Source organism: Streptomyces sp. NPDC059994, from assembly GCF_042737755.1.
Lineage (GTDB): Bacteria > Actinomycetota > Actinomycetes > Streptomycetales > Streptomycetaceae > Streptomyces.
Genome location: NZ_JBHWUR010000037.1, coordinates 1 through 50,040 on the forward strand (window position 1 = coordinate 1; position 50,040 = coordinate 50,040).

Consider the following 50,040-nt stretch of genomic DNA (forward strand, 5'->3'; position numbering starts at 1 on the left):
CTCCGAAGGGCCAAAACCTTCATCTTTCACACAGCACCATGATCGGGAGCTGCCCTACAAACAACTCCTTCTCACGCTCAGGACACACGGAAACATGCAACTCCCCTACAGTCGGGGAAGTTGCGGCATGGTGAGTCGCATGGAACCCACCGAGAACACCGGCTTCGTTCAGGTAGTCATCCAGACCATCGGCACCCTCCACCCAGGCGCCATCAATCTCGTCGGCGACGGCCTCTACTACGACCTCAGCAAGCTCCGCAACCCGCACCACGACCCGGCGATGCGCTACCGGACCGGCCTGGACCGCGAGGTGTACCGGCATGTCGTCGACACCCCAGGCGCCAACACGGTGATCAGCCGCATCGTCGACGAAACCCAGGCCCTCATGGCGCAGCGCACCAAGAACCTCAAGCTCACACGCGTCACGATCGCGTGCCGCGGGGGTCGTCACAGGAGTGTCGCTATTGCCGAGATCGCAGCCGAGTACCTGCGCGCCGAGGGCGCCTGTGTGGAGGTCGACCACCGGCACATCGCACTGCCCGTAGTGCAGTAGGAACACTTCCGGGCTCGCCCCTCAGTGTGCCGGTGCGGCTCGCCTACCGCACCCTGAACGTATGGCCGCGCCGATCGTTGCGCACCGGCCGCTCGGCACCGGCCGCTCGGCACCGGCGGCCGACGCGTCACTGTGCGCGGGCAGATCATCGGCCTCGCGTACTCCGACCGCGACCTGGTCGAGTTCCTGCGGCAGGCCGGGATCGACGAGACGACCGCCGAGGACATGGTCGCCGGGGACTCGGCAATGATCGAATGGCGGGGCGGGCAAGCGCACCAGTACGAAGCCGCGTGACCCACATCAGGACCGGGGCGCCAGGTAGTGACAGGACGATCCGGTTCCGCGTACCGTGCGGGAGCGGCCTGCCTCGTTCGCAGCGACCCCCTCGGGGCGTGGGGAGTAACCCCTCGGCAGGCCGCACCTCTATGCTGACGCGGCGGCGCCCCGCCCACTAACCCTGGGCGGGGCGCCGCGTTGCCTGCGTCGTGTCAGCAGAAATCCCGGGCGCAGAACTCAATGCCCTCGCGGTCAATGTGGTAGCCGGGCCGCTCGTAGCCGTGGACCCATCGGACCTTGCGTCGCCAGCCATCCGCGGTCTCCCTCTCGCGGATAGTGGCCTCCATCTCGTCCGCGCTGTACTGAACGCCGTGCTCGGCTCGGATGACGACGTGCGACTGACGCAGGAAAGCCATCCAGTCAACGAGCGTAGTCAGGCCCTTTTCGGGGTGGGCTCGCATGAGGAAGCGGTGACCGTGGGCGTACTGGCCAATGTGCAGACCCTCGCCGTCCGCCTCCCCTCCGGGGAACGGGCCGAACGCGTAGTAGTTGACGCTCATGCGTCCTTCCTCTCCAGGTAGCGGTAGATGGTGGTGCGGGCGACGCCGAGTTCAGTGGCGATGTCCTGCACGGTGTGCTTGCGTTTGCCGTCCTCGCCTAGCTCGTCGTACATCTCCTGAGCGAGTTTGACCTGCCGTGGCTTCAGGGCCTGCTTCCTGCCTCCGACTCTGCCGCGGGCGCGGGCGGCTTCCAGTCCGTCACGGGTGCGTTCGACGATGAGGGCTCGCTCGAACTCCGCGATGGCGCCGAGGATCTGGAAGAACATCCGACCGGCCGGGGTGCTGGTGTCGATGCCCTGGCTCAGGACGACGAGGTTGACGCCCTTCTTGTCCAGCCTTTCTGACAGCTCGATGAGGTTCTTCAGCGAGCGTCCGAGCCGGTCGAGCTTCGTGATGACGAACTCGTCGCCGTCGCGGGCGGCGATGAGGGCCTTGTCGAGTTCGGGCCGGGAGGCGAGCTTGCCGGACGCCTTGTCCACGAAGACGGGGTCGCAGCCGGCCGCCCTGAGCGCGTCCTCCTGTGCGTCTGGGTTCTGGTCGCGGGTGGAGACCCGGCCGTATCCGATTCTCATGGGCTCACCGTAGCGATTGCGAACCCTTTCCGCTACATAGTTATGGACACGGATTTTCGACAACTTGCCCCTGCGGCGATGGAGTTGAGCGCACCACCGTCCATAGACGGTCGTTTCTCGACACTGGCCCTGCCCGAGTCAGGAGCGACGAAGGGCCCCGCTCCAAGGAGGATCGGGGCCCGCGATATGGCATGTTATCGGGGGCCATCTGTCTCAACTCCCCGCGCCCAAACCAACGTTATGCGCTAGTGGAACAGGTCCGTAGAGCTGAGCCGCCATCGGCGCCGACGTCCGCGGGGCGTCGTACCGCCCGTCGCCCGAGGAGGCGAGAGATGCGCTGACTGCGTTGAGTGGATCATTCCTGGTTCGGGATGCTGTCCGGCATGGCTGAGGAAGCGAGCGAAGGCGCCTGGGTGTGGCAGACCACCGTCGGCGGCGACAGTGACGGGGCGTGGGAGAAGGTCTGGGGCCCGGGCGCGAATCCGCTGAGCGATGCGGAGGTCGAGGTACGGCGGACGCGCCTGCTGAAGATCCTCTTCGACCCCCGGCCGGACGAATCTTGACCGCGGGCGGGCGCACCGCTCAGTCCTGCCACCAGTCAGCTGCGGCACGCCCGGTCTGGACGAACGACAACAGTGCGTTCAGCTGCTCCTCATCGATCAGGCCGTTGATCTGTGCGCCCTTCAGCAAGAGCGTCATCATGTCCACAGCGACACGTAGCGACTCTGCGATCCTGTCGTCGGTGAGCGTCAGGCCGTGTCGCAGATGTAGGGCCTCCCAGGTTTCGATCATCTGCTGCCGCCCGTCCCCGGAAGCTCGGGTGAAGAGCGGGATCACATTGGGTGGGAGGTCTCCGGTGTCCATCCTCCTCAGCCCCAGACCGAGTCCCGTCGTACTGCGGCCGACTGGGGCTGGTGGGCGACGGCCTTGGTCACGGCGGCTCCTCGTGGGGATGTTCGGGCCCTCCCGTGGGGAGCCGGGAGGGAGCGGGAAGCCCCGCCTCGCAGCGTGACGGGGCCCCGCGACAGCACCGCCCTAGCTGCCAGGTTCAGGCGGCGCCGAGCCCCTAGCGTCACACCAGAATCAGCCAGACGCTAGAGGCGTGACCGGAATTCATCAGCGTCAACAGCAGAACGCCCGCCCCTATGCGGGACGGACGTGCACCGCGGGCCCCGAGAGACCTTCCCCGCGAACGGGTCGGCTTGCGCGTCTTGCCGTGGTCCAACTGTACGCGCCCGGCGTCACCTTGACCTCCCTCGGGCCTTGCATGGCATGCAAAAGGGCCCCGCCACCTCGGTGGCGGGGCGGATCTCACTCCAGGCCGTCGGCACCCTAGCCTTCGGGTGCGGGCTCGTCCGGCTGGCCCGGCTCCTCGTGCGGCGGGGGCTCGGGCTGCGGTTCGGCCCAGCCGAGGTCGATCTGCGTGTCCATGTCGGCGCCACCCGGGTCCGGGCGGGCCGGGAGTTGGCGCGGTGGACGGTCAGGCGCCGCCGCCTCCCAGCCGCTTGTATGAGGCGGTCAACGTCAGCGCCCCCAGGCCCAGCAGGCGGCGGGACATAGGCGACGGAGTCGACGACGGTGCACTGTCGCGTCGGCACACCAGCGCATCTGGATCGCTCGGCGGGGGCTGGAGACTGTAGCCGTCCGGGCAGGTTTGACCATCCCGGCCGGGAGCACCATCGGCACCGTCACGGCCGTCCTTGCCGTCCGCGCCGGGTGGCCCGGCTGGACCGGCCGGGCCTGCAGGACCAGCAGGACCCGCGGCGCCCGTCGCACCGTCCGCCCCCGGCTGACCCGTCGCCGAGGTACCCGGTTCGCCGACCGGCCCGACCTTCCCCGGGGGACCAGTCGGCCCTGTCGTACCCACCGGGCCAGTCGGCCCGACCGGACCCGGCTCACCCTGCGGACCCGCCGGGCCCACCACCCCCTCGCCTGCTGGCCCCCGGCTCCCGGGCGGGCCCGCCACCGGGTTTCCGCCCATGTGCTGTACCTGCTGAGCCAGCGCATCACGCGCGGCATTCGACGTCTGGAGATCTGCGCGCAGCTGCATGATGGCCAGGACGATCCCGGCCAGCAGCAGCCCGAGCGTCACCGCGCCGAGCACGGCCCACGTGTCCCCGCGGCGCCACCGCCGCTCCTCCGCCCGGATCGCCGACCGCATCACGAGCCCGTCCCCTGAGTCAGCAGCAGAATCACTGGCAGGAGAATTCCGAGGATCGGCACGATCACAGCGCCGATCAGCCAACGCCTGGTGGCCACGAGCTTCTCCGTGTCCTTCTCGCGCAGCGTCTCCAGCGTCGTCACGCGCGCCGTGAGTGCCTCGTGTCGCAGGTCGTACAGCTCCCTGTCGACTTTCTTGTCGAGGCGCAGGCCGAGTTGCTGAATGTCCTCGCGGACGTCCGTGAGCCGGTCCTCAAAGCGTCTCGCGAGCTCCCCGAGGGTCGGCTCATCGGGCACGTGCTACTCCGATCCGATCAGACGCCCGGGGCCGTCGAAGCGCTGTTCTTGTCGCCGATCGCTCTGGCCAGCATCCCCTTCAGCAGGGACCCGGCGGCGGCGAGCCCGGCCGCGCCCATCGTCTGCCAGAAGCTCGCGTGAAGAACGTCGGCCGGGCCCGCGGCGACGGCGACGCCGCCGGCGGTGACGACGAATGTCGCGAGGGTGCGCTCGGCGACGTCCTTGGCGTATGTGGCGCCCGTGCGCACGATGGCGCGGGCATCGGGCAGAGAAGACATGGACATGGGTAGATCCGTTTCTGTGAGGTCACGCGTCGGCCCAAGACCCGGCGCGCAAGAATCCATGGAGGCCGCAGCACGGATAGAGCAGCGACGGCTCCAGGTGCAGCGGCTCGCGGGAGACGAGGGTGTGGCGGTCGGTTCCCTGGGCTACCCAGCGGCCCTCGCCTCCGTTAGCGGCGGGGCACCAGTGCCACACCCAGGGCATCGACTCGCCGTCAGGCCACGCGTAGCAGACGTCCTCGGAGACTCGCTTTACCGCGAGGTGAATCATCCACTGATCGGGAGGCGTCGACCGGTCCGAGGCGCCCATCGTCAGCTCGGCGTCGCGTCGTGCACGGTGACGTCGACGTCGACCACCGCGTCCGTAATGGCCTGCTGTACGGCGGCGACGAGGGTTGCGGTGTCGACGCCGGAGTGGATGTCGCCAACGGCCGTCGTCAGCGCGGTGATCGCGGCGTTCTGCGCGGAGACCTGTGTGAGGAGCGCCTTCATGCCCGAGCTGGCGCCAGTGGTGAGCCCGTACACGTCGGGGATGTGGCCGGTGCCCGCGTCGACGGACGCCTTGTCCATGACGGGGTTGCGGTAGCCGAGGATGGTGGTCGGGTCGGCGGCCGCGCCGAGGTCGGCGTAGGCGTCCTGGCCTCGCCCCTGCCCCTTGTAGGACCAGATCTTGAACGCGACGTTGTCGCGCAGGTCTTTGAGCCAGGCGTGTTCTTCCGGGGTCATGTCGTCCTCCGCGGTGCTGAAAAGGTTGGGCATGGGCCCGGGGTCGATGTGATCGTTTCCGGGCACGTGGAGGTGCCCGTAGTGGCCGCCTCGGGTGCGCCAGGTGTCGAGGGAGACGGTCTGCCGCGCCCACGCCCTGGGGGCGCCGCCGGGCCAGGTGTCGGGGATGCCGAGGGAGCGCAGCCACGCCATCAGCCGGTCCAGCCCGGCGCAGGGGGTGTCGGCGATGTCTGCGTACCGGCGGCCGTTCACGGTCTCGCCGCTGGTGAACACGGTCTCGATCTGGATGTTGTAGTCGCCGGTCCGGTTCGTCTGCTCGCCCGTCGCGTTCTTCAGAGCCAGCGCCCGGGATGAGGCGGGGAAGAACTGGGCGATCTGCCCGGTGAAGGGGTCCCACAGCAGGTGGGGGGCCATGTCGGCGCCCCCAGAAGCGAAGTAGTCGCGCTCGTGGACGTAACTCCAGTCGCTGTCGTTCGAGGTGGCGTGCCACGTCACGCGCGGCGGGCCGCCATTCATGGCCGCCGTGTTGCCGACCGGGCGGCGCTCGGCTCCCGGCATCCACAGGTCAGGCATGGCGCCTCCAGGGCATAGAGAAAGCCCCGGTCGAGGGGCGTTGAGGGCTGAACAGGGGCTACTTGGAGAGCCAGTACACGGCCAGGCGGCTAGCCGCGTCGGTCCCGGCAAATGTGTTCAAAGCGCCCCCAGAGTTCTGATATCCGGCCACATCAACCCAATCGTTGACAGCGCAGACCTGGACGGCCCACGACGTCCCGGACCAGACGCCCGCCGACGAGGTCTGCTGCTGGACGTGGCTGCCGCGGATGACAGCGCCGTTAAGGCCGAGGCGGCAGCCGCGGACACTGGTCACGTTCGCTGCGAACGCGGACATCCCAAGCAGCAGATAGGTTCCTGCGACCTGGATGGTGTAGCGGTTGGTGTTGGTGACCGTGGAGTGGCCGCCGTCGGGGTCGAGTTCCTCTGTGTCGATCGTCAGCGATGTCCACGTGTTGTTGCTGATGGACTGGGCGGACGACTGGTAGCCGTTGAAGAGCGGCCGGGCCGTCTCGAAGTCGCCGAGCGCCTTGACGTTCGCGTTCCACAGAGCGCCGGTCAAGAAGTTGCCGGGGCTCTCTGAGGCAATGACGGGCACAGTGCGGGCCATGAACGGCTCCCCTCAGTAAGCAAAGGCGACATAGTCGAATTTCGCCGAGTTGTCCCAGGTGGTGGGGTCGGTGAACCCGGCGGGCAGTGGTTCGCACACGATGTCGCCGGAGGTGTGGCTCTTGGTGGTGGCTCCGGTGAGGGTGATCACGGCAGTGGTCCAGCCGGGGCTTGTCGCGCCGACCGCGCTGATAGTCACGGTCTCCTGGTTCGGGGTGTTCTGGCCGAGGACCAGCTGCTGGCCCGGCCACAGCTGCTGGGACGCAAGGTTCGTGTTGTCCTGCCCGGCGTTGATGGTGATCGACGTGACGCCGGCCCCTGGCGAACCCGACAAGGTGGTGTGGAACGCCGCGAAGATCCCGTAGGGAGTGAGGTCGGCCGGGGACAGCTGGAGTGTGACCACTGCATCTGCGCCGTCGTCCAACTGCATCGCGATGGACTCGACGAAGCAGTCGACTTGGACGGCCGGGACGCCGGGCGGGCGCCGCATCACCCTGACCCGCGTGCCGAGTTCGAGGCTCAACAGCACTGGCCATAGCATCGGGTTCGCCGACGGGTGCAGCCTGATCGAGCTGACGCGGGTAGCGGGGTTCTTGTAGCGGGACAACAGGTAGGCCGCGGCATCCTGGCATTCCAGGGCCGATGAGGAATTCACCGACCGGGACAGCGTGCTGGGGAAGTATCGCGTGACGGATGCGGCGTCGTTGGCGGTGAACGTCTGCCCCGACCCGGACTGGGTGACGGTGACCTCGTTTGCCAGGCGGGTGGCGTCGAAGTCCATCTTGCAGTCTTCATAGGGGAACTCGGCGAGTTCCGGCTTCTCCCCAAACGTCCAGGTAGGGACGGTCGCGTTGTAGCGGGCGCCGCGGGAGCGGAACGTTGCCCAGCCCTCCCGCGATATGAAGTGCTCGCCACCCTCGGTTTCGGTCACTGCCTGCAGCGCGCTGACCGCATCCTGGCCCGCCAGGTTTGCCGGGCCCATCGACGTGGTCAGCCCGGGCTGTGTGACACGGACGCCGGCATACCCGGCCCAGCCGAGGATCCGTGTCCACCGGTCCTGGGTGGGCTCGCCTGCGAGGGAGTTCTTCCATGCCGAGTAGATGGCTTGGTTGTCCGCGTTGCTGAACCAACCAGGGAACTCAACCGCGAACGCAACATCTCCGACGAAATTGTCGCCAGCTGCCCCTCCGAGCCCGATGTCGTACCAGGCGCCGATGCTGTCGCTGACGAGCCCCGTGGGGGTGACTGCGGGGTCGAGGCTCGTCCAGAACCAGTCGTTGCCGTCGAGTGACACGCGCGCCCGGGCGTTCGCGGCGTCGTAGGAGAAGAGGGCCCAGTGCCAGTTCCCGTCCGTCACGGTGGGGAAGGTGCCGTCATTTCGCGTGAACGTCATCCCGACCGAGACGTTTGTGGGGCCGCCGATGACCAGGATGAGGCGGCCGGTCGAGGAGACCGACAGGAAGATCCGACTGCCGGTGGCGAGTGCCCCGGTCGATGCGTGCTGGCGGTCCATGCAGGACCAGATGATCGCCGCGTCCGACGGTGTCGGGCCTGTGTACCGGAAGGCGACGGCGCGCGTCCACTGGGCGGGGTTCGCGGGCCCTGTGATCCCGGACGTGGTGAGGTCGATGATGCTGGATGCAAAGATGCCGCCCACGCCCGGGCTCGGGTTCGTGATCGTGGTGACTGTCGCCCCGCCGCTTCCGGTGAAGATTCCGTTGACGGTGTCGGCTGCGGTGATCTGCGTTCCCGGGGTAATGCTCCCGGGTCCGGTCTTCGAATTGGCGATCTTTGCTGCGGGGTATACGCCCAGCCGGTCTGCGAACGTCAGCGATCCTGTGGGATCGCTCAGCTGGAAGAGGAAGCGGGCCGAGAACGCCCCGAGCGACAGCTGCTCGGTCAGGACATCGGAAAGCTGCACCCTCGACAGGAGCGCGAACGCGTCCACGCAGGTCGGGCTGACTGTGCCGTAGGTTCCGGACATCTCCCACTCCGGGCTCCACCGCTCGACGAAACCGGTGTAGACCGAATACCAGACGCCGGGTGCGACCCATGAGGAGGCAGCCGACCCCTTCTCCAGCTGCCAGCCGTCGACTTGGACGCTGCAGGTTGCCGCAGCCGTGGCCGCGAGCGCCACCCCCACGTCGATGCCCATGGCTCCGGCCGGAGCGGTCGCGGTCACGGTCACCTGCGTCCAGCCCGCTGTCGTACTGCCGGTGAGCACGGTGGTGGTGCCGTAGGTGATCGAGGAGGCGGTGGCCCCGGCTGCCATGTACCAGCCCATGAAAGCCGCTACCGAGAGGCTCGTGGAGGCGGTCACGTTCCGGACCTGCATCTGCATCGTGTACGTCTGGCCGGGGATCGCCGAGAAGCGGGGTGTGTGCCCAATCCGGGAGGGGGACGTCGACCCGGACGGCACGGCGAACTGGAAGACCCGGCCGCCCTGCCAGGCGGTCGCCGTCGCGACGATCGACCCGCCCGTCGTGTCGGTGATGGAGAACATGTCGGGGCCGACGCCCGAGCTGTCGAATGTCCCCAGCGCATAGCCGCCCAGGTCGCCGCCGGTGGCGTGGACCTGGTCCAGCAGGTTGCGGGTTGCTGGCCACTGGGCGCGGACCCGGTAGGGCTCGTAGGGCGCGATCCGTCCGTACCAGGGGCCGGATGAATTGGTGGGGTCGAGTGCACTGTCGGTGTTGGCGAGGCGGGTTGTCATCTCCCCGGAGCGGACCTGGTCGAGCTCGTACTGGCGGCCCCGCGTCGTGGACGTGGCGCCTCGGGTGCGGTCGGTGACCTCGACGTATCGGTCCTGGGGTGCGTTGGCCGAGTTGGCGTCCCAGTAGGCCCCCCACCCGTGTTCCACTGTCGGCCAGCCAGGGTTGGCCTGACCGCCGAGCTGGGTGTTGATGTGGCCGATCGCAGCGACCAGTCCGGCAACCTCCGTGGCCCCGGCCGACGTCTGGAAGCTCACGGTCATCGCGGGGGCGGACGCCGACCAGCTGTAGGCGCTGGAGGTCTGGGTGGTCCAGGTGACGCCGTCTGGTGCGGTGGCGGCGGTCCAGGTGCCTGCGGATTCGCTGATCTTCCACCAGCGGTGGGTGTGCGGATCGTAGGACGGCAGCGTCGTGGTGACGGTGCTGCCCGCGGTCTGGAGCGTGAACTTGAGGATGCCGGATTCGACGCGGATCGCAACGCTGTTGTTGGCGTCGACGCGCAGCACCAACGCCGTCTTCGTGTTGCCGGCCCCGTTGGGTACGGCGGCGATCTGGGCGTAGATGCTGCTGGAGGTCGCGTCGTACAGCGTCGTCGAGCCAAACGAGTTGCTAGTGCCGCTGACCGTGGGCTGCGCCAGCGTCACCAGGTCGTTCGTCGCGTCGAGGGCTGCCGTGCCGGTGATCGAGTTCCACAGGGCGGTGTTGATGACTGCTGCCGTGAACGGCTCAACCAGCGTAGCCAACTTAGGGTTGGGCACCTGCACCTCCAGAAGAGAGCGATGGGGGCGCCCGGTGGCGCTCAGCGGCCCCGGTAGCCGGGGTAGGTGACGGAGTTGCGTCCGCCGCGGCGCAGGAACGACTCCTCGACCTCGCGGGCGATGCCGTCGATCGTCGCGACGCTGCCCGACACCTTGATCTCGTAGTGGTTGTGGATCACTGTGCTGGTCGCGCCTCCCCCACCGCGCCCAGCCAGGGCCAGCCCGGGCGTTGCCCCCACGACCGCGGCCCCGGTGACGGCGCCGGCGAGGCTGCGGGCCGAGTTGACGGCGTGGACGGCGCCACTGTCGACGCCCTTGGCCAACCCCTTGGGGATCCAGGTGCCGATCGACTCGAACACCCGGCTGGGTGATTTGATCCCGAGGGCGTGCTTGATGGCCTTCTGCATGGCGAGGGCGATCCGCATCATCTGCTTCTCGATCGCCGCTTCCTGCGACTGCAACCCCTTGACCAGGCCCTGGGCGGACTTGATCCCGGCGCCGTACATCGAGTCCGCGACTGCCGCGCCCGTGGAGTTCGCGGCGCCCTTGAGGCTCGACTGGAGTTTGTTCATCTCCTGGATCTGGCCCTTGGTGCCCGCAGCCAGAGCCTGCACAGTGGCACCGGCCTGGTCCACGCCCGCCGTGGCAAGCTGCTGAACCATGTCGCTGGACAGGCCCTTCTTCTGCAGGGCGCGGAGGTTCGCCGCGAACTGCTGAGCCTGGGCGACCTTCTGCCGCATCTGGTCGACGACGTCGAAGCTGTTGACGCCTCGGCCCTCGGGCGCGGCGGTGATGACCGAGGCGCCCTGCATGATGCCCTGGGCGACGCTGTCCCGCTCCTTCGTCCAGTCTTTCTGCAGGTCGGACAGCCGCTTCTGGGCGTCCTTCAGCCTGCTCGCCACCGTGTCCCGGTTGTGGGCGAGTCGCATCATCAGCGCGTTGTCCTTGTTGATGACCCGCTGAAGATCCTTGTGGTGGGAGCCAAAACTGGTGTACAGATCGCGCGCGATGCGTTCCGTGGCCGCCCGCACCCTCGCCGTCGAACCGGTCAGGCCCGAGATGAGGCCGTGCATGACATAGGCGCCGAGCTGCTTGAACTTGGTCGACGGGGACTGGATGCCCAGCTCGGTGGAGAACGCGGCGACCGTGACCTTGCCGACGTTCCGCGCGGTGCGCTGCACGGACGCGAAGCCGCTGCCCATGCCCGCCACAAGCCCCTGAATGATCATCTGGCCTGCGCCGTGCAGCAGCACCCGGTCCCTGGCGGGCGGGCCCTTCCACGACGGCAGCATGTCAGTGAGCCCACCCAAGGCTGATTTGACGCTGCCGAACGCCGACTTGATGCCATTGACAAAGCCGCTGACCACACGCTTGCCCGCATCCAGCAGCCACTGGCCCGCGCCAGACAGAGCGTTGGTGGCGATGCTCTTGATGCTGGACAGCAGCTTGCCGATGCCGCCGACCGCCGACGAGACGGCGCTCTTCGCCCCGTTGATCGCGCCGGTGATGGTGCTGCGGATACCCGACCACACCGACGAAGCGACGCTGCGGATCCCGTTCATCGTGCCGGACCAGAGCGACTTGATCACACCGAGGGTGCCCGTGACGACCGCCCGGGCGCCGTTGAGCGCGTTGCGGAACGTTCCCAAAGTCGCCGCCAGGGCCAGCGACACCACGGCCTTGATCGCGTCCATCGCAACGTGGAACGCCGCCTTGAGCGCATTCAGGACAGCCACAGTCGCCGTCTTGATCGCACCCCAGGTTGCCGACCAGATCATCTGGAACCACGTCGTCTTGGTGGCCACCCATATGATCGCCGCCACCAGCGCGATCAGGGCGATCACGATCAAGGTGATCGGATTCGCGTTCATGGCCGCGTCGAGCGCCCACTGGGCAGCGGTCGCGACCTTCGTGGCGACCGTCGTGGCGACGAGCTGGATCTTCTGCCAGGCCGTCGCCGCCGCACTCCGCAGAGCAGCCGCAGCGGAAACAAGCATAGACTTCGCGAAATCTAGGCTGGCGATGGCCGCGGTTTTCATGGCGAGGCCGACACTCTTCAGCCCCGTGACCATGCCGGACCAAGCAGCCCTACCGGCATTCGCGGTCGCCGTTCCTACCGACCGCCCGAAGTTGGCAACTGCCCGGCCAGCGGAGGCCGCCCCGGACTTGATGCCGTCCCAGGCGTACATGGCGCGCAGCCGTGCCGTGTCGAAGGCGCCGGAGGCGCCCGAGGCGACGCGGCCCCATGGCACCTTGCCGATGGCTGTGCCGATGCCGCCGATCGCCTTGACGAAGGGGGTCAGGGCGCTGCCGATGAACTTGAGCACCGAGCCGGTAAGGATAACGCCGATCATGATGGCGAGGGCCTTGGTGGCGGTCTTGTGCTTCTCGAACCAGTTGATGGTCGAGACGATGATCGGAATGAGCTTGGTGCCCACCACGATCGCCGCCGTCGTGACGGTCTCCTTGAGGCGGCCCATCTGGACGTTGAAGGACTGCTGCGTGATCTTCCAGCCCTCGACGTCCTTCCCGGCATCGGTGAACGACTCGCCGACCTTGTCAACGCGGTCCTTGAAGCCTTCGGTGTTCTCCCCGGTGAGCTGAAGCGTCGTGTTGAGGCCGATGGCCCCACCCGTCAGTTTCTTGATCGCTTCGGTGTACGTCTGGGCGGAAGGACCGCCCCTCTTGAGCTCCGCAGAGAACCCGTTGGTCTTGTTCTGCAACGTGGCGTACTGGGACAACAAGTTCGCCTGCTCGGGCGGAAGAGCCTTCAACTCCTTGCGCCAGTCGCCGAGCGAGATGGAGCCCTTTGAGTAGGACGTCGCCAACTTCTGCAGACTGGGCGGCATGCTCTTGATCATCTGGTCGGCATCTGCCGCCGCCTGCTTGGTCTTGTTGAACGAGTCCAACAAGACGGTGCCGGACTTGCCCATCTTGCCCAGCACCGTCTGGGAAAGCAGGTCGAGCGTGCCGGTCAGCCCGCGCTTGCCGAGTTTCGTGGACACATCTGTCGACGACAGGCCCAGGCGCTGCATCTCCTGGACGGCGACATTATTGGGCGCGGCCAAGTTCTTGATGGTGGAGGCGAGCTCCTGGGTAGCCTCGCGCGCGCTGGTGCCGTGCTGGCTGAGGGTGGCGATGGCGCCGCCAACCTCGGCGAAGCTGACCTTGTTGGCGGAGGCGATAGGGATGACCGTCGAGAGGCTGCCCGCGAACTCCTGCATGGTCATCTTGCCTTCACCGGCAGACGTCTTGATCGCGTTCATGACGCGGACGGAGTCGGTCGCCTTCAGGTGGTACGACGCCATCACCGACGTCATCGCATTGGTGACGTCCTTGAGGTCCGCACCCTCCTCACGGGCCCCCTGTGCGGCGGCGCGTAGCACCTTCAGCCCGTCGCCCGCCCGGTAGCCGGCCTTCTCGACCTGGTACATGCCTTCGGCGAGCTGGCTTGTTGACGTGCCGGTCTCGCGGGCGAGGGACAGGACCCCGTCGGAGACCATCTTCAGCTTCGCCGAGGATTCACCGCAGGCGGTGACCAGCAGGTTCATCTGCTGCTGGAAGTCACCGGCCGCCTTGACGCCGTAGGCGACGAAGCCAAGGCCGACCATCGTGGTGGCCTTGCCGACCTTGGTGAGCATGCCGCCGAGGCCGCCCATGCGCTGGGTGAAGGACTCACCGGTCTGCCCGGCCTGGGTCATGCCGCGGGTGAACTGGCCCGTCTCGGCCCGCAGGCGGACAAAAAGATCTGCAACTTCGGCCACCGTGCACCGCCTTCCTGCTCGGGCGGTGCGGGATTCAGGTCAGACGCGGGGCCAGCCGACGCGGAATACCGTGCGGTACAGCTGCGGGGCCACGATGGTGGAGCCGAATTTGAAGGCGGGCTGCAGGAACGGGTAGGTTGCGCCGTTCTTGAGGCCCGTCTCCAGGTAGAGGCCGTACTTGCTCGCGGGAGTGCGGCCGTAGGGCGGGTTGATTCCGACGCCGGTGCCGACCTTCGTCTCCCAGCCCCCGGCGAGGGGAACAATGGGGCTGTGGGTGATGGACCGGCGCAGGGTGCCGGATATCACTGCTGGCCCCGTTCCAGGTGAGGCGGGCGTCGGTGTGCCGCGTTTGTGCGCCCCGACGCTTGCGTTGATCTTTGCCTGGCGCTCGATGGCGCGGGCAAGCTGGGTGAGGACCGTGCGGGACTTGAGCTGTCCTTCGCGGTTGATCTCGGCCATCAAGTGGCGGAATACGCCCGCCCTCAGCTCCATCACTCACCCCCTGGACTGGCGGTTCGCCTTCGCCTCGGCTCTTTTCGCCTCACGGTCCTCTTGTTCGGCGATCATGCCGATGATGTCGAGGCAGTAGCGGCGCACATAGAGCGGGGTGGCCTGGAGCTGCTCCCACGACCAGTGCATGCGCCGCATTAGGACGTAGTCGGCCCATTCGGCTGGGGCGTCGTCGCTGCCCCACGTCCCCTCAATGATCGATTCGATCGGGAGTAGGACGTCCTCGTAGTACGGGGAGCCGGGGCCTACTGAGGGTCCGCGACCTGGGCGATCGTCTCCATCACCTTATTGATCACCCGCACGGGCATCCGGCTGATGTTGTCTACGGTGATGGCGCCCAGCCGCACCTGAGTGTCCTGAGACTCGCTGAGCGACTCGAACAGGGCCACTGGATCGGCGTCCTCGCCCAGGTCTGGCCCTGTCTGCGCGCACGCGTCGTACACCTTCCAGGCGACGATCACGCGCGCGAACACCTTGTACATGGCCTGCTGGGCTGCGTTCGAGTCGAGGGGCTCGCCCTTGTCGTCGACCGGCACGTCCTCGGGGGTGATTTCGCTGGGGGGCAGGAGCTGCGGGTTGCGCATGAGGACGGACACATCGTCGCCGAGGTCGGGGAACTGCAGCAGGACATAGGGGGTGGTGTAGCCGGACATGAGGGTCTCCTGTGCTGAGGGCGTTGAGGGCGTGAAGCCTCGGCCGTGCCGCGACGCCCTCATGCGCGGGCACGGCCGAGGGGTCGGTCAGAACGCGGCGGTCGTCCAGTTCTTCAGCACGGCCTGGATGGCGCCGGCGTCGGTCGCGTTGTAGATGCCGGCGACCTCGAAGTCCGCGGTCACGTACATGCCGGACTTGTCGTAGCCGCCCTTGGACCAGCCGGGTGTCGTGGTGGTCAGCGTCAGCGATGCGCCACCGGACGTGATGGGCTGAGTCAGTACCGCCGACGTCGGGGAGGTCTGCAGGGCCTGGAGGTACTGGTTGTAGTCGGTGTCGTTCTCGTAGATCGCCTTGTACTTGATTTCGGCATCGAGGACGCCGGTGAACACCTCGCGCGGCTGCTGGGTGCCGTTGGAGGCGTGGATGGCGTCGATGTCCCGCTTGAGGGTGAGATCGTAGGACAGGCCGCGGGTGCTGCTGCCGCCGGAGTTGGTCATGGCCCACTGCCAGCCGAGCAGCGGCTGCACGCTCGTGAAGGTGGGCGCGGCCAGGCCGGTCTGGACGGCGCCGATCCAGCCGGTGAGCTTGGCGTCGAGGGTGGCCATGCCCTTTGGGTCGATCTTGATGCCGACCTCGGAGAGCATGCAGCCCGGGTAGCCCCACGTCTCGTAGACGTTGTAGTCGACGAATGAGTAGGTCGGCTTGGCCACGGTGGTGGACTGCTTGAAGGTGTGCGTGGTCTGGCCGAGGACCGTGACTGCGGAGCTGTGAGCCTTGGTCAGGCCACCCGCCGGGGTGGTGATCGGGATCGTGTACGGGCCGGACCCCGACGGGGTACCGGTGATCGCGTACTCCAGGTTCCCGGCTGTGTCGATCGCGATGGTCGTCCCGAGGGGGATGCTGGCCGCAGTCGAAATGGACGTGGCGCCGATGATCGTCGATGAGGACAGGGTCGTGGAGACGCCCGCGGTGACCGTGTCGGGTCCGATGACGCGCAGCAGGTAGCCGATGCAGTCCGGGTAGGCCGACAGCTCCAGGGACGCGGTCGTCTCTCCCGTGCCCTGGTAAAGGCCCTGCAGCCCAGTGTCGTTAGCCCGGTAGCTTTCGTCCTTGAGCTGCGCGTATTCGATATTGAAGTCGGACTTGGTGACCGGCAGGTAGAAGGTCGGCGCCAGGAACGTGCCCTGGGTGACCTCCTTGGCGATGCCGATCCATCCGAGCCGGGAGAGAAGCGTCACTGCGGCTCACCTCCCTTGGTGTCCTCGGTGTCCGCGATGGTCTTCTTGGGTCGGCGCGTGAGCGGCGGCGCGTTCTTGGCCGTCTCGTCGTCGGTCGGGGCGTCGGGCTCGTCGTCGAGGGCGGTCCAGCCGTCGAGGAGTTCCGGGCGGTCGGTGGTGCCGCCGGGCTCGACGGTGTATGGCGGGGTCTCAGGCTCGGTGTCGGTGGCAGGCGTGGCCACGAAGGTCCATGCGTGCGTGGTGTCGTTGCGCTGGCGCACAGGGCTCTCCCGGTATCGGGGCGTGGGAAAGCCCCCGGCCAGACGGTCCGGGGGCTGAATGGGGAGGGGGCGGTCAGCCGTTGATCTCGGCGTCGTCCGCGGAGTAGCTGATCAGGCACGTCAGGTCGGCCCTGTTCTGCATGCTCGCGACGGGGTCGGCGAAGTCGACGCTGACCTCGGCGGGGTCCTCAGCGACGCTCAGGAAGCGGCCGCCGTGAGTCTTGTCCATGAACAGGCCGCCGACGCGCAGCAGCACGAGATCCACGGCTGCGTCCAGGGCACGCTGCACGTCCTCGGCGGAGCCCGTAGGCGACGACTGCGGCCAGGTGATCCGCAGCTCGAACTGGTGGCGGGCCATGCGGCGGATGTGCGCGGTGCGGACCTCCTGGAAGCGGCGGCGACAGACGTACAACGAGTTTTTGCGGGCGGCCGGGGTGCGCGGCTGGTACGCCTGCACGACGTCGAACGGACCGCCTTGGCTGGCCAGCAGGGCGGGCAACCCGTCGGCCGGGTCGGCAGCGGCGAGCCAAGCCGCTTCCCGGTCGACCGCGTCGGCTGACGTCACAACGGCCCCTTAGGTGCGCTGGTAGTTGGAGAGGATCGTCTCGGCCTGCCCGGCGAGGACACCCCGGTCGTGTCCGAACTGGGTTCCCGCCGGGTCGATTTCGCCCAGCACCAGGGAGGCTGCCAGGAGCTTGCAGCCGCGCCCCAGGTCGGCGGGCACCGTGGCGTAGCCGCCGCCGTAGGTGACGCGAACCAGGGACCCCACTGGCAGGAACGTGCCGAGGCTGAACCAGATGTGCCCGGAATCCGCTTCGGCGCCGATCAGGGAGGTCGAAGCGACCGTCTGCGTTCCGCCGTAGGAGCGCAGGATGGTGACCTGAAGGCCCGTGTACGTCCACATCTCCGGATACCGGGGTGCGTACTCGTTCAGCCACACGTGCCGCACCTGGTCACCGGCGCCGAGGGCGTTGGAGTAGGAGCGGCCCAGAGTGCCTTGCAGGTCCATCGGCATGGATGCGGCGTCGGTGTACTCGTCCGGGTCGATACCTTGCGCCCGGTGTGACTCCGGCACTCCCGTGAACGGGGCGAGGCGCCGGCCGCACATGCCTTCCGCCAGCCGGGTCGCCTCGATCATCAGGTCGTCCAGCGCGCTGATGCTGTAGTCGCGGACCAGGTCGGCGAACTGCCCGGTCTGCATGTCTGCCGCTGTGGCGAGCGGGACCGGGGAGTCCGCGGGCATCGGCTACTCCGGCTTGCTGGCGGCGGTCTTGCGCGCCGCGGTCTTCTTGGCGGTCGGCTTGGGCGCCTCGGTGTCCTGGGTTTTCGGGTCCACCTCGGAGAACTCCGGGTTGGCCTCGGGGTCGTCGTTGTGCGCCTGGGCTGCGTCGAGGTCTAGGTCCTCATCCGCGCCGCCGTCCTCGCTGGCCTCCCCCCTGGAGGCGAGGGAGAAGCCGCCGTCGGGGATGGCCAGGAGTTCTTCGGCCTCCTCGTGGGGCATCTCGACGACCGCGCCGTCCTCGGGCCAGACGTGGCCGAGTGAGTCGCTGCCCGCCTGGTCCTTCTTGATCAAAGGCATGTGCCCTCCTCGGGCATTCCCAGGGCCGGCTATCACCCGGGCTCTGGGGGAAGGGTGAGGCTGCGGCCGGCTCGCGCCGAGACCCGGCCGCAGCAGCGGGTTCGTCAGCTGGTCAGCGACGAGGAGACGCGGGTGATGCGGCCGGTGTACTTGGGCGCGCGCACCGCGAGGGCGCAGTCGGAGACGATGGCATACGGCATCTGGTCCGGGGCCGCCGTCGTCGGGTACACGTCCAGGGGCTCCAGCTCGCGCACGTAGGGCCGCAGCAGGAACTGGGGGTCGCGGGCGATCAGGTAGATGTTTTCCGAACCCGCGGCCTGCGGCTTCATGGACGTGTTGGTGCCGACGTAGGCGGCAGGTCCGGCCGCCGGGACGGTCGAGCCGTTCTTCGGTGTGAGCTTGGCGCCGTCGTCCACGATCGAGGTGGTGAGGACCGGGGTGACGCCGTCGGCGGCGATCCCGACGGTGGCATCGACGTAGCCCAGGAACGTCTCAGCTCCGGTGGAAGTCGAGCGGAACACCTTGTACAGGTTCGGCTGGGCACCGTCGTAGGCCGCCGGAGTGGAGAACGACAGGGTGACGGTGGAGGTCGCACCGGTCGTGGTCTGGGAGACTTCGGTGGAGGGCAGGATCTCGCCCTGGCGGGCGATGACCGGCGCGATCTGGTAGTAGTACGTGGCTGCGGCCAGCGTCCCGCCGGTGGTCGCGGTCGCCGTGGTGACCGTGCCCATCTGGTAAGAGCGGGCCGACAGGAACGACGACGTGACCAGCGGAATGCCGCGGTACGACTGCACGTTGAGACCGGCGGCGACCTCGGTGGGCGTGAGGTAGCGCTGGCTGGCGATGGCGAGCTGCGCGATCCGCGACTCGGCGGTGGAGCTCATCACGAACATCCAGCCCGAACCGTTGATCTTCATGGCCGCCTGCTGCTCCACCATGTCGATCAGCTTGTCGAGCCAGCCCAGCGACAGCGACGCATTCGCCGCATCCGTGGCGTTCTGGGTGCCGCCCGAGAACGTCGACACCAGGCTGTCCAGGCCGTCGAACTGCGGGTAGCCGCCGAGCGCGGTCGAGCTGGAGTTGCCCCACAGGACCGCATTCTCAATGTCCCAGTACAGGCCCTGGATGGAGCCCTCGATCTCCTGGGCGCGCAGGTCGCCCGCCAGGCCGCGGGTGACAGCCTGCGCGTAGCCGGTGACCGCGCCCACGGACTGCAGGTTGCGGATGGTGAAACTGTTCTGCACGTAGGTGGAGTTGGAGACGGGCCGGGCGCCGCCGTCGGAGACGAAGCCACCGGCCGCGCGGGCAGTGCGCTGGTTGAAGTAGTAGACGTTGCTGTCCCACTTGCGGGACGGGATGGCCCGCACCAGCGGGGCGTAGCGGCGCTGGTACTCCAGCAGCAGCGGGTCGACGATGGTCGGGGTGAGGGCTGCTGCGCCAGCGGCGGTCAGCGCCTCGCGGAGGTCCGCGTTGGTGCTCATGGGGGTGCCTTTCTCGGCAAGGTCTGGGTATGGCAAAGCCCCGCACACCAGGTGTGGGCGGGGCCGGGTGACCATCGCTGCCGGGCGGCACCAGCGGTCCGCTGGCGGTCAGGTGGGGCGGTGCTGCGTCAGGACGAGGCGGCCTTCGTGCCGAGGATCGCGTTGACGGTCGCAGGCGACGCGTACTGGCGGAACTCCTCGTCGGTGTACTCGTGCAGCGGCTTCTGCGGCCATCCCTCGGGGATGCCGCTGGCTGGCGCGGTGCCGGTTTCGGCGACCGGGGTGACCAGGCCCTTGCGGGCGGGGCCGCCGGTGGCCTCGACGTGCTCCTGCACGGCGTGGGGCAGTGCCGCCTTGATGCCCTCGGCGACCAGCCGCTCGATGCGCTGGTCCTCGGTCTCCGTCACAGCGACCGGCTCCGGCGCCCGGGTGGCGGTCTCCGCGACCGGCTCGGCCGGTGCCGTCTCCACGGGAGCCGCGGCGGCCGGCTGGGGGGCGAAGCGGGCCAGCAGCTGCTGGAACTGGTCGTCGCTCAGGTGGACCCCACCGGCGGCGGGGGCGGCAGCAGTCTCTGCTGCGGTGTTGGGCTCCGCCATGGCGGGCTCCTCCTCGGGTGGGGTGGTCTCGGCGTCCGGTACCTCCGGTGCCGAAGATTCAACGGCCGCCGCGGCGGCCTTGAGGGTGAGGGCCTCGTTGATGAGGGCGGCGGTGACGTAGACGCCGGGGGCGAGCAGTCCGGACTCGTGCAGGAGCGCCCAGTGCCCGGCGGTGACCGGCTCGCCGGCAACGGCTGCGGGAAGCGACTCCATGGCGTCGTCCGAGCTCACGTCGTCCTCGTCTGTCTTGCAGTGCGCGCAGGACTCGCACTCGCACGGGCAGTTGCCGGGCGTCTCGGGGATGGCGCAGCCGCAGCCGCACGGGCAGACGGCTCCTGCGGCGCTGCCCGGTTCGGCGTCGCCGTTAGGCTCGCCGGGGATGTCGACGTCGCCATCCATGTCCGGGTCGATGCCGAGCAGGGCCTGACACGCGCCCGCCATCGCCGCCCGGCCGACCGCGTCGAGGTCGTGGGGGTCGAGGCTGTACGAGGAGACCGTGACCGTGGTGGGGCCGTTCGTCAGCGAGACGTACAGGTTTCCGGCGTCGGCCGCGTCCATGCCCCAGCATTCGGCGAGCGCCTCGGTGACCTCGGCGGCCGGGTCGATCAGCCACCCTTCCTGGGCGGCGACGGTCACCCCGAACGCCTTGAGGGCCTTCACGATCCGCTGCTTGATCCGCTTGAGCTGCGCTGCGGTGTAGAGGCAGGCATTGTCGGCCTGGCCGATGTACGACCAGGCCGCCTTGGCCCGGGCCTTCGTTGAGAGGTCGTATCGCTTCTGCTTGTCCTTCTGGTAGCCCGGGTCCGCGAAGGGGCCCTGCTCGCTGCCGGAGGCTGTCGCCTCGCTGTCGGCCTCGTTGATGGTCGTCTGCACCAGCGCCTCCTGCACTGACTCGGTGATGAGCATCCGTTCGGATGCCGCCTCCTCAGCGCCGTCTGCGCCTGCGGGGGTGAAGCTGTCGACCCGCGCGCCCAGCACCCCGGGCTTGCGGGTGAAGTCGAGCCCGTCGAGCTCCAGGTCGTCCGCCGTCTCCACCGGCGTGCCGTCCGGGCCGGGCTGGCTCCGCACCTTGCCGACCCAGGCGCCGCGGATGGACACGCCCCGCAGGAAGGGGGTGCCGCTGCGGGTGTCGACGAGGGAGGCAATGGTGCGGGCGGGGCCGGTGTCGGCGAGGTCCGCTACGTAGCGGGCGCGCCCGTCCTCGTCTTGTTCCATCGCGGTGATGCGGCCGACGATTTGGGTGGAGTCGTCGTCAGCGGCATGGTGGGTGAGCATGGTGAGCGGCTGCTCGCCGTCGGCGATGCGTTCCTGGGCGCGGGCCACGGCCTTGCCGATGGCTTCGGCGGTGTACAGGCGTCCGTTGCGGCTCACCCCGGGTACGAGGGCGATGCCTGAGACGGTCCCGATCCGGCTCTCCGTAACGGCGGCGGTCATCGCGGTCACCGCCCCACCAGGCTGATCGACGCGCCGGGGAAGGCCGGGTTCGTGCCACCCAGCGTCCAGCTGACGCGGCAGAAGTGTGGCAGCACCATCGAGCCGAGGCCGCCGATATGCAGTCCACAGCTGACGTTGGTGAAGTTGGGCGCCGATGTCAGCTGGGTGACCTTGGCGACCTGGGGGAACCAGTGGCCGTCCAGATCCTGTACGTCGATCTGTACATCCAGTGTCGGGCTGGTGCCCGTCGAGGTCCCGGCGACGTACACCGGGAGCCACAGGTCGGTGACGTCGCCGATCGAGATCGGTCCGCTGTCGCCGTTAACGCTGAGCGTGGTCGTGCCCGACCCGTTGAGCTTCCACAGGGTGCGGGCGGCAGACGGATTGGCGCCGCTCATGGTCATGCTCCTTCAGGTCAGACGAACCAGGCGGCGAAATGGGCGAGGCTCACGTCGGCGGCATAGCAGCAGCGACACGAGGGGTGCAGGGGCATCCGCGGCTGATCCCCCATCCGCCACGGGCTGCCCGTCTCAGCGTCGATACAGGCAGGACAGACGCGGCCATCGCCCGCGGTGATGATGTCAATCTGCAGAACGCCCTCGGACTGGTACAGGCTCAGCGCGCCTTCGTCAGCCGCGGTGGTCATCGCCCAGTCGACGGTGAACGCCACCGCGCCCTCGTCTGCGGTGAGGACATCGAGCGCCGCGTCGATCATTTCCTCGCGGGACAGGCCCGCCTCGGCACTGTCGGCGAGAACCCGCCCGAGGTCGGCTGCGGCGCCGTCGAGGGTGCGCCCGAGCCAGCCCCCGGCGTCGGCCCACAGTTCATCGAGGCGCTCCAGCGCCTGGTAGGCGTCCTTGAAGGCGAGATTCCAGTCGAGGCCGATGGTATTGGCGCGTTCGGCGGCGATGGCGACCGCATTGACCATGCCCTCGGCGCGGCCCGCGGCGATCGCGTTGCGGATCGCGACACGCAGGGCTGAGAACCCGGCAAGGTCGGCGAGTGCGTGCAGCATGGCCTTCGCTGCGGCGAGCGCTTCCGTTCTGATGCTGTTGCGCTCGGGGTCGCGGGCTTCGGTCATCCGTGCCCGCCAGCGCAGACTGTCGACCATGACGGCCACCGCGTCCCGGCCGAGGAGGGCACGCCATGCCGCTGTCACGAGCCGTGTGTGGGCTGCCTGTTGATCCTCGCGGCGCTGGAACAGCAGCGCCCACATGCCCTCCAACCTTCCCAGGTCGATAGTGGCTTTGAGGATGTCCGGGTCGTCGGTCGCTTCAGTCGCTATCCGTACCGCGGTCTCGCAGGCGAGCCGGACCCGAGCCGTCATGGGGCCGCCAGACAGTGCCCAGCCGGTGGCAAACGCCTCGCGTGCGACCGGCTCCATAGGATGCGCAAACGCCCTGTCGGTGCGGTCGGTGCCATGGACGGCCGACAGGGCGGTGAACTCGATCGGCAGCGCGTCGAGCCGATCCAGCGGCGCCTCCTCGTCCGGCTCCACGTGGGAGAGGGTGAGGTGGGCGGTGAAGCCGTGGTCCCGCGGGATCTGGATTCCCCGCTCGTACAGGGCGTCCAAGGTGTCGCGGCGCAGGTCTTCAAGGTCTGCGGAGTCGACGAGGACCACGAGGACGTCCTTGCCGCCGCCGGTGAAGCGGGCCAGCCCGGCCAGTTGCGCGGCGAGCGGACGGCGTGCGGTCAGCTCCGCGACGACCGCCCGCAGCGTGTCGCCGTCGATGTCGGCGGCGTCCCCGCAGTAAGCGACCGTGACGTGCAACTCCTCGGCCGTGAGTCCGCCCTCGATTGCCAGCTTCTCGGCAAGTTCCGGCGGCGGATAGAGGGCGATCATGCAGCCGTCGGAGTAGTCCAGGGATGCCACGCTCACCCCCCCCGTCATCCGACCCTCTTCTTGATCAGCGCCGCCGCGTCCTTGGCGCGCAGCGGATGGCCTTGCGGGTCCGGTGGCTGCACGACCGGGCTCGGATCAGGCGGCGTACTCATCGGCATCTCCCGGCAGCGCGGCAAGCGCTTCCCGCAGGCGCCTGCGGTACAGAAGGTGCCGGGACTCGGCCGTCTGCGGCTCCGGCGCCGCCACACGAGCGGGGCCCGGTGGCGGGGTCTTGCCGGCGAAGGGGGCAAGCCGGGCGGGGACTTCAGCTGGTTCGGGCTTCTCGACCGCGATCGGCTCCCCGTGCTCGGGGGGGCCGGGTTCCAGGGCGGTGCCGCGCAGTTTGTTCGCGATCGACGCCTTGGATGCGGCGTCCATGTCGGCCCAGCGCACCAGGTTGGTGCGGTCGACGAGGACGGCCTGGTCGCCGCCCTCGACGGGCGGTTCGCTGATGTCGGCGCGGTAGCGGTCCAGGGTCCAGGAACCGTTGCGCAGCCGCAGGTCGCGGATCTCCTCGATGGTCTTGGAGTCCCGCATGTCGATGTCCTGGAATTTGAGCTTCCAGCCCTCGACGCCGAACCCGAGCTTGGCAAGGTGGTAGTTCAGGGCCTCCAGGACCAGCTCGGCAATCGGCTGGCAGGTGTTGACCATGAAGGTGCGGTCCTGCGCCTCACCGGTGCCGCCACCGAGATTCCCGGACTCGATGATGCCGACCTTCGCTGGCGGCACCCCGTAGGCGGCGATGATCTCGTCGCGCTTCTGATCCAGGAACTTGAGGTAGTCCATGGTGCGGCTCTGGGCGAGCTCATGGACACTGGCTCCGCCCTTGGTGTTGATGGGGACGCCGATGTTGCGGGGGCCGACGTTGCGCTGCATGTACTGCGCATTCCACCTGTTGATCGCGTTGTCCTGAGCCCCCGCCGGGTGGTCGACGTGGATCAAGGGCGGCGCGCCCTTGCGGAAGATCTCCTTGGTGGTCGCCGCCGAGAAAAGCCACGACGTGATCGGCAGCAGAGCGGCCTGGGTGGGCGACACCCCGAATACGCCGGAGCGCGGAGAGTCGAGACTGATGTGGATCACGTCGCGGGGCTCGAACTTGGCGCGCTGCTGCTGCTCCGTCACCTGCACATAGCCGGTGATCGTGCCGTGCTCGTCCGCGATCGGCATCATGCTCGGACAGTCCAGGGAGTACAGGGCGACCGGCTGCTGCCCCACCCACACGACCTCAATGAATGCATCCCCGAAAACGAGGAGGTCGGTGATCACGCCGCGCAGGATCTGCCGAATGTTCTCGCGCGGGTTGCAGTAGGCGAGCATCCGCTCCAGCAGCAGCACTTCGGCCGGCTTGTCTGGCTCCTTCTCCTCGCCCTCGCCGTCGTCGTTGGCCCAGTCGGTAACCAGGCCCCCGGCGGTGACGGTGCGGGCGATGGCGTTGACCGACGCCCAGGCCCAGGGGCAGGCCAGGTAGGCGTCGTAGAGCTGGGTCAGCATCGAGCGCCGGTCGCTGCGGGTCGCAGCCCCGATGCCCTGGTTGGACTCGGTCAGGCCACCCGGGCCGACGCCGTACTCGTAGCCCGTGCGCTCAGGCAGCTTGGCCGCCCTGGCTGACGCGGTCTCCAGTACCTCGCCGCCGCCGGTCAGGTTCTGCCACCAGGTACGCAGGCTCACGGGGCTCCCACCGTCCCCCCGGCACGCGGTGCCTCATCGTCCTGCAGCCACCAGTCGTCGTCTGCTGCGTCGGGAGCCGGCCGGTAGGCCATCGTCGCCCCCAGCGCCTGCAGCACTTCGGGTCCAGGTTCGACTGTGCTCTCGTCGAGCATGACGAACTCGGGCCCTGATCCCAGGTTGATCAAGAGATAGCGGAGGGCATCGCTGGCGTGATCATCTGCCGTCGTATCGGCGTCTTCGGGGTCACCCTTAGTGGCATGCGGCAGATCCGCCAGCTCGCGGTACAACTCCGTGCAGGTCGAGAAGATGTGCAGTTTCGGGCACATCTCCCAGCCCAGCGCCCGGTGATGCGAGCAGGCCAGCGCCTCAGTCAGGTAGGAGTGGACGCGCTGCCAGCCGTTCACGCGCGAGCCCGCGCCCTTGCCGGCCTGGGTCAGGTGCACACCGCTATCTGCGTAGACCGCTGCGATCGGCTTGGCTTCACCGCGGGTCGCCCACATCGCATCGTCCGCGTACCGCACGGCGATATGCTCCCCGTCCGCCTCAGCCGCCAGAATCCGCTGCGCCTGCTCGCCCTCCCCCACACCCCGCTGGTAGCACTCGCGGTACACCCAGACCCGGCCGTCCTCGTCCTGCGCCGCCCACAACACAGCCCACGGCGCCGCGAAGCCCCAGTCGATGCCGTTGTACCGGCGCCAGGTCGGCGGCAGCTCCATCGGTTCGACAACGTGCCGGCCGCGCTTGAGCTCGGGGAACATCTGGCCGGCGAACACGTCCCAGTCACCGTCCAGGAATGCGGCGCGCAGCTTGCCGTCCAGGGCCTGCAGGTCCTGCGCGTACTCGGGGTTGACGTGCGGGTTGTCGGAGAGCCTCGATGGGATGAACCGCACGGTCCGGCCGCGGACGTCAGTGACGACCTTCTGTCCGTAGTTGGTGGGCTTGATGTAGCGGGTCTTCACCGCGCCATGACCCGGGCCGCCCGGATTCGTGCCGGACCGGATGCCGAGGACGGGGATGTCGCGGCGGCCGGAGCGCAGCCGCGACTCCAGGAAGGAGCACACGTCAGGGGGCGTGAGAGTCCGTTCATCGAAGAGGAGCTTCTGGTACTGGCCGCCCTGGCGGCGGGTGGCGTCCTGCACGGTCTCCGCGTACCGGAACATGATCAAAGCGCCGTTGGGGAACCGTAGCTCGAACTCGGTGCCGTTCCAGCTTGCCCCCAGCGCCCGGGCGAACGAGACCAGCGCCAGCTCGGCAATCAGGCTTTCCTTCAGCTCACCGTAAGTGCGCCGGAAGGCACCAACGCGCAGCCCCGGGTAGGTGGCACAGTCCCGGATGGCATCCATGACGAGCGCTCGGGTCTTTCCCCCGCCCGCGGCTCCCCCGTACAGGACGTCGAACTCGGTGGCGTCGTGGAACTCCTGCTGCTTGGCGGTGGGTACGTAGCCGAGATCGGCGAATACGTCGGGGGGTGGCTCTTCCAGCCGGTCGGCGACGCGCAGCAGCAGCAGGTCCACGGCGCCCCCTTCAGCGGCTACACGATGCGCAGCCGACGGGCCGCCACCTGCTTGGCCTTCACGCGGGTCTCGCCGGTGATGCCCGCGTAGGCCAGCGCGGCCTCGATGGCGCCGATGACCGCCTCGGCCTGCCGCTCGCTGATCGCCGCGAGCCTCTCGTCGATGTTGAGCTGCGCGAGCTTCGCGAGGAAGTTTCCGGCCCGGTCCATGGCGCGTTCGTACAGGACGATTTCGGCGCGGAGCTGCTCGCCGGCCGCGCCCTGGTAGCGGATTTCCTGCAGCTGGTTGACCATGCCCGCGCATGCGTCTTTGAACGCGAGGACTTCGCCTGCGACCTGCTGGAGGGCGAGGAGTGGGTTGTCGACCGGTGTGGCGTCGATGCGGGCCCACAGGCGCCGGGCCCGGGCATCGACCTCCGCATCCGCTTTACGCCGGTTGGCTGCGGCCCGGTTTTGGGGGGCTTTCCCGCCGTGGGCGCCGCACACGTCCTGGTAGGCCATCGACCAGCGCTTGCACGGCTCGCCGCTGCTGGCCGTCGCGGTGCACCGCCGCCGTTCGGGCACGTCGGTGAGGGGTTTGATCTCGGCCGGGTTGGCGTGGATGCGGCAGAGATCGCCGCCTCGCATGGCGGGCTGTTGGCACGGCCGCGCGGGTGCTTTCTCTGTCGGTTCGAGCATGACCGCGCAGGTGCGCCGGGCCATCAGGTACCGCCCCCGGTGATCCATCCGGGCGGCAGCTGTACCGGTACGGGGTCCGGCTCGGGATCGGGTGCGGCCTCGGGGGTGCAGTTGCAGCCGGGCAGGTCCGCCACCGTGGGGGCGGTGCAGGCCTTGAGGTGGATGAGTGCGGCGCGGTCGAGGCTGATGCCGTGGTCGGCGCAGCCGTGGACGAGGCGCGTGCAGTCCTGGGCGGTCGGCAGCAGCGGAAATGCGGGCGGGGGCCCGGCCGGGTCGGCGAGCTCGGTGGCGCTGTCGCGGCGGGCCTGCTCCAGGGCGATGTACGCGTCAAGCTCGTCGTCGCTGAGGCGCTTCTGCCAGTGGACGACCGCGCGGATTCCGCACAGCGCGCAGGCAGGGCCAGTGCCCTCCAAGGATGCGGGGATGGTCATCGCGTCTCCTTCGGCGCCGGGATGATCGTGGTGCGCGATGGCGGGCCTTAGCGGATGCTCAACATGCCGGACTGGCGGATGACGTTTTCAGGCCCGGGGGAATCGATGGCGATCCACACCCGGTAGCTGCCGCGGGTGAGCGTGAGTGCGCCGCCGTCGGGCCCGATGAGGAGCCGGGCTGCGCCGTCCACCCACTCGGCGGTCTTCCACTCCGCACCAGACGGGTTGTCGGCATGCGCCACCACGGCGATCTTGACCGGCGCTGCGGTGAGGTCGGTGCCAGCCGGTGCGGTGACCGGGATGTGCAGGTACTCCGTGGAGGAGGAGGGAATCAGCACGGTGCGCCCACCCCCCAACCGGGTAGCGGCGTCTGCACGTTCCAGGCGGCTGCGTGCGGTACGCCGACGGTGATGTCGAGGTCCAGGTCGAGGCCGCCCGCGGTGAGCGGCCCGGCAGCGGCTGCTTCCTGGGCGGGGCCGAGGGCAGCGCTCTTCACCCCGGCAAGCGGCTGGGCTGTCCCTACGGCAGCAGCAGGGGGGAGACTGTGGCTCACCTCGGCCGCGAGCGGCTGGGCTGTCTCGGCCTGCGCCGCGGCGAGCAGCGGCTCCGTCTTGACGCCGGTGACGGCTTGCGCGGCGCCAGCCTCAAGGGCAGCGCCGAGGACGCCCGTCTTGGCGTCGGCTACTTGCTGCGCCGCCTCGACGGCAGCCGCAGCGTCGAGGGCAGCGGTCTTGACGCCAGCAAGTGCCTGCGCCGCTTCGGTCGTGGCGCCGGTGCCGAGGGGCGCGGCCTTGGCGCCCGTGACCGGCTGCGCGGCGTGCGTAGCGGCAGCGAGCCCGAGCGCCGCCGCCTTGCCGCCGGCCAGAACCTGCGCGGTCTCGGTGGCGGCCGCGGTAGTGAGGGTCGCGCCGGCGGACAGGTCCGCGGCAGTGAAATCATCGAATCGCAGTGCCCCGGCGGAGTCGGCGCGGATGCCGACGCTGGTGCCGGTGGTGACTGCAGTGTCGGTGACGGAGACGCGCTGAATGCCGCCGACGTAGGCGGTGATGGTGCTGCCGACGGCTTGTACGCGTGCGATGTCGCCGGGGGCGGCGGCTGCGGCGTAGGTGCCGATGGCGGTGAAGGAGCCGCCGACGACGCGGAAGAGGTCCCACGACGTGCCGTTGTTGCGCCACAGGTAGCCGCTGGTGATGTTCGCGTTGCCTCGGCACCACACGCCCTGACTCGCGGCTGTGGTGGCGGCGATCGTGGCCTGGGCGTAGTGGTCGTTGCTGGCCATGGTGCTGGCGGCGCGCAGGATGATCGTGCCGCCTGCCGCGCCCGGGGAGAGCTGGTTGGAGAGGATCGACCAGTCCCCGGACACCTCGACCCAGCTAGCCCCGAGGTCGGTGGAGTTGGCGCGGTTGAAGTCGTCGCTGAAGCTCGCCACGGCGCCTCCCGCTCGGCCCGCTGGGGGTTACGCGGTGGAGCTGACCCGGCAGAAGTCCGCAATCGTGACCGTGAAGTTGTTCCCGTCCGGGGTCCACGTCACGTCGTGTTTGGTGAGCGGGATGAGGTCGGTGTCGGTGCCGCCGGTGGTGTCGGGGTCGTAGCAGATGACGACTGCGCCGATCGCGTTGCCGGTGGGGGCGGTCCAGGTGACGTCGGCGGCGTCGAGTGCGACGCGGTCGTTGGTGTCGTCGACGGTGACGGTGACGCTTGCGAGGGTTTTGCGGCCCACGGTGGTCTGCTCGTTGGTGGTCCCGGCGACGACGGCGGCGAGATCATCCTTGTCGCGCAGGACGGCGTCGGTCTCCAGGCCGCTGCTCTCCAACGGCACCAGGATCAGCGCGTCGTTCGCGGCGGGGAGGCTGGCGTAGTAGGCGAGCCGCCCGAGGGCAATGTTGAAACAGATGTTCGCCACGGCGGCTCTCCTTGTGGTGGCGCGCCGCGTGGCGCTGAGTGAAATGTCGAGCCCGCCCCGGCCCATGGGTGAAGTCGGCCGGGGCGGGTGTCCTGCCACCCAGCGTGGGACAGAGGGCGGCGGGACATCGGGGCCCACCCGGGCGCGGATGTGTGAAGCAGCCCCGAGCCTTGGGGTCAGGCGAGCTCCAACAGGTGCCAGACAAGCTGGCCGTCTGGAGTGGGGGCGGTACCGACGTGCCTGACCTTGCCGGGAAGTGGCTGGCCTGTACCGAAGACCCGGAAGCCGCGCGTCGCCGAGGGTCCGTCCGTATGAATCCCCCAGAGTTCGACGGCACGCGGATTGCGGCAGGCCACGTGGATCACGTCTCCTGAGAGCTGGACCGCGTGCCACTGGTCGTCGACGGGGATCTCGTAGCGGTAGATCGCTGAGCTCACGTCTCTGCCACCTCGGCACGGCAGCATGTCAGGGCGTAGTCGAGGAGTCCCATGAGCCGGTGATAGGGGACCTGTCCGCCACCGTCAGGCAGCAGTTTCCCGACCTGCGTGAGTCCATCGCCGTCACCGTCGAAGGACTGTGTAGCCGTAACAACGACCCATTCGGTGAGGACCCCGTCGGCGCCCTCCAGCTCGTTGACGCGACGGATCGCTTCTTCGAGCTGCTGGTAGGCAGCCTTCCGCTCAGAGTCGATGGCAGCCTCCACATGGTCTAGGTCCGTCCGGCCCCTCCCGCAGGCCGGACGGACCGGGGCCGCGCACCCGGGGGACGGATGTGACGCGGGCCCGCCTGCGCTGGAGCCGCCGCGCGCAGGAGATGGGGGTCAGGCGGCGCCTGCAGGCTGCATCAAGCCGCCCCGCTCGGCGAGTTCGCGCATGTGGGCGAGGAGGTAGACGGGACGGCCGAACTGGTTCTTCCCGGCCGCGATGAGAGACTTTCGGCGAACCCACATGTCTGCAGTGTTCCTCTTGATCCCGAGCGCTTCGACGCCTTCGCCAACGGTCACGAGGACTGGAATTGCGGGCGCCGCCAGCGGCGTCAGATGCTTCGATCGAATAGCGCTGACGCTAGCCAGCGTCGGCCAATCCGGTTTCGGCTGTCCATGCAACTCATGGAGTTGACCAGCAAGAGCGCTCAGAGGTTCGTTCGCTCGAAAGTACTCGGAACCGCCGACTCTCCACTTTGCGAACTCCTGGTGGCGCGCCCGCTCCACGGTGCGGCCCCCTGGCTCCCACGCAAGGATCTCGTCCGGCAGTAGAGCCGCGAAGCGGCTGTGCGGCTGGGTCGTGGTGCCGATCTTTATCAGGTCTGCGCGCCGCACATAGTAGACGATCGACGTCTCATTCGATTCATCAGACGCCCCTGTCCGCGCCTCGCACTGCCGCGTTGCCCGGTCGTGCCGGTGGCGCCCCAACGCCACGGCAACTCTCACGACGTGTTCATCGGGATCGATGCCTGCGCCGCGCATCTCGTGAAGGACGGCCACGATAGCCATTAGCGCGGGGTCATCCTGGTCGACCCCGCCCATGAGGGCGACGCCACTCGGGCGCCATCCTTCGTCAGCCCCTTCGGCGCGCGATCGGTCGACGGGCATGAGCCAGTTACTATCCACCTGTCGGTGCTCCCTGAAGCGTCGGCCACGCCCCGGGGATGTTCGTAGCATTCGCCGGGGTCTCTTCTGCCCCAATTTTAAGGGAAGTTACGCTGCGGCGAATGTCCTTCGGGCTCGATCTCGCGTGGCCCTTTCGGCCTTCACGACGTCGATTGCCCGGTACTTCGCTGTCCGGCACTTCTCGGAGTTCGCCCGCTTTAGGTGCCCACGGTGAACCCAGATCCGGATTGCGCTCGGTGACACCCCCGCAGCGGCGGCGGCTTGCGCGGTGGTCCAGAGGGTTGCCTGGAGGTCGCCGTCAAGGTCCATGTCGATCACGGAAGCCTCCCGAGATCTGTACGCGAAAGCCCCGAGGCCGAGGGCATCGGGGCTGATCGTTCATGGGCACATCTGTGCCGTTGAATGCACGTTACGCGTAACCCAACTCCATGGTCAAGCGGCTCTGATTCCTCGACATTCGGAGGCCAGAGCGCGAGTGTGCTCGTCGAACTCCAGGGGCGTCAGCAGCAGCCCGCAGTTGATGTTCCGGCACTCGATGTAGTCGTCTCCGTCCGCCCGGAACAGGGTCAGCAACTCGCAGCGCGGGCACGGTACTCGGCGGTGTTCGAGGCGCCGGTCGCGGGAGGTGAAGCGTTCGGCGGCCCGGTGCCATTCGCTGATCTGGGAGGCCGGGTTCCCGGAGAGCCGGTCGTACAGTTCGCCGGCCAGCGGGTGGTGCTCCAGCGCCCACGGCAGATGGGCGGTGAGGAAGCGGGTGGCGGCGGTGACGTCGGCGCCTTCCCTGCGGCCAGTTCGGCGGGCGTTGAGGTCGCGGAGGCTGCGGATGTCGTCTTCGAGGTCGCGCATGCCGCCGACGATGTGGTCGGTGAGGAGACGGGCGGCCTGGCCGGGCCAGACGGGGGTGCTGACGCGGCCGATGGTGCCGGTCGTCTTGGTCGGAGTCCCATTGAGGGCCTCCAGCCATATCGCGGCGACGAGTTCGGGGAGTTCACCGAGCTGGACTTGGGCGCGGTCCGTGCAGCCGAGGCAGTGGACCGGTTTGCCCCACTGGGGGGTGAGGTGATGTTCGGTTCCCTGGAGCGCGAGCTGCTGCTCGGCCTTACGCCAGGCAGCGTTGCATCGGCCGGGGCAGGGGGTGGGGATGGGGTGGGGCACGGCAGGCTCCTCGGTGCGGCGGAACGGAGGCGCGTGTGGCGGCTGCCGCCCATTGTGCACCTAGGGAGCGGCATCCTCCGTGGGCGTCACCGCGGTCGCCACGTCGATGCGGATCTTCTTCAGCTTCGAGCCGAGGCTCACCGAGACCGTCACGATCTCCTCACCGGTCGCCCCGGCCGCCTTCGCGTCGCGGACCCAGGCTTCGATCTCGGCGAGCGTCAGGAACGTGCCCTTGTCGGCGTGGTGCTCAATCGGCTTCGTCGCCATCGTCGTCTCCTTCGTCACAGTCGTAGCGATCGTTCCAGTAGCGGTCGTCGGCCTTCGCGGCTTCCTGCGCCGTCTCCTCCCAATGTTTCACGAGCCGGATTCCTTCTTTCGTTGCCTGTACTCCCGGGAACGCCGGTTCGCGCAGGTTCGACAGCTCCGCCAGCCGCGCTTGTCCACCTTGGTGTGGATCTCGTCGAATGGGTGCCCGTTCTCGCAGTGCGTGCGATCCTGCGGCAGGGGGCGCACGACTCGGCCCTCCTGCTCGGCAAGCTCGCGACGTCGTCGATTGTCGGTGTCCCGATGGCACTGAAAGCAGGCCCTACCCCCGCCTCGACGTAGATAGAGGTTGGCGCCCTCAAGTGCGTGGCCGTTCACGCAGTGGGTACGTTGGGCATGTTCAGCCGCCCACGACAGGCTGGTCAGCGTGTTTTCCCGAGGCGTAGCGAGGCGCAGATGGGCAGGGTTCGCGCAGCGTCGATGCGCGCACGAGGGGCCGCCCTCACAATTGCCGCGCTCGATGGCGACCGTGTGGCAGAAGTGATCCACATGGAAGCCAGCCGGTATGGGTCCCACGAAGACGAGGTACGCAAGGCGGTGTACGCCGATTCCGACCCCCTGCACTTTTGTCGCCCCGTAGCCCTGAGGCGACAGTCGCCCAGTCCAGAGCCAGCACCCACTGTCCACAACGGCAAGCGTTTCAGCAAAGAGGCAGAGTCGAGCGCGCGTGATGTGACGCTCAGCGCCGTTGGCCATCTTGATCACGGTGGGCTGCCAGTTGGCGATCATCTGCCACAAGTCCGGGTTCACGTGACTCCTCTTCAGGCGGTGAGCTCATAGGTGAGGCCGAGTCCGGCCATTCGCTTGTATGACGTGACGGCGGCGGGCAAGGCAAAGCTGTTCGGCTGATAGACCGCGACGTGGGTCCAGCGGTCGTCGATCAGGGCCCAGACCTTGCGGGGCTCGGTCATCGTTCCGGTGCGCCACGCCTTGGCGGCGTACCGCCCGAACCAGGAGCGGAGGCTGCGAATGAGGTCCTCGTCAAGGCCGAGGCGGCGGAGGAATTCGGAGCACTGGATGACGCGTCCGGCCTGAAGGTCGGAGGCGACGATGCCGGAGAGGGTGCGGTAGCCGAGTGCGCGGCTGGCCTGGAGAGCGGCGGTGATGGTGCGGCGGATGACGGCGAGTCTGCGAGTCACGGGATCCCCCTTGAAAGCTTGTGGCTACACAGTAATACGTAACTGTGTAGCCACACAAGTCATTCGACGAAAACCGTGTGGCAACATGACGTCATGGCCGCCAGCGAGAACGACCACACCTTCATCGCACGCTTCCGCCTCCCCCGCCGTGTGTGGGATGCCTACGAGACCGCCACCGCCCGCCAAGGCACGGACCGCAGCAGCGACCTCCTCAGCCACGTCCGCAGTTACCTCGCCGAGCACGGCACGACCGAGGAACAAAGCGCACTGGCAGCGGGAGAACAGGAGCTCGCCGAGCGCCGCGCCCGCACTGGCGGCCGACCATCCAAGAGGACGACCTCATGACCGGCGGCCCGATGGAGTTCCTCACGAACTGCCTCGACGAAGACGAACTGGCCGCCCGCAAGGCCGCTGCGCTATGCGGCTGCCACCCGGAGGCCCCGGACTGGCGTTTCAGCGACGGGTCGACCGACGGGCGCATCCTTATCGTCGGCGACCCGCATCCGGATATCCGCCGCAAGCTGGGGAGGCGCTGGAACGGCACCTACGACGGGCTGTTCACGGCCGAGCACATCGTCCGCCATGACCCGGCCCGCGTCCTGCGGGAGGTCGAGGCCAAGCGGCGGCTTCTCGCCGTGCACCGCCCCTACGTCGACGAACCCGATCAGGCCTGCCTGGGTTGCGCTGGCGGCATTATGTGGCGAAGCTGCCCGGTGTGGCGTGCGCTCGCGGCCGTGTATGCCGACCGGCCCGGCTACCGCCAGGAATGGCGTCCGTAGCCTCTCGTTCCCCGGACGCGGCCAGCGCTCCCCCGTCACACTGTCCTGATGGACGACCTGGTGTTCTCGGTGCAGGTGTCGGGCCGGGCTCGGTGTGCGGCCGAACTGGCGCGCTTGTGTACGGCGTTCGGCTTGGTTCCGATTCTGTCGCCGACGCTGTCGCCGGGGACGGACCGGTACATGGCGCGTTGCGCACCGCCGCGACCGGAGCCGGTGCCAGCGTGGGAGCCGGATGGCTGACGGCATGGCTGCGGCCCCTGCCTGGGTAGGCGCGGGGCCGCAGGGTCACCGTTGGCGGCGCCAAGGGTGAGGAGATGTGGTCGTCAGTCGTCGTCGGAGGGTGTGGTTTCGTATCGGTCGCCCCGCTCGTCGGTCATGCTCTGGCCGCCGCTCAGGCTGACTTGGCTCTCGATCTTCACGCCGTCGGGCAGGGGTGCGAAGTCGCCGTCCTCGTTGAAACCGAAGATCATCTTTCCCATGGTGTGTCCTTCGTCAGATGGTGGTGGGTGGGGGCGGTGGTAGCGGCCATCAGTCCCCCACCATGTCCCGGTACTCGTCGAGAATGTCCGGAACGGGCTTGAGGAGCTTGTCGGCCTTGCGGAGGAAGACAGCCCGCTCGGTGTCGTCGTCCGCGTGCAGGGCTTCGCCGAGGAGGATCCCGGCGGTCTCTAGGTCTTCATGCCCGTTGATGCCCACCATGCCGAAGTACCGGACGGCGGTGTCGAGGTGGTCGATGAAGGAGTCGAGGTCGGTGGCGGGGGTCTTCTCGGCGACGTAGGCGATGCCGTCGGCGTAGCGCTTGACGATGTCGGCGGCGGTGATCGTGGCGGTCTTCATGGTCAGTCCTCCAGCTCTTCCCACTCGTAGTCGTACAGACGGGCCGCGTCGGCCATCACCTGATGGTCGTTGGCCGCTTCACGGAGTTGCGTCCGGGCAGGCTCGGCTGCGGACTCGGCGGCCTTGCTGTACGAGGCGGCTTCTTCACTGTGGAGGCGGATGGCATCGGTGCGCTTCATTGCGGATCCCCTACTGCTGGTCGCTGGCGTCGTTGGAGATGTCGAGGTACGAGGTTCCGTCGGCGGCGGTCATCCCGCCGAGCAGGGCGGCGATTTCGCTGTCGGTGGCGGAGCGGCCTTCGGGGGTCTCGTCGTCGTGGATGAGCGCGTCAGGCATCGGGGTCTCCTCAGAGCTGGTTGGGTTCGAACGCGAAATACAGGACGCTGATCGGGCTGCCGTACTCCTCCTTGAGTTGATCGAGGAGGTACTTGAAGGCCCCTGCGCGGGTGAAGCCGACAGGGACGGTCAGGACGCCGTCGCGCGTGTTCAGTCGACCGTTATGGGTCTGCACGGTGGTGATGTAGTGGTAGTCGGTGGGCTCTTCGTGGCTGGCGGGGGCACTGGCCTGCTCGGTCTGTACGGTCATGGCAGTCTCCTTAGCTGCTCGTGTTGTTGATGCTGACGTTGACGTTGACCCCGCTGTTCTTGCCGCCCCGGCGGAGGACGACGGCCCCGGCGACGCAGATCGCCCCATAGCCGATGGCGGTGGTGGCCCCGGCCATGGCACCGAAGAAGAGGCTGCCCCCGTAACCGACGAGCGGGCTGACAGCGCCGGCGGCGAGGATGCGCTGCGCCCACGGATCGACCCGCGGCGGCGGAGCCACCGTCGGGGCGGGCGGGTAGATCCAGGTGGGGGTGCCGGTGAGCAGGTCCGCGACGAGCGTGGGCTGCTGCGGGGCTTCGGGGTGCGCGGGGTAGAGCGGGGGGCGGGGTACGGACGGGTCGGTGGTCTCGGTGGCGGGCTGCCCGGCCGTGGTAGGCGGGCGCTGGCCAGACAGCGGGGACATGAGAGGGCTCCTTCGGATTGGGGTCGGCTAGTTCCAGGGCGCTGCGGAGCGCTGGCCGTTGATCCAGTCGGTAAGCCGGTGGTCATCGACCAGCCGGATACCGACCTGGTGACCGAACTCGGCGGCAGCGCGCGTGAAGTGGGAGGTCGTGACGATCGCGGCGTGCTGGCAGTGGTGGGCGTCGCGGTAGGTGCCGTTGACCATCTGTACGTGCTCGGAGCCGACACTGTTGCCGCGCTGGTAGCGCTTGGCCTGGATGAGGCCGCGCCGGCCGTGCGGGTCGGTGTAGAGGACGTCCGCCGCAAGGTCACCCGCGCCACCGACGACTCGCACGTTGCGGCATTTGTCGCGGCGGCACAGGTCGGCGATGAAGTGCTCGAACTGGTCTGGCTTCAAGCGGTGGGGATCGACTGTGGTCAGCGCGCCGCCCTTGCGTGCCCGTAGGGCGGGCCGGGCCCTCATTGCGACCGTGATGGCGGCCGCGGCCACGAGGGCGGTGAGCGTAATGCCGAGGGCCGGGTGCGCGGCGATCCAGCGTGCTGCGGTGAGCGCCACGACAACTGCAACGGTGATCACCCACGGGCCTATGTGTATCTTGCGGCGGTTGCCCTGTCGCTGGGGGCTCCGGGCGGTCATGCGCATGTCGGTCTCCTGAGGCGTGGGTTAGTTGACGATCTGGTAGGTGCCGCGGCTGACGGCGGTGACGTGCCCGTCGCCTCGGAGTTCGGCCATGGCGTTGTTGACGCTGGCCGGGGACATGTCGTCCAGGTGCTTGCGGACGTCCTTGAGGGGCCAGGGTTGGCCGTCGGAGAGGAGGTCGAGGATGCGGTCCTTGATGGTCCCGGCCGACGGGGCGTCGTCGTCTTCGTCGTCGGCCCGGAGAGCGGCGAGCTGCTCCGTGGCGACGTCCGTCAGCGCCTCTACGGCGTTGTCGATGTCTTCCTCGCCCTCCCCGGCCAGGAGGGCTTCGGCGAAAGCGAGCCACCGCTGATAGGACTGCTGGAAGACGGCGTCTTCCTCGGGGGTGAGGCGCGGGATGGGCGCGGACTCCATCAGGGCGATGAGGCCGGGGTAGGTCTTGTTCTCCTTGCGGGCGAACCAGGTACGGCCGAGGAAGACGGTGCCGGACTGGATGATGTTGGCCATGCCCGCGGTGATGGGCCCCTTGACCGCTTCCCTGCCATGGAAGGAGGCGTCAATGTCGTTGCCGGAGCCGACTTTGAAGTGGCGGGGGATGGGGTCGAGATAGACGCCAGGCGGGAGGACGCCATCGGTCATCATGTGCGAGGTGGTGCTGGAGTTGACGCGTCCTCCCCACACGGTGCCGTTCTTGGCGTTGGCGCGGATGCGGTCCTTGTCACCGAGGTCGGCCAGGTGAATGCTCTGCGCGGCGAAGCGGATGCCCTCCAAGAGCTTGCGGCCGGTGGACTGCTGGTCGCCGACCAGGCCGGTGACCCACTTGCGGAAGGCGCGGGGGACGGTGGAGTCGGCGGACAGGGTGCGGTTGAGCTCGTCGAGGGTGATGTTGGCGAGCGGCCAGGGGTTGTTGATTTCGGCGGATCCCCAGCCGTTCGCGGCGGAGATCTTCTCCCGGTATTTCCCGAGGTCGTTGGAAGCGGCGAGGGTGGCCGCGGTGGCGGCGATGCCTTTGCCGAAGTGGTAGACCCTGCCTTCGACTTCGGGGAGGGACATGCCGTCCTGGGCGTCGGCGACGATGCTGACGATGCCGTTGATTCGTTCGGCGGCGATGACGGTGAGGAGGGTGACGGACTTGCCTGCGCCGGGGGCTCCGACGAACAGGTCGGTGATGGCGCCCATGACGGGGTCGTAGAGGGGGATGCGGGCTTGGCGGCCGTCGGGGCGCAGGCCGATGGCGATGGTGCCGTCGGCGTCCATCGTGAGGTCTTCGATGGTGGCTTCGCGGACGGTGAGGAGGGGGTGGTCTTTGTAGATGGAGACGACGCCGTCTCCGAGCCCATCAGTTTCGATCATGATGAGGCTGGAGTCCTTGTAGTTCAGGGAGCGAGCGATCTGCTTCTGGTTGAGCTGGATCATCTGGTCGTCGGGGGCGGTGACGCGCAGGGCGATGCGGTTGGGTTCGCGCCGGTAGTCCAGGAGGCTCATGCCGGGGGCGCCGCCGTTGGGGGTGGCGAGCTTCTCGTTGAAGAGCCGGTGGATGGGGTCGGTCTGGGCCAGCGTGAGCTGGTTGAGGGTGGGGCGGGCCTGGAGCAGCTTGCGGCCGGGCCCTGAGCCCTTGATGAGGTGGAGTTCGACGGTGTCGGGCGGCAGGTCGAACACGGCGGCGAGCGCGGTGGTGTTCAGGTCGGGGACGGCTTCGCCGGCTTCGGCGATGACGATGCCCCAGAAGTCCTGGAGGGGCTGCCCGGCGGGGTCGGTGTACTGGGTGACGCTGGTCAGACGGGTCGTCCCGGTGGTGCGCGCCGCCTCCCACTGGCTGGCCCGGTAGGCGGGGTAGCCGACCGGGGCCTGCTGCTGGGTGACGGAGGCGAGCGGGGGCAGCGCAAGCTGGAAGCGCTCGGGCGTGAGGTCGGCGGAGTGCGTGAGCGGCGTCGTGTACGTCATGGCCGCCCCCCAGGCCGGGGCCAGGAGCCACTCCCACCACGGGCTCCCGGGGATGCACAGCGGCGCCAGGTAGGCGGCAGAGCCGGTCAGGGCGGGGGTGAGGCGCTGCGCGGTCTTGATCAGGTTCCAGCCGAGGGGTTCGTCGTCCCACCGGCGCCACAGGTGCCGGGCCGCGGCCACGCCGAGGGCAGCGGCACCGAGGTGGGCGGGCCAGAAGCCGCTGTGCGGCCCCACGGCAAGGCCGAGGGTAGCCGCGCTGTAGGTGAGCCGTTCAAGGCGTTTGCGGCGGGCGATGCTACGGGCGGACACGATCCGCGGCGCGGTGGCGGTCGGGGAAGGCGTCGTGCTGGTGTCGTCGAGGGTCACGGCCGTGTCCTTTCGCTGCAGAGGTGGGTGGGCCGGTTCAGCGGACTTCGTTGAAGCCGGGCTTGGGCTGGTCGTAGGGCAGGGCGTTGGTGACCTCGTAGATGCCGCCGTACTCCGCCTGGTGGGCGTCGCGGACGGCGATCGCGTTGGCTTCCATCTGGTCGGCGGCGTTGGCGACCTCCCCGGAGGCCTCGGCGACCCGGTCGAACGCCTTGGACACCTCGATGGCCTGGCCCTGGAACTCCTGGGCGGCCCCGGCCTGGCCGAGGTGCCCGGCCAGGCGACGGGCCCGCTCGGCGTCCTTGTGCATGCGGCGCTTGAGGAGGTGCAACTGCTCCTTGAGGAGGGCTGCGGCGATGGCGAGCGCCATGACGCGGGCGGCCAGGGTGACGAAGTTGAGGATGCCGCCGATGGCTGTGCCCCAGCTCATGCGGGCGGGCGCGTGGTCCTGCGCGGCGGGCAGGCTGCCGCCGGACGCGGCGGCGACTTCGGCGCCGGTCTGTACGGACGTCGGCTCGATCGCGCCAGAGCCCTGGCTGGTGTCGTCGCTCATCGGAGCCTCCTCAGCTCTGGTTGTGGATCGGCGCGGACGGCGTGGTCAGGCCCGCGTCGGCGGTGGCCTGGGTGATGGGCCGGTAGGCGTCGTTGAGGTCGTTGTCGGCCTGCTCGGCGTCCTCGGCTGCCTGGAGCGAGGACACCTGCATCTCCTCGGACATGCGGGCCACGAGCTCCATGTCCTCGGACAGGTTCGCCATGGCGCCGGTGAACAGGGCACCGATCAGGTTGTGGTGGGTGGCGAGGTCCTCGGCGAACGCTTCGAGGGTCGCGGCGAGCTGGCGGGCGCGGGCGGCGAGCTTGGCGGACTGCTCGTGGGTTTTGAACCCGTCGTCCTTGAAGTCGCCGTACTCGTCAAGGGCGTCGTCGAGGGTGATCTCGGTGGCGTGCTGGGGATCCATGTGCCGGGCCTGGCGGATGACGGCCTGGGCGCGGCGGGCGGCACCGTTGCGGGCCTTCTGCAAGCGGGAATCGTGCGCAGGAAGGGGGGCGGGCGGCATCGGGATGGGCTCCTTGGGGCGGGTGGTGCCAGGTCGCTGGGTGTGCGGCTCAGGCGCGGCAGGCAGAGCGGGCTGCCCGGTGGCGGTCAGCGCCCGCTGGCCCTGCTCCAGGGCGTTGGGCTCCCACCGCTTGGCCTGCGCGCCGACGTAGTCCATCCGCTCCACGACGGTCCACGTCGGGGCTCCGGCCTGGCCGGCGTTCTCGAAGGGACTGCGGCGCGTGCCGCGACGGCCCCCGGCGCGTTCTCCGGCCGGTCCGCTGCTCCCGCCTGTACCTGTCTGGGTACTGCCGGGTGCCGCGCCGGTGAAGTTGCCGCCGTTGTCGGGTCGACCAGACGAGGCGGCACGAGCCCTCTCACGGGCGCGACGCCACCGTTCCCCGTTCCCGCCCGACCCGGACTTCGGGCTGCCCGACTTCGGGGTGTTGGCCTTGGCCGACTGCGCCTTCTGTCGCCGCTTGCGCTGCTTGTCGTTCTTCCACAGCGGCGGAGTGCCGCCGCCGTTGCGCTTCGTCCAGCGGCCGTCGGCTGCGGCCTTGGTGTCGTGCCACAGTGCGTTGCGCAGCTTCGACATGTCCGGCTGCCGCTTGGCCTTCTTCCGTCGGCTCGCCTTGTTCCCGGTCGGCGAGTTGTTGCCCTTCCGGTCGACGTTCTTCCGCTGCGGCTTGCTGCGGTCGTCCGCCTTCCACAGCGCGGGGGTGTCGAGATCCTTGCGCCGCCGTTTCAGCCGCTTCTTCGCGGCCTTGGACGTGTCGTTCTTCAGCGCCTCCGGCAGCCTGGTGCGGCCAGCGCTGTTCTTCTTCATGGTGAGTCCGGTGCCTTGCGAGCCCCGATGGGACGACTTGGTGCCCTTCCCTCCGGCCAGACCGTTGTCCTTCTTGTGGTCGCGGTCCACGCCGGGACCGTTCTTGTGGCCTGTGCCCTTGCGGCCCCGCCCGCCGGCGGCGGAGTCTTTGCGCTTCCGGTCGGCCCCGCCGGAGCCCGTGCCCGTCGCGGAGCCCGCGCCCTTGCCGCCCCTGCCGCCGCCCTTACCGCTGCGGTTGCCGAGCGTCTTCTGGCCGAACGCGTGGCTGTCAGGCACGCGCTTGGATCGGTGCTTAGCCGCCTTGTCGCCGGTAGCTCCCCCTTTCCTGGCGGACGCCTCAGCGGAGGCGAACCGGGCCTGCGCCATCGCCAGCTTGTGCTTGGCCCGCGCCTCCCGCAGCGGCGCCGCCTCAGCAGCCTTGGCCATCCGGCGCTGGCGCCAGTCCTCAAGCACAATGCACGACCCGCGCAGCGCCGCCACGGCAACAGCGAGAGTCGCCGCCAGCGACAGCGCCCCCAGCCGCGGGCCGGACCTGTCCCCGGAACCGGGGTTGCGGAACGTCTCGGGAAGGCCCCCGTCGGCGTGGGTGGCGACGACGGGCGCGGCTGTCAGGGTGGTGCTGGGCAGTGCCGCGAGGGCGCTCAAAGGGCTGCGGCGGCCGGTTCCGTTTGTGGGCTCGCCGCCGGGCTGCGCCGGGATGACGGGGCTCGTCACGTCGTCCCCGACCGGGGCCGGCTGAGTGATCGTGAAGCCGGTCAGGCCCGTGCGGCGGCCGAAGTCGATGACGGTTCCGGTGGTGCCGTCGTCCCTGTTGTCGCTCATCTCAGCCCCCTTTCAGGGTTGACAGTGCGTAGTCGGATCGGGCAGCCTCACGCGCGCGCGACGCGCGCGCTCGCTGGGGCGGTTCATCACCTCGCATGGGGGCGGGTGATGATGACGTTTCGTCACTCCGAGTGATGCTGGAAGAAGTTGTGCAGGTGTTGGGCAAGAGGCCCCCACAGCGACGAACCGCCTTCTTTGTCGGCCTGTTTCGCGAGCATCCGGCACGCGTCATGCCACACCGCCGCACGCTCCCTGTCGGTAGAGGCCTTGGCTTGCTTGGCGTTCCAGAAGGCGGCCTGGTTCTTCTTCCGCAGGGCTTCCGCTTGGCTGTTCATCCGATCCCCTTGAACAGCTCGTGGATCTGTGGGAGCGGGTCATTGGAGGGCTGCGGGAGCGGGGGGGCCTGCGGGCTCACGTACACCGGCTGAGCCTGCGGCATTCCCGTCTGCTGGCCCGCGGCACGCGGGTCGGCGACTAGGCCCTGCGTAGCCTCGGCGATCGTCCGCTGCGTCAACGCGTGCGCCCTCTGCGCGGTCAAGATTTTGTGTTCGCGGCGCTGCTCCTTCTTCGCGAGGGCCGTAGCACGCCGCTGAGGCAGGTCCAGGACCTCACGCCCGTAGGTCGCGTCGATGGCCTCGCATTCGGCGGCGGCCTTCTCCAGCAGCTTGGCGACCCGGTCGAAGCGGCCTGCGACCTTCGCGGCGCGGCGCCGCGCCGACCAGGGCTTGTCGCCGTCGATGGCGGTCTGGGCGAGGCGGGCCCGCACGATGCGGCTCATCTGCCGGATCTCGGTGGCGTCGTTGACAAAGGTGTCGCGCTGTCCGCTGCTGAAGCCGCCCATCCCATCGCGGGTCATCAGCTCGTTCAGGTCCATCAGCGTTCTCCTCAGCTACCAGTGATTGCGCGGACGTTGTCGGAGCCGAGCGCGGCGAGCTCGGGGTGCTCGGCCTCTATGGCGTCGCGGACTCGCTGGCATGAGGACCGGGAGATGGTCTTGTCGGCGAGCTTGGCGGTGACGAGCGCGTCGCGGATGTCGGTCCATTCGGGCCGCTTGCCGCGCTCGCTGTAGAGCTCTTTGACGCGCTCGGTGCGGCGCTCGGTGAGCGTCTTGGGCGCGCCCGGGCGGGCGCCCTTTTTGGGCTTGGGGTGAGCGCGGTGAGCGCGCTCGGTCTTGGGTCGCTGAGCGCGCTCACCCGGGCGCCCGCTCGGGCGCTCAGTGGGCGCGCCCGGTGAGCGCTCGGGGACGCTCACGGCGGGCACCTCTTCCTCCTGTTCAGCGGGCGCCTGAGCGCGCTCATCGTGAGCGCCGGAATCGCCCAGCGCGGGCGCCTCGGTGAGCGTCGCAGCGGGCGCCTCGGGACGGCTTCGTCGCCAGGTCCGGCGAGCGCGCGGCGGGGCGGTGATCCGGTGGATGCGGAGCATCACCCACGGCGCGATCGCAGCGACCGCGGCGATCAGCCACCACTCCGGCCGGAGGGTGCCGTGAGAGTCGACGCGGACTCCGAAGAGACCAGCCTCGGCAAGGTGGTAGATCGCATTGGCGGCGACCATGAGGAGCAGGGCGAGCATTACGTCGCGGTGCCGGCGCATCGCCTGCACGACGTAGATGTCGATGGCGAGCGGGAGTCCCCAGGCGATGGCGGGCGGCCAGCCGGTGAGGACGGCGAGGGAGAGTTCACCGGAGGCGGTGAGGAGGATCGTGGCTCCGAGGGCGACCCGCGGCGACCACTCGTCGATCTTCTGCCCGCGCCGCTCTTTCGCGTCGGTGCGGGCCTGGATGGTGTCGAGGTGCTGCTGGGCTTCGTCACGGATGCGGCTGGCGTCGAAGTCGGCTGCTGCCAGCGTCCGGGCGCGCAGCCCCTTCGCCTCCTCGGTAGTCCACTCGGCCTGCGCCTGCGCGTCGAGCAGCGTCTTCTGCGCCTTCTCGGCCGCGGCTGCGGCGTCGGCCAGGATCTGTTCCGCCTTGCCCTGTGCCGTCGTCAGCGTCTGGGATGCTTCGGCGGCAGCATCGGTGATGATGCGGTTCGCCTTGGCCGCCGCGTCCTCCCTTAGCTGCTCGGCGTCCCGGTGCGCCTGGTCACGGACCTCGTCGGCCCGTGCCTGACCGGCCTTCTCGGCCCGCTGGGCGGCGAGTTCGGCACCGGCCTGCCGGTCGACGGCTTCCGTGTCCGCGTCGGTACGGATGCGGGAGGCCCGCGCTTGCGCTTCCTCGACGAGGCGGTCCGCTTCCTGCTCGGCGCCGGCGACCATCTGGGCCACGCAGGCTGCCGCCTTGTCGCGGACTTGCTGCTGCTCTTCGTGGGCTGCCCGCACAATCTCCAGGGCCTGCTCCTGGGCTGCCGCCCGTGCCGTGTCGGCTTCGCGGCGTGCCTGGTCGAGCAGGGCTTCGGCGGCCTGAGTGGCGGCCTGTGCCTGCGCGGTCGACGTCGGGATGGCCGGAGATGCGGCGGGCGGCTGGGCCGGGGTGGGCTTGGGGGTGCTGCGGCGGCGGGCCACGACGAGGCCTCCAGGTCGGCGGTACGTGAGCAAGCGGGTCGGTGGATGGGGTGGTGCGGTTACCAGCGCACGGGATGCCGGTGTGCGGGCCGGATGGCGCACCAGGCGAGCGTCACGGCGAGCCCGACTCCGAGGGCGACGGGCGTGGACAGCGCCCAGGCAGCGACTCCGAGGGCAACCGGCAGCAGGCCGGGCGCCGCGAAAATCAGGGCGATGCCGAGGATCCAGGCGAGGGTGATGGCGGGGCGGGTGGAGTGGCGACTGGCCACGGCCGTGGTCCTTTCTGTCTCAGTCGGGAGGGGTGTGAGCGGCGCCTGCTGCACCCCACACCCGAGGCCACGGCCGCCCAACGTGATCGACCACGAGCGGCGGTTGATGTTGAGGCGGACACCGGGGAAGACCCGGAAGCTCTTGCGGAAGGTGATCGGCATGGTCACGCCTCCCCGCTCGCGTCGCCGCGCAGGAACGCCTCGGCCTCGGCGGCCAGGTCGCCAGCCTCGGCCGACGCGGCGTGCATCGCGGCGCCTTCTTCGGCGGCAAGGCGCAGCCGCTCCACATCCGCATCCGCCAACCGCACCGCGCCAACCAGGTCACCGCCCGGGGTGAGGACGAGGATCCTCGCGACGGTCCCGGTGTCCGGGCCCATCGCCTGCAAGGCACGCAGCAACTCAATCGCCCGCAGGCCGTCGTGACCCAAGGTCGCCATCAGACTTCGCCTCCCTCAACGCTGGGTTCGGCGGCAGCATCGGCGGCGTCAAGTACGGCCAGCAGGCCCTCTATGACGACCTCTAGGCGGCCGAGCATGCGGGCCATCGCCGCCGGATCCGATAGGTCCAGTGCCTTGGAGGCGGCGAGCGCCTCGTGGGCGTACCGGACGTCGATCTCGTCGGATCCGGTCAACTCGAAGCGAGCCATCACGCCTCGCCTCCCTCGATGGCGGCGGTCGCGCCGTGCGCACCGGCCGGGCACTGGTCCGCCCAGCAGTGATGCGTCGGGCAGGCGTCGGGCGCGTCCTGGAACAGGGCGTGCCACAGGTCGTCGGACATGGTCGGGGCGTCGGTGAGCATGGTCATGGTCACCAGTCCCCGAAGGTGCAGACGGGCCCGCAGCGGGAGGCCCGGCAGTCGTGCGCGCGGATCTCCGCGGCACGCTGCTCGTCCTGCTCCCGGCGGGACGGCCCCCAGCGGACCGGTTCGGCGCCAGCCTTCAGCTCGTCGCAGCGCGGACAGTCATCGACCTTCCGGCCGAACACGACCTGGTGCGAGTGCTTCGTCGCCATCACGCCACCGCCGCCGGGGTGCTGAGGCCACGGATCTCGTCCATCAACCGCGGACCCTCGGGGTCAGCCATGTCGAGACAGACCGCGTCGACGATGACCTCCGCCATCCGATTCTCGTCACCGACCGCACGGGCTGCACGGAACTCCGTGAACAGGCGCACCCGGTCGGCGTCGGGGTCGGCCCGATCCGTCGGCGGCACGGGCTCGGCATAGATCGGCTCGGAGTAGAACTGGATGCGCTTGACTCGGTTCGGGTCCATCGTCATCGCGTTCTGCTCGCGGCAGAACAGGTCCGCGACGGTGCCGCTACCGGTCTCGCCGACCTCGACGGCCCGGCCCCACCAGCCGGGGGCGACCTCCGTCTCCCTCATGATGCGGAAACCAATGACCCGCTCAGCAAGGAGGCGGCGGCGGCGGGCGGCCTCGGCCGGGTGCGCCTGGTCGTACAGCGACGCGGCGTCGGGAGCCGGGGCGCCGGTTGCGCGGCGAAGCGGCTCAGCCGCAGCAGCGGCAAGCAGACGGGACGGGGTGGAGGTCTTCATGATCAGGCCACTTCCTCTCCTGCATAGGTCGGGACAAGGAGGGGCGTGACGGCCGACTCGGGGATGCGGATGGCTCCCCCGCGCTTCTGCTCGTCGGCTACGGATTCCTGGCCGTACCGAATGGACGGCAGGCTTCCGGTCGCGACCCATCGATAGATGGTGGGGATGGACACCCGCAGGGCTGCCGCGACCTCTCGCACAGTCAGCAGCTTGGGGCCGTTGGGCAGCATCGAGCTCTCCAATCCAAAGTGGGGTGGATCGATGAGTTCGACTGTAGGAGGTTCTATGAACAGTTGCAACAGTCTCAGCGAAGCTGATCCCTCTCCTTTGCCTCTACGGCTCACCTGAGCTGGGCTTATCGTGGGCAAGGTGTTCAATACACGTGGAGAAGTCGCCGACCGAAGGGATAGCGAATGACGGACGCTCAGTGGACTGGCTCCTCAGTGCCGTACATCAGCCCCAATGGAGGCGACGTCTGGGGCAAGGAGGCGGCGTCGCAGGGACGTTCCGGCGGCCAGCGGATCCTCTTCGCCGGCCGGTCTCCGGCACCCGATGCGGTTGCCGCGACGTTCAGTCTGGAACCCGGAGCACCTGTTGTGCTGCGGCGTCGACTGATCCTCCTCGACGACGTTCCCGTGGAGCTCGCCGACTCGTACTGGCCCCTCGGTGTGGCTACCGGAACAGCCCTCGCCTCTCCCGGGAAGGTGAAGGGCGGGGCGCCGACCCTCCTCGCCGAGCTCGGCTACACGCCCGCCGACATTCAGGAAGCCGTGCGGACGCGCGAAGCCACGAAGGAAGAGCGTGAATCGCTGCAAATGACCGACCCGAACGAGTGGGTCCTGACACTCCACCGGGTGATCACTGGCGACAAAGGCCAGCCCTACGAGGTGTTCGTCAGCGTGTCCCCCGGCCGCTTCGGACAGCTCAACTACTCGATGAAGGTGAGCTAGCGATGCCGAACGAGCCAGTGGACGAGGCGACAGTGTGGGCCGTGTCGGAGCAGATCGCTGCGTTCCTGCGCGAGGGCATCCTGAACGGCGACTACCCGCCTGGCAGCAAGCTGCCGTCCAGCCGGAAGTTGACGGAGATGTTCGGCGCGGCTGCACAGACGATCCGTAACGCCGTGACGACCCTGGAGAAGGAAGGGCTCGCCACCGCAGTGCACGGATCCGGGGTGATCGTCCGGCCGCATCGCCAGCGGACGATGACGCCAGCCGCGTACAAGACCCCGGCACCACTGGGCGAGAAGTACCAGTGGCTGAGCGAGAACGAGAAGCGGGGCTTCGCATCAAAGGCCAAGCTGCTGGACGTCGAGGAAGTCGCCCCGCCTGCCGCCGTGCGCGATAGCTTCGGTCTTGACGAAGGCGAGACCGTCCTGCGTCGCCGCCAGGTCCTCAGCCTTGACGGCGAGCCATGCGAACTGGTCGAGGTCTACATCCCGATGAGCCTGGCGCGGGGCACCAAGTTGATGAACCGCCATCTACTCCGGGGAGGCTCAGGGCGGGTTCTGGAAGACCTTGGCTACCCCACCATCCGTTGCGTCGACAAGGTCTCTTCGCGACTCCCCACGCGGGAGCAGTACGCGGCCTTGAAGATGCCGACCAAGCTGCCCGTTCTGCGCACCTACCGCACGACGTACAGCACCGACGGACGCCCGGTCCAGGTCGAGATCATGGCGAAGGCGGGCCACATGTACGAGCTTCAGTACGAGTTCTAGGGATGAGAACTGTGCCCCCGACCTGCGAGGTCGGGGGCACAGTCGTGATCGGGAGCGCACGGGGGCTAGTCAACTCCTCAACACACCTCCTACAGTTGGGTACGCGAGAGTGGCCCCGGTCACACTGCACCACCGTGAGGAGCGTCATGCCTGAAGCGTCTGCGCCCACCGCGCTCTACCGCCTGTACTCCACCCACCAACTAGAGGGCCTCCCGGCCGCCATCGACGGCCTGCACCCGGAGCGCCTGCACTCGTGGCACTACCTCGGCACCGCAGGCAGCTGCCCCAACGGCGGCCCCGGGATTTCCTACCGCCCCTTCGACTTCGAGTCGGACAACTGTGTGGCTCTTGAGCGAGTCGTCCGCTGGGGCGCCCCCGAAGCGCCTGTTCCGACGGCCCTGTACCGCCTCTGCGACAGGGTCGGGAGGTTGCTGTACGTAGGGGTCACCGACAATCCTGATCGGCGCTGGCCGCAGCACGCTGCCGACAAGGCCTGGTGGCCCACCGTCACCGACTTGTCGATCAAGTGGTACCCCAGTCGCGATTGCGCTCTGACCGCAGAGGCGGATGCGATTCGCGCGGAGCACCCGGTCCACAACGTCCAGCACAACGACCAGAAGCCCTAGCCCCGCTCGTTTCCGGCCGTCTCCCCCGCCCTCGCCTTCATGATCCGCGATGGCGTGGGGTCGCGGGCAGGGTGCACTAATCCAAACTCCCGCCCTCCATGGGCGGGCGCAGTCCCCACGGGCTGCTTGCACAGCGCACGGCGGCGCGGGGACGGCCTCCGCGCCGGCACGGCAACGCGAAGGGATTCAGGCATGGACCTGAACAAGCTCGCCGTTCTGCGCGGCGATGAAGAGAACAGCCAGGGTGAAACCGGCTCTGGTAGCGACGGTCAGGAAGGCAACCCGTCGCAGGGTTGCGGCGACAACTGACCTGAGCCGCAAGTGATCAACGGGTCCCCGTCCTAGTGTGTGGGCGGGGACCCCACACCAGGAGGCAGACATGGGCCAGATGCTCAATGGAGACTCGCGTGTTCACCTGGCGCCGTTCACGGTGTCCTGGCCTGACGGCCAGTGCGTGCTGGCCTACGCGCGGCAGGGCGGGATGGCGATCGTCGCGGCGGTGCAGGTGCCGGAGGTGCCGTATGGGGCGCCGTCGTTGTGGGATGTGGCGGCCCGGCATCTGCCGACGAATCTCACCGACGAGAACGAGGGCTACGGGCGTTGGCTGCTGTGCGCCGGCTGGGGCCTGTCGGTCATGCCGGATCCGCGCGGTCTGGATCTGTCCGGTGAGGCGTGGACGGTGAACGTCGCCAAGTCGGTGACGCTGAAGGCCCCGGCTTACGGCTCGGACGGCCTGCACGTCGGGTACTTGTGGTTCGACAATCCGGCGGTGAATGCGAAGGCGCAGGGCCTGCTCGGCGCCTCCGTGTAGGTTTCGGGCCGCCTCGTGACGCGGCCTGCCGCACCTCCAACTCAGCGCACTAACAAGTGCGCTGACCTGTGGAAACGCATCGATGTGGGGGGGGTGTGCCTGCTCATCGGGCGCCTACAGTCCCTCTGAAACACGAAACGGCCGGGGTGCGTCAACACCCCGGCCGGTGCGACCAGCGAGCGTCAACTCGCTGACCTGTAGAGATCCAACGGCGTAGAAGGAGAGCTCTGTCATGAGCTTAGCCGCAAGCCTGTCCCCCGACCATCTGATGTCGGCCCCGCTCCCCGACCTGCTGGTCGAGCTGGATGCGGAGCTGTACGACTCGTCGATCACGGACCGAACGTTCTTCGGCTGCGCGATCCAGCGCCGCGACGGTCATGTCGCGCTGGCGATGCCGCCCGGCCGGGATGAGGTAGAGCGGGACACGATCGCCCGGATGCTGC

Annotated in this window: 67 protein-coding genes and 1 pseudogene (1 of these 68 only partly in view); 11 read left to right on the top strand and 57 right to left on the bottom strand. The window is 68.7% G+C overall.

What is annotated here, in order from left to right:
* Positions 1-139: 139 nt before the first annotated feature.
* Both ACFWA7_RS19755 and ACFWA7_RS19760 read left to right on the top strand, forming a co-directional pair.
* Entirely contained in the window at positions 140-553 is a 414-nt protein-coding gene (locus ACFWA7_RS19755; RefSeq protein WP_385824167.1) for a hypothetical protein, read from the top strand.
* Between the two features lie 132 nt (positions 554-685).
* Positions 686-847, top strand: coding sequence for a hypothetical protein (locus ACFWA7_RS19760; RefSeq protein ID WP_385824169.1), 162 nt, complete (start codon positions 686-688; stop codon positions 845-847).
* Between the two features lie 194 nt (positions 848-1,041).
* Here the strand turns inward: ACFWA7_RS19760 and ACFWA7_RS19765 are convergent, their stop codons facing one another.
* Both ACFWA7_RS19765 and ACFWA7_RS19770 read right to left on the bottom strand, forming a co-directional pair.
* Complete coding sequence (locus ACFWA7_RS19765; protein ID WP_385824171.1) at positions 1,042-1,389, bottom strand: hypothetical protein; 348 nt, start codon at positions 1,387-1,389, stop codon at positions 1,042-1,044.
* On the bottom strand, positions 1,386-1,961 hold the full coding sequence (locus ACFWA7_RS19770; protein ID WP_385824173.1) for a recombinase family protein: 576 nt from the start codon (positions 1,959-1,961) through the stop codon (positions 1,386-1,388). Before ACFWA7_RS19770 ends, ACFWA7_RS19765 begins: the two co-directional genes overlap by 4 nt.
* 383 nt (positions 1,962-2,344) lie before the next feature.
* Between ACFWA7_RS19770 and ACFWA7_RS19775 the strand changes: the two genes are divergently transcribed.
* A complete protein-coding gene (locus ACFWA7_RS19775; protein WP_385824175.1) occupies positions 2,345-2,524 on the top strand; it encodes a hypothetical protein in 180 nt (59 codons plus the stop codon).
* A 19-nt stretch (positions 2,525-2,543) separates the two neighbouring features.
* Here the strand turns inward: ACFWA7_RS19775 and ACFWA7_RS19780 are convergent, their stop codons facing one another.
* From ACFWA7_RS19780 to ACFWA7_RS19950, 35 genes are all read right to left on the bottom strand, one after another.
* Entirely contained in the window at positions 2,544-2,825 is a 282-nt protein-coding gene (locus ACFWA7_RS19780) for a hypothetical protein (RefSeq protein ID WP_385824177.1), read from the bottom strand.
* 1,296 nt (positions 2,826-4,121) lie between these two features.
* Positions 4,122-4,418, bottom strand: a complete 297-nt coding sequence (locus ACFWA7_RS19785; protein WP_385824179.1) for a hypothetical protein — start codon at positions 4,416-4,418, stop codon at positions 4,122-4,124.
* Positions 4,419-4,435: 17 nt separating this feature from the next.
* Positions 4,436-4,702 (bottom strand): hypothetical protein, encoded by a 267-nt coding sequence (locus ACFWA7_RS19790; RefSeq protein ID WP_385824181.1) that lies wholly within the window; start codon positions 4,700-4,702, stop codon positions 4,436-4,438.
* A gap of 22 nt (positions 4,703-4,724) precedes the next feature.
* Positions 4,725-4,970, bottom strand: a complete 246-nt coding sequence (locus tag ACFWA7_RS19795; protein WP_385824183.1) for a hypothetical protein — start codon at positions 4,968-4,970, stop codon at positions 4,725-4,727.
* A 41-nt stretch (positions 4,971-5,011) separates the two neighbouring features.
* Positions 5,012-5,998 carry a hypothetical protein gene (locus ACFWA7_RS19800; RefSeq protein ID WP_385824185.1) on the bottom strand — a complete coding sequence of 329 codons (987 nt, stop codon included), beginning with the start codon at positions 5,996-5,998 and terminating at the stop codon, positions 5,012-5,014.
* Positions 5,999-6,056: 58 nt separating this feature from the next.
* Entirely contained in the window at positions 6,057-6,587 is a 531-nt protein-coding gene (locus ACFWA7_RS19805) for a hypothetical protein (protein WP_385824187.1), read from the bottom strand.
* Between the two features lie 12 nt (positions 6,588-6,599).
* Entirely contained in the window at positions 6,600-10,040 is a 3,441-nt protein-coding gene (locus ACFWA7_RS19810) for a hypothetical protein (RefSeq protein ID WP_385824189.1), read from the bottom strand.
* A 56-nt stretch (positions 10,041-10,096) separates the two neighbouring features.
* On the bottom strand, positions 10,097-13,819 hold the full coding sequence (locus ACFWA7_RS19815; RefSeq protein ID WP_385824191.1) for a phage tail tape measure protein: 3,723 nt from the start codon (positions 13,817-13,819) through the stop codon (positions 10,097-10,099).
* A 39-nt stretch (positions 13,820-13,858) separates the two neighbouring features.
* On the bottom strand, positions 13,859-14,278 hold the full coding sequence (locus tag ACFWA7_RS19820; RefSeq protein WP_385824193.1) for a hypothetical protein: 420 nt from the start codon (positions 14,276-14,278) through the stop codon (positions 13,859-13,861).
* Positions 14,279-14,314: 36 nt separating this feature from the next.
* Entirely contained in the window at positions 14,315-14,458 is a 144-nt protein-coding gene (locus ACFWA7_RS19825) for a hypothetical protein (RefSeq protein WP_385824195.1), read from the bottom strand.
* 116 nt (positions 14,459-14,574) lie between these two features.
* Positions 14,575-14,982 (bottom strand): hypothetical protein, encoded by a 408-nt coding sequence (locus ACFWA7_RS19830; protein ID WP_385824197.1) that lies wholly within the window; start codon positions 14,980-14,982, stop codon positions 14,575-14,577.
* Positions 14,983-15,069: 87 nt separating this feature from the next.
* Entirely contained in the window at positions 15,070-16,221 is a 1,152-nt protein-coding gene (locus ACFWA7_RS19835; RefSeq protein ID WP_385824199.1) for a phage tail tube protein, read from the bottom strand.
* Positions 16,218-16,481 (bottom strand): hypothetical protein, encoded by a 264-nt coding sequence (locus ACFWA7_RS19840; RefSeq protein WP_385824201.1) that lies wholly within the window; start codon positions 16,479-16,481, stop codon positions 16,218-16,220. Before ACFWA7_RS19840 ends, ACFWA7_RS19835 begins: the two co-directional genes overlap by 4 nt.
* A 73-nt stretch (positions 16,482-16,554) precedes the next feature.
* Complete coding sequence (locus ACFWA7_RS19845) at positions 16,555-17,046, bottom strand: hypothetical protein (RefSeq protein WP_385824203.1); 492 nt, start codon at positions 17,044-17,046, stop codon at positions 16,555-16,557.
* A 9-nt stretch (positions 17,047-17,055) separates the two neighbouring features.
* The gene (locus tag ACFWA7_RS19850) at positions 17,056-17,724 is read right to left on the bottom strand and encodes a hypothetical protein (protein ID WP_385824205.1); all 669 of its coding nucleotides are present in this window, start codon (positions 17,722-17,724) and stop codon (positions 17,056-17,058) included.
* 3 nt (positions 17,725-17,727) lie between these two features.
* Entirely contained in the window at positions 17,728-18,060 is a 333-nt protein-coding gene (locus ACFWA7_RS19855) for a hypothetical protein (RefSeq protein ID WP_385824207.1), read from the bottom strand.
* 104 nt (positions 18,061-18,164) lie between these two features.
* Complete coding sequence (locus tag ACFWA7_RS19860) at positions 18,165-19,541, bottom strand: hypothetical protein (RefSeq protein ID WP_385824209.1); 1,377 nt, start codon at positions 19,539-19,541, stop codon at positions 18,165-18,167.
* 128 nt (positions 19,542-19,669) lie between these two features.
* Positions 19,670-21,571, bottom strand: a complete 1,902-nt coding sequence (locus ACFWA7_RS19865; protein ID WP_385824211.1) for a DUF6582 domain-containing protein — start codon at positions 21,569-21,571, stop codon at positions 19,670-19,672.
* Between the two features lie 5 nt (positions 21,572-21,576).
* Positions 21,577-21,969: a hypothetical protein gene (locus ACFWA7_RS19870; RefSeq protein ID WP_385824213.1), complete on the bottom strand. Its 393-nt coding sequence runs from the start codon at positions 21,967-21,969 to the stop codon at positions 21,577-21,579.
* Positions 21,970-21,986: 17 nt separating this feature from the next.
* The gene (locus tag ACFWA7_RS19875) at positions 21,987-23,444 is read right to left on the bottom strand and encodes a 2'-5' RNA ligase family protein (RefSeq protein WP_385824215.1); all 1,458 of its coding nucleotides are present in this window, start codon (positions 23,442-23,444) and stop codon (positions 21,987-21,989) included.
* Between the two features lie 105 nt (positions 23,445-23,549).
* On the bottom strand, positions 23,550-25,121 hold the full coding sequence (locus ACFWA7_RS19880; protein WP_385824217.1) for a phage portal protein: 1,572 nt from the start codon (positions 25,119-25,121) through the stop codon (positions 23,550-23,552).
* Entirely contained in the window at positions 25,118-26,635 is a 1,518-nt protein-coding gene (locus ACFWA7_RS19885) for a terminase large subunit domain-containing protein (RefSeq protein WP_385824219.1), read from the bottom strand. Before ACFWA7_RS19885 ends, ACFWA7_RS19880 begins: the two co-directional genes overlap by 4 nt.
* A 17-nt stretch (positions 26,636-26,652) precedes the next feature.
* Positions 26,653-27,312, bottom strand: coding sequence for a hypothetical protein (locus ACFWA7_RS19890; RefSeq protein WP_385824221.1), 660 nt, complete (start codon positions 27,310-27,312; stop codon positions 26,653-26,655).
* 23 nt (positions 27,313-27,335) lie between these two features.
* On the bottom strand, positions 27,336-27,743 hold the full coding sequence (locus ACFWA7_RS19895) for a hypothetical protein (protein ID WP_385824223.1): 408 nt from the start codon (positions 27,741-27,743) through the stop codon (positions 27,336-27,338).
* 47 nt (positions 27,744-27,790) lie between these two features.
* Complete coding sequence (locus ACFWA7_RS19900; protein ID WP_385824225.1) at positions 27,791-28,081, bottom strand: hypothetical protein; 291 nt, start codon at positions 28,079-28,081, stop codon at positions 27,791-27,793.
* The gene (locus ACFWA7_RS19905) at positions 28,075-29,172 is read right to left on the bottom strand and encodes a hypothetical protein (RefSeq protein WP_385824227.1); all 1,098 of its coding nucleotides are present in this window, start codon (positions 29,170-29,172) and stop codon (positions 28,075-28,077) included. The genes ACFWA7_RS19900 and ACFWA7_RS19905 overlap by 7 nt, the downstream gene beginning before the upstream one ends.
* Before the next feature lie 27 nt (positions 29,173-29,199).
* Positions 29,200-29,646: a hypothetical protein gene (locus ACFWA7_RS19910; protein ID WP_385824229.1), complete on the bottom strand. Its 447-nt coding sequence runs from the start codon at positions 29,644-29,646 to the stop codon at positions 29,200-29,202.
* A 176-nt stretch (positions 29,647-29,822) separates the two neighbouring features.
* A complete protein-coding gene (locus ACFWA7_RS19915) occupies positions 29,823-30,083 on the bottom strand; it encodes a hypothetical protein (RefSeq protein ID WP_385824231.1) in 261 nt (86 codons plus the stop codon).
* Positions 30,080-30,349, bottom strand: a complete 270-nt coding sequence (locus tag ACFWA7_RS19920) for a hypothetical protein (RefSeq protein ID WP_385824233.1) — start codon at positions 30,347-30,349, stop codon at positions 30,080-30,082. The genes ACFWA7_RS19915 and ACFWA7_RS19920 overlap by 4 nt, the downstream gene beginning before the upstream one ends.
* A gap of 117 nt (positions 30,350-30,466) precedes the next feature.
* On the bottom strand, positions 30,467-31,237 hold the full coding sequence (locus tag ACFWA7_RS19925; RefSeq protein WP_385824237.1) for a GIY-YIG nuclease family protein: 771 nt from the start codon (positions 31,235-31,237) through the stop codon (positions 30,467-30,469).
* 105 nt (positions 31,238-31,342) lie between these two features.
* A complete protein-coding gene (locus ACFWA7_RS19930; RefSeq protein ID WP_385824359.1) occupies positions 31,343-31,564 on the bottom strand; it encodes a MerR family transcriptional regulator in 222 nt (73 codons plus the stop codon).
* 123 nt (positions 31,565-31,687) lie between these two features.
* A complete protein-coding gene (locus ACFWA7_RS19935) occupies positions 31,688-32,410 on the bottom strand; it encodes a hypothetical protein (protein ID WP_385824239.1) in 723 nt (240 codons plus the stop codon).
* A gap of 60 nt (positions 32,411-32,470) precedes the next feature.
* Entirely contained in the window at positions 32,471-32,677 is a 207-nt protein-coding gene (locus tag ACFWA7_RS19940; RefSeq protein ID WP_385824241.1) for a hypothetical protein, read from the bottom strand.
* An 87-nt stretch (positions 32,678-32,764) separates the two neighbouring features.
* Positions 32,765-33,484 carry an HNH endonuclease signature motif containing protein gene (locus ACFWA7_RS19945; RefSeq protein ID WP_385824243.1) on the bottom strand — a complete coding sequence of 240 codons (720 nt, stop codon included), beginning with the start codon at positions 33,482-33,484 and terminating at the stop codon, positions 32,765-32,767.
* 11 nt (positions 33,485-33,495) lie between these two features.
* Positions 33,496-33,873 carry a hypothetical protein gene (locus ACFWA7_RS19950; protein ID WP_385824245.1) on the bottom strand — a complete coding sequence of 126 codons (378 nt, stop codon included), beginning with the start codon at positions 33,871-33,873 and terminating at the stop codon, positions 33,496-33,498.
* A gap of 93 nt (positions 33,874-33,966) precedes the next feature.
* On the opposite strand from ACFWA7_RS19950, the gene ACFWA7_RS19955 reads away from it, so the two are divergent.
* Genes ACFWA7_RS19955 through ACFWA7_RS19965 form a run of 3 tightly spaced genes read left to right on the top strand, consistent with a single transcriptional unit; the run spans position 33,967 to position 34,892 of the window.
* Complete coding sequence (locus tag ACFWA7_RS19955; RefSeq protein WP_385824247.1) at positions 33,967-34,218, top strand: hypothetical protein; 252 nt, start codon at positions 33,967-33,969, stop codon at positions 34,216-34,218.
* A complete protein-coding gene (locus tag ACFWA7_RS19960; RefSeq protein ID WP_385824249.1) occupies positions 34,215-34,652 on the top strand; it encodes a DUF6221 family protein in 438 nt (145 codons plus the stop codon). Before ACFWA7_RS19955 ends, ACFWA7_RS19960 begins: the two co-directional genes overlap by 4 nt.
* A 48-nt stretch (positions 34,653-34,700) precedes the next feature.
* Positions 34,701-34,892 carry a hypothetical protein gene (locus ACFWA7_RS19965; RefSeq protein ID WP_385824251.1) on the top strand — a complete coding sequence of 64 codons (192 nt, stop codon included), beginning with the start codon at positions 34,701-34,703 and terminating at the stop codon, positions 34,890-34,892.
* Positions 34,893-34,975: 83 nt separating this feature from the next.
* Here the strand turns inward: ACFWA7_RS19965 and ACFWA7_RS19970 are convergent, their stop codons facing one another.
* The 20 genes and pseudogenes from ACFWA7_RS19970 to ACFWA7_RS20065 form a co-directional block, all read right to left on the bottom strand.
* Complete coding sequence (locus tag ACFWA7_RS19970; RefSeq protein WP_385824253.1) at positions 34,976-35,131, bottom strand: hypothetical protein; 156 nt, start codon at positions 35,129-35,131, stop codon at positions 34,976-34,978.
* A 49-nt stretch (positions 35,132-35,180) separates the two neighbouring features.
* Positions 35,181-35,489, bottom strand: a complete 309-nt coding sequence (locus tag ACFWA7_RS19975) for a hypothetical protein (RefSeq protein ID WP_385824255.1) — start codon at positions 35,487-35,489, stop codon at positions 35,181-35,183.
* 2 nt (positions 35,490-35,491) lie between these two features.
* Positions 35,492-35,668 (bottom strand): hypothetical protein, encoded by a 177-nt coding sequence (locus tag ACFWA7_RS19980; protein ID WP_385824257.1) that lies wholly within the window; start codon positions 35,666-35,668, stop codon positions 35,492-35,494.
* Positions 35,669-35,678: 10 nt separating this feature from the next.
* A complete protein-coding gene (locus ACFWA7_RS19985) occupies positions 35,679-35,825 on the bottom strand; it encodes a hypothetical protein (protein WP_385824259.1) in 147 nt (48 codons plus the stop codon).
* Positions 35,826-35,835: 10 nt separating this feature from the next.
* Positions 35,836-36,075, bottom strand: a complete 240-nt coding sequence (locus tag ACFWA7_RS19990) for a hypothetical protein (RefSeq protein ID WP_385824262.1) — start codon at positions 36,073-36,075, stop codon at positions 35,836-35,838.
* Between the two features lie 10 nt (positions 36,076-36,085).
* A complete protein-coding gene (locus tag ACFWA7_RS19995) occupies positions 36,086-36,496 on the bottom strand; it encodes a hypothetical protein (protein ID WP_385824264.1) in 411 nt (136 codons plus the stop codon).
* A 27-nt stretch (positions 36,497-36,523) separates the two neighbouring features.
* Complete coding sequence (locus ACFWA7_RS20000) at positions 36,524-37,138, bottom strand: restriction endonuclease (protein WP_385824266.1); 615 nt, start codon at positions 37,136-37,138, stop codon at positions 36,524-36,526.
* 21 nt (positions 37,139-37,159) lie between these two features.
* Entirely contained in the window at positions 37,160-39,445 is a 2,286-nt protein-coding gene (locus tag ACFWA7_RS20005; RefSeq protein WP_385824268.1) for a hypothetical protein, read from the bottom strand.
* A 37-nt stretch (positions 39,446-39,482) separates the two neighbouring features.
* Entirely contained in the window at positions 39,483-39,998 is a 516-nt protein-coding gene (locus ACFWA7_RS20010; RefSeq protein WP_385824270.1) for a conjugal transfer protein TraB, read from the bottom strand.
* A 10-nt stretch (positions 39,999-40,008) separates the two neighbouring features.
* Positions 40,009-42,126 carry a hypothetical protein gene (locus ACFWA7_RS20015; protein WP_385824272.1) on the bottom strand — a complete coding sequence of 706 codons (2,118 nt, stop codon included), beginning with the start codon at positions 42,124-42,126 and terminating at the stop codon, positions 40,009-40,011.
* 122 nt (positions 42,127-42,248) lie between these two features.
* Complete coding sequence (locus ACFWA7_RS20020; protein WP_385824274.1) at positions 42,249-42,461, bottom strand: hypothetical protein; 213 nt, start codon at positions 42,459-42,461, stop codon at positions 42,249-42,251.
* Complete coding sequence (locus tag ACFWA7_RS20025) at positions 42,458-43,000, bottom strand: hypothetical protein (RefSeq protein ID WP_385824276.1); 543 nt, start codon at positions 42,998-43,000, stop codon at positions 42,458-42,460. The genes ACFWA7_RS20020 and ACFWA7_RS20025 overlap by 4 nt, the downstream gene beginning before the upstream one ends.
* An 11-nt stretch (positions 43,001-43,011) precedes the next feature.
* The gene (locus tag ACFWA7_RS20030; RefSeq protein WP_385824278.1) at positions 43,012-44,622 is read right to left on the bottom strand and encodes a hypothetical protein; all 1,611 of its coding nucleotides are present in this window, start codon (positions 44,620-44,622) and stop codon (positions 43,012-43,014) included.
* A gap of 329 nt (positions 44,623-44,951) precedes the next feature.
* Positions 44,952-45,053: pseudogene (locus tag ACFWA7_RS20035) on the bottom strand (DUF4236 domain-containing protein); the annotation flags it as partial.
* A gap of 2 nt (positions 45,054-45,055) precedes the next feature.
* A complete protein-coding gene (locus ACFWA7_RS20040) occupies positions 45,056-45,328 on the bottom strand; it encodes a hypothetical protein (protein ID WP_385824280.1) in 273 nt (90 codons plus the stop codon).
* Positions 45,328-45,537, bottom strand: a complete 210-nt coding sequence (locus tag ACFWA7_RS20045; protein WP_385824281.1) for a hypothetical protein — start codon at positions 45,535-45,537, stop codon at positions 45,328-45,330. The genes ACFWA7_RS20040 and ACFWA7_RS20045 overlap by 1 nt, the downstream gene beginning before the upstream one ends.
* Positions 45,537-45,695 carry a hypothetical protein gene (locus tag ACFWA7_RS20050; RefSeq protein ID WP_385824283.1) on the bottom strand — a complete coding sequence of 53 codons (159 nt, stop codon included), beginning with the start codon at positions 45,693-45,695 and terminating at the stop codon, positions 45,537-45,539. The genes ACFWA7_RS20045 and ACFWA7_RS20050 overlap by 1 nt, the downstream gene beginning before the upstream one ends.
* A gap of 2 nt (positions 45,696-45,697) precedes the next feature.
* Positions 45,698-45,901 (bottom strand): hypothetical protein, encoded by a 204-nt coding sequence (locus tag ACFWA7_RS20055; RefSeq protein ID WP_385824284.1) that lies wholly within the window; start codon positions 45,899-45,901, stop codon positions 45,698-45,700.
* Positions 45,901-46,443: a hypothetical protein gene (locus ACFWA7_RS20060; protein WP_385824286.1), complete on the bottom strand. Its 543-nt coding sequence runs from the start codon at positions 46,441-46,443 to the stop codon at positions 45,901-45,903. The genes ACFWA7_RS20055 and ACFWA7_RS20060 overlap by 1 nt, the downstream gene beginning before the upstream one ends.
* A 2-nt stretch (positions 46,444-46,445) precedes the next feature.
* Positions 46,446-46,673, bottom strand: coding sequence for a helix-turn-helix domain-containing protein (locus ACFWA7_RS20065; RefSeq protein WP_385824288.1), 228 nt, complete (start codon positions 46,671-46,673; stop codon positions 46,446-46,448).
* Positions 46,674-46,856: 183 nt separating this feature from the next.
* On the opposite strand from ACFWA7_RS20065, the gene ACFWA7_RS20070 reads away from it, so the two are divergent.
* From ACFWA7_RS20070 to ACFWA7_RS20090, 5 genes are all read left to right on the top strand, one after another.
* Positions 46,857-47,393 (top strand): UTRA domain-containing protein, encoded by a 537-nt coding sequence (locus ACFWA7_RS20070; RefSeq protein WP_385824290.1) that lies wholly within the window; start codon positions 46,857-46,859, stop codon positions 47,391-47,393.
* 41 nt (positions 47,394-47,434) lie between these two features.
* Positions 47,435-48,160, top strand: coding sequence for a GntR family transcriptional regulator (locus tag ACFWA7_RS20075; protein WP_385824292.1), 726 nt, complete (start codon positions 47,435-47,437; stop codon positions 48,158-48,160).
* A gap of 146 nt (positions 48,161-48,306) precedes the next feature.
* Positions 48,307-48,786, top strand: a complete 480-nt coding sequence (locus ACFWA7_RS20080) for a GIY-YIG nuclease family protein (protein ID WP_385824294.1) — start codon at positions 48,307-48,309, stop codon at positions 48,784-48,786.
* Positions 48,787-49,165: 379 nt separating this feature from the next.
* Positions 49,166-49,597, top strand: coding sequence for a hypothetical protein (locus ACFWA7_RS20085; RefSeq protein ID WP_385824296.1), 432 nt, complete (start codon positions 49,166-49,168; stop codon positions 49,595-49,597).
* Between the two features lie 232 nt (positions 49,598-49,829).
* Positions 49,830-50,040, top strand: the 5' portion of a protein-coding gene (locus ACFWA7_RS20090; RefSeq protein WP_385824298.1) for a hypothetical protein. Its footprint extends 71 nt past the window's final position; 211 of the gene's 282 nt are visible here — the first part of the coding sequence; its start codon is at positions 49,830-49,832; the stop codon falls past the right edge of the window.

What these genes read in the sequence shown, in the direction of transcription:
- ACFWA7_RS19995 (WP_385824264.1), bottom strand. Translation starts at nt 36,496, where the DNA reads ATGTCCCCGCTGTCTGGCCAGCGCCCGCCTACCACGGCCGGGCAGCCC.
- ACFWA7_RS20015 (WP_385824272.1), bottom strand. Translation starts at nt 42,126, where the DNA reads ATGAGCGACAACAGGGACGACGGCACCACCGGAACCGTCATCGACTTC.
- ACFWA7_RS19795 (WP_385824183.1), bottom strand. Translation starts at nt 4,970, where the DNA reads ATGATTCACCTCGCGGTAAAGCGAGTCTCCGAGGACGTCTGCTACGCG.
- ACFWA7_RS19820 (WP_385824193.1), bottom strand. Translation starts at nt 14,278, where the DNA reads ATGGCCGAGATCAACCGCGAAGGACAGCTCAAGTCCCGCACGGTCCTC.
- ACFWA7_RS19770 (WP_385824173.1), bottom strand. Translation starts at nt 1,961, where the DNA reads ATGAGAATCGGATACGGCCGGGTCTCCACCCGCGACCAGAACCCAGAC.
- ACFWA7_RS19850 (WP_385824205.1), bottom strand. Translation starts at nt 17,724, where the DNA reads ATGCCCGCGGACTCCCCGGTCCCGCTCGCCACAGCGGCAGACATGCAG.
- ACFWA7_RS19855 (WP_385824207.1), bottom strand. Translation starts at nt 18,060, where the DNA reads ATGCCTTTGATCAAGAAGGACCAGGCGGGCAGCGACTCACTCGGCCAC.
- ACFWA7_RS19985 (WP_385824259.1), bottom strand. Translation starts at nt 35,825, where the DNA reads ATGCCTGACGCGCTCATCCACGACGACGAGACCCCCGAAGGCCGCTCC.
- ACFWA7_RS19825 (WP_385824195.1), bottom strand. Translation starts at nt 14,458, where the DNA reads ATGCACTGGTCGTGGGAGCAGCTCCAGGCCACCCCGCTCTATGTGCGC.
- ACFWA7_RS19895 (WP_385824223.1), bottom strand. Translation starts at nt 27,743, where the DNA reads ATGACCATCCCCGCATCCTTGGAGGGCACTGGCCCTGCCTGCGCGCTG.
- ACFWA7_RS19830 (WP_385824197.1), bottom strand. Translation starts at nt 14,982, where the DNA reads ATGTCCGGCTACACCACCCCCTATGTCCTGCTGCAGTTCCCCGACCTC.
- ACFWA7_RS19960 (WP_385824249.1), top strand. Translation starts at nt 34,215, where the DNA reads ATGACCGGCGGCCCGATGGAGTTCCTCACGAACTGCCTCGACGAAGAC.
- ACFWA7_RS19775 (WP_385824175.1), top strand. Translation starts at nt 2,345, where the DNA reads ATGGCTGAGGAAGCGAGCGAAGGCGCCTGGGTGTGGCAGACCACCGTC.
- ACFWA7_RS19780 (WP_385824177.1), bottom strand. Translation starts at nt 2,825, where the DNA reads ATGGACACCGGAGACCTCCCACCCAATGTGATCCCGCTCTTCACCCGA.
- ACFWA7_RS19955 (WP_385824247.1), top strand. Translation starts at nt 33,967, where the DNA reads ATGGCCGCCAGCGAGAACGACCACACCTTCATCGCACGCTTCCGCCTC.
- ACFWA7_RS20050 (WP_385824283.1), bottom strand. Translation starts at nt 45,695, where the DNA reads ATGACCATGCTCACCGACGCCCCGACCATGTCCGACGACCTGTGGCAC.
- ACFWA7_RS20065 (WP_385824288.1), bottom strand. Translation starts at nt 46,673, where the DNA reads ATGCTGCCCAACGGCCCCAAGCTGCTGACTGTGCGAGAGGTCGCGGCA.
- ACFWA7_RS19940 (WP_385824241.1), bottom strand. Translation starts at nt 32,677, where the DNA reads ATGGCGACGAAGCCGATTGAGCACCACGCCGACAAGGGCACGTTCCTG.
- ACFWA7_RS19860 (WP_385824209.1), bottom strand. Translation starts at nt 19,541, where the DNA reads ATGAGCACCAACGCGGACCTCCGCGAGGCGCTGACCGCCGCTGGCGCA.
- ACFWA7_RS20025 (WP_385824276.1), bottom strand. Translation starts at nt 43,000, where the DNA reads ATGGACCTGAACGAGCTGATGACCCGCGATGGGATGGGCGGCTTCAGC.
- ACFWA7_RS20010 (WP_385824270.1), bottom strand. Translation starts at nt 39,998, where the DNA reads ATGAGCGACGACACCAGCCAGGGCTCTGGCGCGATCGAGCCGACGTCC.
- ACFWA7_RS19870 (WP_385824213.1), bottom strand. Translation starts at nt 21,969, where the DNA reads ATGAGCGGCGCCAATCCGTCTGCCGCCCGCACCCTGTGGAAGCTCAAC.
- ACFWA7_RS19865 (WP_385824211.1), bottom strand. Translation starts at nt 21,571, where the DNA reads ATGACCGCCGCCGTTACGGAGAGCCGGATCGGGACCGTCTCAGGCATC.
- ACFWA7_RS20055 (WP_385824284.1), bottom strand. Translation starts at nt 45,901, where the DNA reads ATGGCGACGAAGCACTCGCACCAGGTCGTGTTCGGCCGGAAGGTCGAT.
- ACFWA7_RS19970 (WP_385824253.1), bottom strand. Translation starts at nt 35,131, where the DNA reads ATGGGAAAGATGATCTTCGGTTTCAACGAGGACGGCGACTTCGCACCC.
- ACFWA7_RS20070 (WP_385824290.1), top strand. Translation starts at nt 46,857, where the DNA reads ATGACGGACGCTCAGTGGACTGGCTCCTCAGTGCCGTACATCAGCCCC.
- ACFWA7_RS20040 (WP_385824280.1), bottom strand. Translation starts at nt 45,328, where the DNA reads ATGGCGACCTTGGGTCACGACGGCCTGCGGGCGATTGAGTTGCTGCGT.
- ACFWA7_RS19765 (WP_385824171.1), bottom strand. Translation starts at nt 1,389, where the DNA reads ATGAGCGTCAACTACTACGCGTTCGGCCCGTTCCCCGGAGGGGAGGCG.
- ACFWA7_RS20080 (WP_385824294.1), top strand. Translation starts at nt 48,307, where the DNA reads ATGCCTGAAGCGTCTGCGCCCACCGCGCTCTACCGCCTGTACTCCACC.
- ACFWA7_RS20085 (WP_385824296.1), top strand. Translation starts at nt 49,166, where the DNA reads ATGGGCCAGATGCTCAATGGAGACTCGCGTGTTCACCTGGCGCCGTTC.
- ACFWA7_RS19805 (WP_385824187.1), bottom strand. Translation starts at nt 6,587, where the DNA reads ATGGCCCGCACTGTGCCCGTCATTGCCTCAGAGAGCCCCGGCAACTTC.
- ACFWA7_RS19990 (WP_385824262.1), bottom strand. Translation starts at nt 36,075, where the DNA reads ATGACCGTACAGACCGAGCAGGCCAGTGCCCCCGCCAGCCACGAAGAG.
- ACFWA7_RS19980 (WP_385824257.1), bottom strand. Translation starts at nt 35,668, where the DNA reads ATGAAGCGCACCGATGCCATCCGCCTCCACAGTGAAGAAGCCGCCTCG.
- ACFWA7_RS20060 (WP_385824286.1), bottom strand. Translation starts at nt 46,443, where the DNA reads ATGAAGACCTCCACCCCGTCCCGTCTGCTTGCCGCTGCTGCGGCTGAG.
- ACFWA7_RS19965 (WP_385824251.1), top strand. Translation starts at nt 34,701, where the DNA reads ATGGACGACCTGGTGTTCTCGGTGCAGGTGTCGGGCCGGGCTCGGTGT.
- ACFWA7_RS19790 (WP_385824181.1), bottom strand. Translation starts at nt 4,702, where the DNA reads ATGTCCATGTCTTCTCTGCCCGATGCCCGCGCCATCGTGCGCACGGGC.
- ACFWA7_RS20020 (WP_385824274.1), bottom strand. Translation starts at nt 42,461, where the DNA reads ATGAACAGCCAAGCGGAAGCCCTGCGGAAGAAGAACCAGGCCGCCTTC.
- ACFWA7_RS19975 (WP_385824255.1), bottom strand. Translation starts at nt 35,489, where the DNA reads ATGAAGACCGCCACGATCACCGCCGCCGACATCGTCAAGCGCTACGCC.
- ACFWA7_RS19930 (WP_385824359.1), bottom strand. Translation starts at nt 31,564, where the DNA reads ATGGACCTTGACGGCGACCTCCAGGCAACCCTCTGGACCACCGCGCAA.
- ACFWA7_RS20045 (WP_385824281.1), bottom strand. Translation starts at nt 45,537, where the DNA reads ATGGCTCGCTTCGAGTTGACCGGATCCGACGAGATCGACGTCCGGTAC.
- ACFWA7_RS20000 (WP_385824266.1), bottom strand. Translation starts at nt 37,138, where the DNA reads ATGCGCATGACCGCCCGGAGCCCCCAGCGACAGGGCAACCGCCGCAAG.
- ACFWA7_RS19800 (WP_385824185.1), bottom strand. Translation starts at nt 5,998, where the DNA reads ATGCCTGACCTGTGGATGCCGGGAGCCGAGCGCCGCCCGGTCGGCAAC.
- ACFWA7_RS19925 (WP_385824237.1), bottom strand. Translation starts at nt 31,237, where the DNA reads ATGCCCGTCGACCGATCGCGCGCCGAAGGGGCTGACGAAGGATGGCGC.
- ACFWA7_RS19890 (WP_385824221.1), bottom strand. Translation starts at nt 27,312, where the DNA reads ATGCTCGAACCGACAGAGAAAGCACCCGCGCGGCCGTGCCAACAGCCC.
- ACFWA7_RS19755 (WP_385824167.1), top strand. Translation starts at nt 140, where the DNA reads ATGGAACCCACCGAGAACACCGGCTTCGTTCAGGTAGTCATCCAGACC.